The 57671-nt window shown below is 40.7% G+C and carries 45 protein-coding genes; 25 read left to right on the top strand and 20 right to left on the bottom strand.

Going from position 1 to position 57671, the window contains the following annotated elements:
- The first annotated feature begins 21 nt into the window (after nucleotides 1-21).
- Both MMU07_RS06025 and MMU07_RS06020 read left to right on the top strand, forming a co-directional pair.
- Nucleotides 22-4836 carry a RecQ family ATP-dependent DNA helicase gene (locus MMU07_RS06025; RefSeq protein ID WP_241124942.1) on the top strand — a complete coding sequence of 1605 codons (4815 nt, stop codon included), beginning with the start codon at nucleotides 22-24 and terminating at the stop codon, nucleotides 4834-4836.
- A gap of 131 nt (nucleotides 4837-4967) precedes the next feature.
- Nucleotides 4968-6089, top strand: coding sequence for an AAA family ATPase (locus tag MMU07_RS06020; protein ID WP_241124941.1), 1122 nt, complete (start codon nucleotides 4968-4970; stop codon nucleotides 6087-6089).
- A 114-nt stretch (nucleotides 6090-6203) separates the two neighbouring features.
- Here the strand turns inward: MMU07_RS06020 and MMU07_RS06015 are convergent, their stop codons facing one another.
- Nucleotides 6204-9926: a DEAD/DEAH box helicase gene (locus tag MMU07_RS06015; RefSeq protein ID WP_241124940.1), complete on the bottom strand. Its 3723-nt coding sequence runs from the start codon at nucleotides 9924-9926 to the stop codon at nucleotides 6204-6206.
- Between the two features lie 382 nt (nucleotides 9927-10308).
- Here MMU07_RS06015 and MMU07_RS06010 point away from each other — a divergent pair, with 382 nt between their 5' ends.
- The 10 genes from MMU07_RS06010 to MMU07_RS05965 all read left to right on the top strand — a co-directional run bounded on the left by MMU07_RS06010 (nucleotide 10309) and on the right by MMU07_RS05965 (nucleotide 23842).
- The gene (locus tag MMU07_RS06010) at nucleotides 10309-11832 is read left to right on the top strand and encodes a sulfatase family protein (RefSeq protein WP_241124939.1); all 1524 of its coding nucleotides are present in this window, start codon (nucleotides 10309-10311) and stop codon (nucleotides 11830-11832) included.
- Nucleotides 11833-11971: 139 nt separating this feature from the next.
- Entirely contained in the window at nucleotides 11972-13432 is a 1461-nt protein-coding gene (locus tag MMU07_RS06005) for a DUF3375 domain-containing protein (protein WP_241124938.1), read from the top strand.
- Nucleotides 13429-14010, top strand: coding sequence for a DUF4194 domain-containing protein (locus MMU07_RS06000; RefSeq protein WP_241124937.1), 582 nt, complete (start codon nucleotides 13429-13431; stop codon nucleotides 14008-14010). Before MMU07_RS06005 ends, MMU07_RS06000 begins: the two co-directional genes overlap by 4 nt.
- Nucleotides 14011-14047: 37 nt before the next feature.
- A complete protein-coding gene (locus tag MMU07_RS05995) occupies nucleotides 14048-17395 on the top strand; it encodes an ATP-binding protein (RefSeq protein WP_241124936.1) in 3348 nt (1115 codons plus the stop codon).
- Nucleotides 17392-18543 carry a Wadjet anti-phage system protein JetD domain-containing protein gene (locus tag MMU07_RS05990; protein ID WP_241124935.1) on the top strand — a complete coding sequence of 384 codons (1152 nt, stop codon included), beginning with the start codon at nucleotides 17392-17394 and terminating at the stop codon, nucleotides 18541-18543. Before MMU07_RS05995 ends, MMU07_RS05990 begins: the two co-directional genes overlap by 4 nt.
- Before the next feature lie 12 nt (nucleotides 18544-18555).
- A complete protein-coding gene (locus MMU07_RS05985; RefSeq protein ID WP_241124934.1) occupies nucleotides 18556-19632 on the top strand; it encodes an HNH endonuclease domain-containing protein in 1077 nt (358 codons plus the stop codon).
- Nucleotides 19629-20495 (top strand): bifunctional class I SAM-dependent methyltransferase/HIT family protein, encoded by an 867-nt coding sequence (locus MMU07_RS05980; RefSeq protein WP_241124933.1) that lies wholly within the window; start codon nucleotides 19629-19631, stop codon nucleotides 20493-20495. Before MMU07_RS05985 ends, MMU07_RS05980 begins: the two co-directional genes overlap by 4 nt.
- Nucleotides 20496-21484: 989 nt before the next feature.
- Complete coding sequence (locus tag MMU07_RS05975) at nucleotides 21485-21661, top strand: hypothetical protein (RefSeq protein WP_241124932.1); 177 nt, start codon at nucleotides 21485-21487, stop codon at nucleotides 21659-21661.
- Nucleotides 21662-21810: 149 nt separating this feature from the next.
- Nucleotides 21811-22944 carry a metallophosphoesterase gene (locus tag MMU07_RS05970; RefSeq protein ID WP_241124931.1) on the top strand — a complete coding sequence of 378 codons (1134 nt, stop codon included), beginning with the start codon at nucleotides 21811-21813 and terminating at the stop codon, nucleotides 22942-22944.
- 433 nt (nucleotides 22945-23377) lie between these two features.
- Nucleotides 23378-23842, top strand: a complete 465-nt coding sequence (locus MMU07_RS05965) for a nuclear transport factor 2 family protein (RefSeq protein ID WP_241124930.1) — start codon at nucleotides 23378-23380, stop codon at nucleotides 23840-23842.
- Nucleotides 23843-24132: 290 nt separating this feature from the next.
- Here the strand turns inward: MMU07_RS05965 and MMU07_RS05960 are convergent, their stop codons facing one another.
- From MMU07_RS05960 to MMU07_RS05945, 4 genes are all read right to left on the bottom strand, one after another.
- Entirely contained in the window at nucleotides 24133-24552 is a 420-nt protein-coding gene (locus tag MMU07_RS05960; protein ID WP_241124929.1) for an Ohr family peroxiredoxin, read from the bottom strand.
- A gap of 256 nt (nucleotides 24553-24808) precedes the next feature.
- Entirely contained in the window at nucleotides 24809-26014 is a 1206-nt protein-coding gene (locus MMU07_RS05955; protein ID WP_241124928.1) for a redoxin domain-containing protein, read from the bottom strand.
- Between the two features lie 71 nt (nucleotides 26015-26085).
- Entirely contained in the window at nucleotides 26086-26946 is an 861-nt protein-coding gene (locus MMU07_RS05950) for a sugar phosphate isomerase/epimerase family protein (protein WP_241124927.1), read from the bottom strand.
- Between the two features lie 12 nt (nucleotides 26947-26958).
- Nucleotides 26959-28266 carry a Gfo/Idh/MocA family protein gene (locus MMU07_RS05945; RefSeq protein WP_241124926.1) on the bottom strand — a complete coding sequence of 436 codons (1308 nt, stop codon included), beginning with the start codon at nucleotides 28264-28266 and terminating at the stop codon, nucleotides 26959-26961.
- A gap of 192 nt (nucleotides 28267-28458) precedes the next feature.
- On the opposite strand from MMU07_RS05945, the gene rbsK reads away from it, so the two are divergent.
- The 3 genes from rbsK (at nucleotide 28459) to MMU07_RS05930 (ending at nucleotide 31601) form a co-directional block, all read left to right on the top strand.
- Nucleotides 28459-29367 carry a ribokinase gene (gene rbsK, locus MMU07_RS05940; protein WP_241124925.1) on the top strand — a complete coding sequence of 303 codons (909 nt, stop codon included), beginning with the start codon at nucleotides 28459-28461 and terminating at the stop codon, nucleotides 29365-29367.
- Nucleotides 29368-29565: 198 nt separating this feature from the next.
- Complete coding sequence (locus MMU07_RS05935) at nucleotides 29566-30594, top strand: nucleoside hydrolase (RefSeq protein ID WP_241124924.1); 1029 nt, start codon at nucleotides 29566-29568, stop codon at nucleotides 30592-30594.
- An 8-nt stretch (nucleotides 30595-30602) separates the two neighbouring features.
- Nucleotides 30603-31601, top strand: a complete 999-nt coding sequence (locus MMU07_RS05930; protein ID WP_241124923.1) for a GRP family sugar transporter — start codon at nucleotides 30603-30605, stop codon at nucleotides 31599-31601.
- Here MMU07_RS05930 and MMU07_RS05925 read toward each other — a convergent pair.
- Genes MMU07_RS05925 through MMU07_RS05915 form a run of 3 tightly spaced genes read right to left on the bottom strand, consistent with a single transcriptional unit; the run spans nucleotide 31598 to nucleotide 35361 of the window.
- Nucleotides 31598-32635, bottom strand: coding sequence for an ABC transporter ATP-binding protein (locus tag MMU07_RS05925; RefSeq protein ID WP_241124922.1), 1038 nt, complete (start codon nucleotides 32633-32635; stop codon nucleotides 31598-31600). The genes MMU07_RS05930 and MMU07_RS05925 overlap by 4 nt on opposite strands.
- On the bottom strand, nucleotides 32632-34281 hold the full coding sequence (locus tag MMU07_RS05920) for an ABC transporter permease (protein ID WP_241124921.1): 1650 nt from the start codon (nucleotides 34279-34281) through the stop codon (nucleotides 32632-32634). Before MMU07_RS05920 ends, MMU07_RS05925 begins: the two co-directional genes overlap by 4 nt.
- A gap of 9 nt (nucleotides 34282-34290) precedes the next feature.
- Nucleotides 34291-35361, bottom strand: a complete 1071-nt coding sequence (locus MMU07_RS05915) for a Fe(3+) ABC transporter substrate-binding protein (protein WP_241124920.1) — start codon at nucleotides 35359-35361, stop codon at nucleotides 34291-34293.
- Between the two features lie 102 nt (nucleotides 35362-35463).
- Here MMU07_RS05915 and MMU07_RS05910 point away from each other — a divergent pair, with 102 nt between their 5' ends.
- Both MMU07_RS05910 and MMU07_RS05905 read left to right on the top strand, forming a co-directional pair.
- Entirely contained in the window at nucleotides 35464-36396 is a 933-nt protein-coding gene (locus tag MMU07_RS05910; protein WP_241124919.1) for a hydrogen peroxide-inducible genes activator, read from the top strand.
- A gap of 69 nt (nucleotides 36397-36465) precedes the next feature.
- Complete coding sequence (locus MMU07_RS05905; RefSeq protein WP_241124918.1) at nucleotides 36466-37080, top strand: thiamine pyrophosphokinase; 615 nt, start codon at nucleotides 36466-36468, stop codon at nucleotides 37078-37080.
- A 60-nt stretch (nucleotides 37081-37140) separates the two neighbouring features.
- Here MMU07_RS05905 and prmC read toward each other — a convergent pair whose 3' ends face one another.
- From prmC to MMU07_RS05885, 4 genes are all read right to left on the bottom strand, one after another.
- Nucleotides 37141-37998 (bottom strand): peptide chain release factor N(5)-glutamine methyltransferase, encoded by an 858-nt coding sequence (gene prmC / locus MMU07_RS05900; protein ID WP_241124917.1) that lies wholly within the window; start codon nucleotides 37996-37998, stop codon nucleotides 37141-37143.
- Nucleotides 37995-38360 (bottom strand): magnesium citrate secondary transporter, encoded by a 366-nt coding sequence (locus MMU07_RS05895; protein WP_241124916.1) that lies wholly within the window; start codon nucleotides 38358-38360, stop codon nucleotides 37995-37997. The genes prmC and MMU07_RS05895 overlap by 4 nt, the downstream gene beginning before the upstream one ends.
- The gene (locus MMU07_RS05890) at nucleotides 38360-38644 is read right to left on the bottom strand and encodes a hypothetical protein (RefSeq protein WP_241124915.1); all 285 of its coding nucleotides are present in this window, start codon (nucleotides 38642-38644) and stop codon (nucleotides 38360-38362) included. The genes MMU07_RS05895 and MMU07_RS05890 overlap by 1 nt, the downstream gene beginning before the upstream one ends.
- Before the next feature lie 67 nt (nucleotides 38645-38711).
- On the bottom strand, nucleotides 38712-40472 hold the full coding sequence (locus MMU07_RS05885) for a carbamoyltransferase family protein (RefSeq protein WP_241124914.1): 1761 nt from the start codon (nucleotides 40470-40472) through the stop codon (nucleotides 38712-38714).
- Between the two features lie 193 nt (nucleotides 40473-40665).
- On the opposite strand from MMU07_RS05885, the gene MMU07_RS05880 reads away from it, so the two are divergent.
- Nucleotides 40666-40911, top strand: a complete 246-nt coding sequence (locus MMU07_RS05880; RefSeq protein ID WP_241124913.1) for a Kazal-type serine protease inhibitor family protein — start codon at nucleotides 40666-40668, stop codon at nucleotides 40909-40911.
- A gap of 512 nt (nucleotides 40912-41423) precedes the next feature.
- Here the strand turns inward: MMU07_RS05880 and MMU07_RS05875 are convergent.
- The 3 genes from MMU07_RS05875 to MMU07_RS05865 all read right to left on the bottom strand — a co-directional run bounded on the left by MMU07_RS05875 (nucleotide 41424) and on the right by MMU07_RS05865 (nucleotide 43102).
- Entirely contained in the window at nucleotides 41424-41696 is a 273-nt protein-coding gene (locus MMU07_RS05875) for an acylphosphatase (protein WP_241124912.1), read from the bottom strand.
- Nucleotides 41683-41889, bottom strand: a complete 207-nt coding sequence (locus MMU07_RS05870) for a hypothetical protein (RefSeq protein ID WP_241124911.1) — start codon at nucleotides 41887-41889, stop codon at nucleotides 41683-41685. Before MMU07_RS05870 ends, MMU07_RS05875 begins: the two co-directional genes overlap by 14 nt.
- A gap of 139 nt (nucleotides 41890-42028) precedes the next feature.
- Nucleotides 42029-43102 carry an AI-2E family transporter gene (locus MMU07_RS05865; RefSeq protein WP_241124910.1) on the bottom strand — a complete coding sequence of 358 codons (1074 nt, stop codon included), beginning with the start codon at nucleotides 43100-43102 and terminating at the stop codon, nucleotides 42029-42031.
- 285 nt (nucleotides 43103-43387) lie between these two features.
- Between MMU07_RS05865 and MMU07_RS05860 the strand changes: the two genes are divergently transcribed.
- From MMU07_RS05860 to tnpA, 4 genes are all read left to right on the top strand, one after another.
- A complete protein-coding gene (locus MMU07_RS05860; protein ID WP_241124909.1) occupies nucleotides 43388-44488 on the top strand; it encodes a vWA domain-containing protein in 1101 nt (366 codons plus the stop codon).
- 3 nt (nucleotides 44489-44491) lie between these two features.
- Entirely contained in the window at nucleotides 44492-46015 is a 1524-nt protein-coding gene (locus MMU07_RS05855) for a P-loop NTPase family protein (protein WP_241124908.1), read from the top strand.
- Nucleotides 46016-46375: 360 nt separating this feature from the next.
- Nucleotides 46376-46942 (top strand): hypothetical protein, encoded by a 567-nt coding sequence (locus MMU07_RS05850; RefSeq protein WP_241124907.1) that lies wholly within the window; start codon nucleotides 46376-46378, stop codon nucleotides 46940-46942.
- Between the two features lie 166 nt (nucleotides 46943-47108).
- Nucleotides 47109-47570, top strand: a complete 462-nt coding sequence (tnpA, locus tag MMU07_RS05845) for an IS200/IS605 family transposase (RefSeq protein WP_241124906.1) — start codon at nucleotides 47109-47111, stop codon at nucleotides 47568-47570.
- Nucleotides 47571-47895: 325 nt separating this feature from the next.
- On the opposite strand, the gene MMU07_RS05840 is transcribed toward tnpA, so the two are convergent.
- From MMU07_RS05840 to MMU07_RS05830, 3 genes are all read right to left on the bottom strand, one after another.
- Nucleotides 47896-48489, bottom strand: a complete 594-nt coding sequence (locus MMU07_RS05840; protein ID WP_241124905.1) for a gluconate 2-dehydrogenase subunit 3 family protein — start codon at nucleotides 48487-48489, stop codon at nucleotides 47896-47898.
- Nucleotides 48490-48493: 4 nt separating this feature from the next.
- The gene (locus MMU07_RS05835; protein WP_241124904.1) at nucleotides 48494-50200 is read right to left on the bottom strand and encodes a GMC oxidoreductase; all 1707 of its coding nucleotides are present in this window, start codon (nucleotides 50198-50200) and stop codon (nucleotides 48494-48496) included.
- A 238-nt stretch (nucleotides 50201-50438) separates the two neighbouring features.
- Nucleotides 50439-51251, bottom strand: coding sequence for an RIO1 family regulatory kinase/ATPase domain-containing protein (locus MMU07_RS05830; protein ID WP_241124903.1), 813 nt, complete (start codon nucleotides 51249-51251; stop codon nucleotides 50439-50441).
- A 215-nt stretch (nucleotides 51252-51466) separates the two neighbouring features.
- On the opposite strand from MMU07_RS05830, the gene MMU07_RS05825 reads away from it, so the two are divergent.
- The 3 genes from MMU07_RS05825 (at nucleotide 51467) to MMU07_RS05815 (ending at nucleotide 53945) form a co-directional block, all read left to right on the top strand.
- Nucleotides 51467-51913 (top strand): DUF2214 family protein, encoded by a 447-nt coding sequence (locus MMU07_RS05825; RefSeq protein WP_241124902.1) that lies wholly within the window; start codon nucleotides 51467-51469, stop codon nucleotides 51911-51913.
- 83 nt (nucleotides 51914-51996) lie between these two features.
- Nucleotides 51997-53031, top strand: a complete 1035-nt coding sequence (locus tag MMU07_RS05820) for a YCF48-related protein (RefSeq protein WP_241124901.1) — start codon at nucleotides 51997-51999, stop codon at nucleotides 53029-53031.
- Between the two features lie 170 nt (nucleotides 53032-53201).
- Nucleotides 53202-53945 (top strand): 1-(5-phosphoribosyl)-5-[(5-phosphoribosylamino)methylideneamino]imidazole-4-carboxamide isomerase, encoded by a 744-nt coding sequence (locus tag MMU07_RS05815; RefSeq protein ID WP_241124900.1) that lies wholly within the window; start codon nucleotides 53202-53204, stop codon nucleotides 53943-53945.
- 195 nt (nucleotides 53946-54140) lie between these two features.
- On the opposite strand, the gene MMU07_RS05810 is transcribed toward MMU07_RS05815, so the two are convergent.
- Both MMU07_RS05810 and MMU07_RS05805 read right to left on the bottom strand, forming a co-directional pair.
- On the bottom strand, nucleotides 54141-55070 hold the full coding sequence (locus MMU07_RS05810) for a DUF4249 domain-containing protein (protein ID WP_241124899.1): 930 nt from the start codon (nucleotides 55068-55070) through the stop codon (nucleotides 54141-54143).
- 2 nt (nucleotides 55071-55072) lie between these two features.
- A complete protein-coding gene (locus tag MMU07_RS05805; protein ID WP_241124898.1) occupies nucleotides 55073-57445 on the bottom strand; it encodes a TonB-dependent receptor in 2373 nt (790 codons plus the stop codon).
- Nucleotides 57446-57671: the final 226 nt, after the last annotated feature.

Raw genomic sequence — 57671 nt, 5'->3', positions numbered from 1 at the left:
TTAATTCAAGCGTTGCCATCTGTGCATAATATCCTCTTCTTAGATACTGAAATTGATCCCAAAAGCCATAAAATCCTTGATCTTGGTGGAATTAATAACAATGGCAGTACTTTTCATTCAAACCGAATTGCAGAATTTATATCCTTCATAGGCAACACCAAGTTTCTTTGCGGTCACAACCTTTTGAATCATGACCTTAACTTCTTATTAAATGCCTTTCAAGAATCCGGTTTAAACGATCTGAAATTCATCGATACCCTATTTCTTTCACCTTTACTTTTTCCAAAACACCCCTATCATCATCTAGTCAAAGACGACAAACTCCAGACCGACAGCCTCAATAATCCCCTCTTTGATGCGGTCAAGGCCAAAGACTTGTTTTTTGACGAAGTCAGTGCATTTCTTGCTTTGGATTTTGAATTCCAGCTAATTTTATTTTCTCTGCTTCATAAAACAGTCGAATTTAAAGGTTTCTTCGATTTTATCGGTTTCGAAAAACTTTCTGTAAACCTTGCCCAAAAAATCCGTGAAAAATTTGAAGGCCAAATTTGTACCAATGCAAACTTGGAAAAAATGCTCGAGAATCATAGAATTCCCTTGGCCTTTGCGCTTTCTCTGATTCATGCCGGGGACCAAAGCAGTGTTCCGCCCGCATGGGTACTGCAGCAATTTCCCAAGACTGACCGTATCTTAACCTTGCTTCGGGGAAGACCCTGTTTGCCGGGATGTACTTTTTGTATTGAAAAACACAACATCCACAAAGGCTTGGAGGAAATTTTTGGATTTGGCAGGTTCCGTTCCTACGGAGGTGAAGCTTTGCAGGAACAGGCTGTACAGGCCGCTGTGGATGGCAAGTCTTTGCTTGCGATCTTTCCTACGGGAGGAGGTAAATCTATTACTTTCCAATTGCCGGCGCTGATGGCAGGAAGAAATGAAATGGCCCTCACCGTGGTCATTTCCCCATTGCAGTCTTTGATGAAAGATCAGGTGGATAACCTCGAAAACCAAGGCATCACCGCCGCTGTCACCATCAACGGACTTTTGGATCCCATAGAGAGAGCCAAATCCTTTGAGCGTGTAGAGGACGGATCCGCTTCCCTACTGTATATTTCACCTGAATCCCTGCGTTCCAAATCAATAGAACGGCTATTGTTGGGTAGGAAAATCAACCGTTTTGTCATTGATGAAGCCCACTGTTTTTCCTCTTGGGGACAAGATTTTAGGATAGATTACCTCTATATAGCAGATTTTATCAAAGCCCTAGAGCATAAGAAAAGGTTGCAGGAACCCATTCCTGTTTCCTGTTTTACGGCGACTGCAAAACAAAAAGTCATTGAGGACATCAGAACCTATTTTAAAGATAAGCTTTCCCTCCATCTTGAAATATTCCGCTCGACTGTGGCCCGTACCAACTTGAATTTTGAAGTGGTCGAAAAAAACAGGGAAGATGAAAAGTATGTTGCGCTGCGGGATTTATTAGAGGCAAAACAATGTCCAAGTATCATGTATGTATCGCGGACAAGAAAAGCCGATCTCTTGGCAGAAAAACTCAAGATAGATGGGTATCATGCGAGGGCTTTCCATGGCAAAATGGAAAAAGCCGATAAAACCGCTAATCAAAATGCTTTTATTGCAGGAGAAGTGGATATCATGGTCGCCACCTCAGCATTCGGCATGGGAGTGGACAAAAAAGATGTTGGTCTGGTGGTTCACTATGAAATCTCTGACTCCCTGGAAAATTATGTGCAGGAAGCCGGTCGGGCCGGTCGCGATGAGAATATTGAAGCCGACTGTTTTGTGCTTTTCGCTGAGGAGGATTTGAGCAAACATTTCATCCTTCTCAATCAGACTAAACTTACCCTCAAAGAAATCCAACAGATTTGGAAAGCCGTCAAAGAACTCACACGGTACCGCAAGCAGGTATCCAATTCCGCTTTGGAAATCGCACGAAAGGCAGGATGGGATGATTCTATCCGTGATATCGAAACAAGGGTGACCACCGCCATAGCAGCACTGGAGGATGCCGGTTACCTCAAAAGGGGACAGAACATGCCCAAGATTTTTGCGAGTAGCATCCAAACGAAAACCGCACAGGAGGCAATTTCAAAAATAGAATCTTCACCAAACTTTAATGTTAAGCAAAAAGAAAAAGCCGTCAGGATCATCAAAAAACTGTTTTCCTCCAAAAGCAGACAAAAAAATCAAGAAGATGGAGCAGAGGCAAGGGTCGACTACATCGCCGATCATCTCGGCATAGTCAAAGAAGACGTCATCGAAATCATCCAATTGCTCAGGCAAGAAAAAATATTGGCAGATGCCAAGGACCTGAAGGCTTTTGTCCGGAAATCTGAAAATGTCAACCGCTCGCTTGATATCGTGGATGCTTTCGGTTTATTGGAAAATTTTCTCCTTCCCCAGATTTCCCAAAGTACAGCCACCTACAACCTAAAAGCCTTGAATGAAGCCGCAGAGGCGGAAGGTTTGACAAGTGTCAATCCGATAAGGATACGGGCAGTTATCAACTATTGGAGCATCAAGAACTGGGTCAGCAAAAGAATTTCCAAAACATCCAAAAACCATGTGGAATTGAAGCTAAACCTTCCATTAGAGGATCTGAAGAGTCAATTCCGCAAAAGACATGAATTATCTAAGTTTATTATCCAAGAGCTTTTCAGCAATGCTGAATCTGCGGAGATTGACCTGCCTCTTTTCTCGGGGGAAGCTCCGGTTGATTTTTCTGTTCAGGAACTCAAAGATCGTTTTGAAACTACTTCAGGACTCTTTGTCCGCACCTGTACCACAGCCGAAGTAGAGGATGCGCTTTTTTACCTTTCCCGAATAGAAGCCCTGAAAATCGAAGGCGGATTTTTGGTATTGTACAATAGGCTCCACATAGAAAGGACAATCGAAGACAACAAGACCCGCTACAAGCAGGAGGATTATCAAAAATTGGACAGGTTTTATCAAAACAAAATCCAGCAGATTCACATCGTGGGTGAATATGCCAAAAAAATGATCTCCGATTACCATGAAGCCCTACAGTTTGTGGAGGATTATTTTCAGATGAATTATACTGTTTTTCTCAACAAATACTTCAAGGGAGTCAGGCAAAAGGAGATCAGTCAAAACATCACTCCAGCCAAATTCCAAAAGCTTTTTGGTGAGCTTTCTCCTTCACAGTTGAAAATCATCAATGACAGAGAATCAAAATACATCGTGGTCGCCGCCGGCCCCGGAAGCGGCAAAACCCGGATTTTGGTCCACAAATTGGCCGCCCTGCTGCTGATGGAGGATGTCAAGCAAGAGCAGTTGCTCATGTTGACCTTTTCGCGGGTAGCCGCTACGGAATTCAAAAAACGGCTGATGGACCTGATTGGCAATGCGGCACTTTACCTGGATATCAAGACCTTTCATTCTTATAGTTTTGACCTGCTGGGAAAAATGGGCACTTTAGAAAAATCCGGAGACATCATTGCACAGGCAACTTCACTTATCAGAGAAAACAAAGCCGAGGTAAAAGAAATCACAAAGCTGGTGCTTGTCATCGACGAGGCCCAGGACATGAGTAAGGAAGAATATGCTTTGGTGGAAGCCCTGATGACCCAAAATGAGGAAATGCGGGTAATAGCCGTAGGAGATGATGACCAGAATATCTACGGCTTCCGTGGGTCCAGCGCTGAATACCTTGAAAAATTCATCCTTGAAAAAAATGCTGTAAAATATGAATTGGTGGAAAATTACCGCAGCAAATCCAATCTTGTGAATTTTGCCAATCAATGGCTGGAGACCATTCCTAACCGGATGAAGCAAACACCCATTATGGCCAAGGATGCTAGCCTAGGTAAATTATTCCTTACCGGTCATAGTGGACATCAATTTATCCAACCTTTGGTAGAAAGGATCACGAAAACCGACCTTTCAGGGACCGTGGCTGTATTGACCAAAACAAATGAAGAAGCACTCAAAGTAGCCGGCTTGCTGCGGCATCACCGCCTGCCCGTCAGGTTGATCCAAAGTAACGATGGCTTCAATTTATTGCAGTTGTTTGAGATCCGGTATTTCATCCAACAACTCAGGTTGCCGGAAGGAGTCTTTTCAATCCTGCCCCAAGTCTGGGAAAATGCCAAAATGCAGTTGCAGGAAAGATTTGGCAAAAGCAGCAAACTGGATCTGGTCTTGCATTTGCTTTCTGAATTTGAAAGTATCTACCCTAAAACACGGTTTTTCAGTGATTTTCAATCTTTTGTGGGCGAATCCAAAATGGAGGATTTTTACAGCGCCTTTTCTACAAACATCCTCGTTTCCACTATCCACAAAGCAAAGGGCAAGGAGTTTGACCAGGTCTTTCTGCTCCACCAACAGGGACAGCCGAGGGATGCCTCCGAAAAACGCTTGCTGTACGTGGGCATGACCAGGGCCAAAAGCCTTTTGTCCGTCCATTACCAAGGGAATTATCTGGCTAATTTTCCTATCGCTCAAGGAGATTATAAACAAGACGAGAATACTTATGCTGACCCGGATATATTGGTCCTACATCTTAGCCATAATGATGTTTGGCTCAATTATTTTTTTGGTAAACAGCGGCAAATACAGGCCCTTCGTCCCGGGGAAAAGCTCGAAATCAATGGACATCAATGCTTCAATTCCAAGGGAGAATCTGTCCTCCGCTTTTCCAATGCTTTCAAAAAAACCCTTGAATCTTTTGAAGCAAGAGGTTACACCCTTCAGAAAGTCTACGTCAATTGGATTGTATTTTGGAAAGACCCTGAGTTGGACAAGGAAGCATTGATCGTTTTGCCGGAGCTTGTATTGGGGAAGCAGAATCTTGAAGGTTGATTTAGATTGGGGACTTTGGGTTACAAAGACATAATGATTTTTCAAGATGTATCAAAAAATCTATACCTTATTTACAAATTGTAATTTACAAATTGTAATTTACAATTTGTAAATCAATAAAGTTTCCCACCATGGATCCAATCAGTCCATTTCCAACCACCGGCTATTATGGCCCAAAGTATTTTTGCGATAGAGAAGAAGAGACTGAAAAGATCCTATCGATGTTGTCAGGAGGTGAATCCTGCCTTCTACTCGGAATCAGGAGATTGGGTAAAACGGCCCTGATTCGCCATGTGATGGGTAAATTGCCCAAGGGATGGAATGGGATATATTTGGATGTTTTACACACTGAAAACGAGAAGGACTTTTTGAATTCCCTTGCCTCAGGACTTTTGCAATCCATTCCCGAGAAGAGCCCCATAGGCAGAAAAGTTTGGGATTTTATCAAATCGCTCAGGCCAACGCTCAGTTTTGATGCCCTTTCAGGAATTCCGCAAGTTGGGCTCGATGTAAAGGATTCTCCCAGACAGGTGAGGGATATTTTTGAGTTTTTGGCGCAGCAAGACGCTCCGATACTAGTCGCTGTTGATGAATTTCAACAAATCGGAAATTACCCTGAACAAAATACAGACGCATGGCTTAGAGGATTGATTCAGTCACTCCCCAACGTCAGGTTTATTTTTGCGGGAAGTCAGCAGCATATACTCAGCAGCATGTTTAGTGACCCTGGGAGGCCCTTTTTTAAAAGTGCAAGCCCTTTGAAAATTGAGAAAATCGATCAAAAAACATATTCCGATTTTATTGAGGCCAAGTTTATGGAGGAGGGAAGACATATTTCTGCTGTGGTTATCGGGCAAATGTTAGATTGGACCATGTGCCACACGTATTATGTTCAGCTACTCTGCAACAGGGTATTTCTTACAGGAGAAAAAAAGATAGACGAGTCGACTTGGCATCAGGAAGCTTCAAGAATTCTCCAAGAACAGGAGCCTTTCTTTTTCCATTACAGGAGTCTTTTGACCCTTCAGCAATGGAAGCTGCTTAAAGCCATCGCCAAAGAAAAAGAAGTGATGGAACCGTCCTCCAAAGCATTTGTATCAGGCAACCTATTGGGAAGCCCGGCAACAGTGCTGAGGTCTTTGGAAGCTTTGAAGGGAAAGGAATTGGTTTACAAAGAATACAGAAGTGATGGAAAGGAATTTCATGCGGTGTATGATGTCCTTTTTCAAAGATGGATGGACCGACAGAGTTAATGAAATGACCAGGTCTATTTCCTACATCTGTTTACAGCCAATACCCATAAACACAGGGGGTTTTTGAAATCCCAAAATAGTACAGCATTGTAAGTAAGGAAGATATCGGCTTCCTCACTCAAACAACGACAACATACTTTCCTTGTCCAAAGCCCCCAAAAAGCTGTCGCCTTCTGAAATCACCTCTTTGGCCAATTTGCTTTTGGCCTGTTGCAGGAGCATGATTTTTTCTTCTACGGTATCTTTGCAGATCATCCGGTAGGCGATGACATGTTTTTCCTGTCCCATCCGGTAGCAGCGATCGATGGCCTGATTTTCCACAGCCGGGTTCCACCATGGATCCAAGACGTACACATAATCGGCAGCAGTAAGATTGAGGCCTGTGCCGCCCGCTTTCATACTGATAAGGAAAACCCGCTTTTGCTCATTTGTTTGAAATTGTTGAACTTCCTTTTCCCTGTTTTTAAGCGTGGTACTGCCGTCGAGATAGGTATAATCTATCAGGTTTTCTTCCAATTTTGATTGGACAAGACCAAGCATTTTAACAAATTGACTGAAGATCAATATTTTATGGTCACCGGTTTTTTCGAGGATATGCTCTATCAGCAGGTCGATTTTGACCGATTCATTTTTTGTCTCGGTATGGCTGACGAGGTTGGTGGCATCACAGGCCAATCTCAACTTGGTCAGTCCCTCGAGTACATACATTTTGGAATTTTCAGCGCCATCTTCGTCAAATTTCTTGAGAAGATAATCCCGGTATTCATTGCGGTAGGCATCGTAGATTTTACGCTGAAGGGGATTCATCACACAATAGAGGTATTCTTCTGTCTTGTCGGGAAGTTCTGTCAGTACTTCTTCCTTGGTCCTTCGGAGGACAAATGGCCTGATCTTGTTTTGCAATTCCAGCAAAATCTCCCTGTCGCCGTTCTTTAATGGTTTGAGGTAATTTTCCCTAAAGCTATTGAAGGAATGGAAAAAACCGGGATTGACGAAGTTCATTTGGGCAAATAATTCGGCCAGACTGTTTTCTATCGGAGTTCCGGTCATGGCCATTTTGATTTTGCCGTTGAGCTTTGTGATGGATTTATACCTTAAAGATTGTGTGTTTTTGATGGCTTGAGATTCATCGGCGATGATGGCTTCAAATTTGATTTTCTGCAGGAGTTCGAGGTCATTGATGACCAAGCCATAGCTTGTCAATAAGACCTGATGCTTGTTGAGTTCATCGACAGAATCGGACCTGTTGCCATGATGGATAAAGTAATCGAGATGAGGAGCAAACTTTTCCAATTCATTTTTCCAATTGAACAACAGTGTCGTTGGAGCGACCACCAGGATTTTTGCCGCTTTATTGCTCTCTGCTATTTTACAGATCAAGGCTATCATTTGGAGGGTCTTGCCCAATCCCATGTCATCAGCCAATATTCCTCCCCAATGGTATTCCTGAAGGAAATTGAGCCAATTGAGTCCGGTATGCTGGTAATTTCTGAGTTCGGCCTTGAGTTTTTTTGGAATGTCAGCTTTTTTGATTTGGGTAAAGGCCTTCAGCTTTTCCTTCTTATCTTCAATTTCCTGCAAAATTTCAGGAAAATTCATTGTTTCCTCAAAGCCATCCAATACCTGAAACAAGGTCTTGGGGACCTTAAAACCGTTTTTGTCAGACTCCCCTGATCGGAACAGTTTTCCGAATTTTTTCAACCAGATTTCCGGTAGGATGCCGAAGCTGCCGTCTTCGAGTTCGACATAGTCCTGATTGAGGTCCAGGGCTTTTTTGATGTCTTTCAGCTTGACCTTTTGGTCCCCAAAAGCAACAGAAGCATTGACCTCAAACCAGTCCTGAGAGGAACCAAATTCCATCGACACCGCAGGAGGAAAGGGATTGTACCTTTTGATTTTGATGTTTTCTAAGCCAAAGACCCTGATCTGTTCGGTTTTTAATTTTTCAAATGCCTTGAAAAACCACAACCCTTGCATAAAAGTATCATGTGTCAGGTGGAAAAATCCCTGGTTCCCTGAGTTTTTGAAGTTGGGGTGTAGCTCCCTGAGGAAATCCAAATACAGACTTTCAAATTCTCCATCTCTAAGGTATATGGTTTTGGTCGCACCATCTAGAATGCTGTTTGATTCCAATGGATTTGAAAATGCGGTATCGGAATATTTGACCTGAGGGCGGAAAATAACCAAACCACTCAATTCAGAGACATAAAGCTGACGTTGAAGAGGACCGACGACTTCCGCCTGTTTTAATGTTCCTGTTTCATCCTGAATTTCGATATAACCTGCCATTGGCTGAATTATTTTTTGGAAGAACGTTTCAAAATCTCTTTCAACGAATTTAAGAATGGGATAAGATAGGAGGAAATCCATCAGGTCGAGGACTTTCCTATTTTCAAATAATAACAAATGTGTGTCTTGAAATACCCCAAAAGCTTTTGTAATATCTAACTGAGGTTCTACTTCTGAAAGCTTCAATTCAAATTCACCAAAAGTGATATGCACCTCCAACTGAAAGATTATGCCCGTTTTGGTCAAAACGATTTTTGCCGAAGCCTCATGGATTTGCAATGCTTTGTCAAAATGTGATTTTCGGATATGATTGACATCATAGCCATCTCCCAAAAACACATAAATCGGATAGTCTTTTGCATAGTCCAAAAATTCCCTGAATAACTCGAATACATCCAAGCTGCTATTTTTCTTCCCTGATTTTGCAATTTTCGAAATCTGATACAAAGCCTTATCGAGGTTTTCTGTTTTGGCAAGTCTCATGTCATAGGGATCCTCAATCAACACAAATTTATTATTGAGGGCAGCAGGATCTTTTTTGCTACCCTTGGCCATAATGGGAAGAATCCTTGAGAATGGTTCGTCATAAAAATAGGCCAATGCAAACCCGGCATTGAAAGCGCCGATTTCATTCTCATGGCTAACCTCGGTGATGGATACACTGCTTGGTATGATTGGGGATAAATTCTTGTTTACTTCAGCGGCCATACTGTCAATATTCACCATGCCTTCTAACTCCCCACCAAACCGTAATATGACAACATTATTAAACAAGCTAAATTCTAATGCCTCGAGTGGTTTTTTAAGTTGATTTAAAACACCCTTTTCTTCCAGTTTTTTGAAGACAATTGCATCACGTTGTTTTTGGGTAATAATGAAAGCATCATTGGTCATTTCCTTAGAAAACCTGTCCTTTAGCCATTTGAGAGCCTGCTTGACAATATGGGGTTTTTTGTTACTTCCATAGATGGTGACTTGTCCGTCATTGAAAGTAACCTCAATGGTTCCATTCAAATAGTAACCCGTCAAAATATACCTTAGACCATTTTCCATGAAAACTACTTCAGACAAATGGGTATCTGGATTGTATATTTTGGGATCAACAGGGATAAGTTCGTGTAGATTTTTTAACCCATCCTCCGTACATTTTATCAATACAGGAAACGAAACCTCTACGGGTTTTGGACCGGAAACAGTAATGATTTGGTTTAAGTCTTTTTTAGAATTGTCCAAAATAAATTGGAATGACGCAGCCACATGCTTGCATTGCACTTCTTCTTTAAAATGAAGACAGTTGCAGGTAAAGGGATCTCCCTCTCCATCATCAAAAAGACTTGATTCTGGAGAGTCGCTCAGGTTTAGAGATACCTTGTAAAATGGTTCTAAATTACCCTTAACCTGAAAATTATAGGTATTGGATTCCTTATCAAAATTCAAATATTTTACATGACCTTCTTTGAAAAGCTTATATCCCCGCTGCTTGTTGGGAGCCTTCATGTAGGCTAGGTGAATTTTCGCATTGGATAATTCTTTTCTTGTCAGGGGCATAATGCGATTGTTTGGTCAAAAATATAAATGTCAGGAAGGAAGGAAAAACAATAGGGGAAAATATTTTGGAATAAGGGAAAAGGCGGGAGTTATTATACACAGTTAGATCGGATTGGTCGGATTATTCAAAGTCTTTCAATTGCGACCGCAGTGCGGACGTAATTGAGTTGGGTTAGAAAATCACGACAAAAGGGATTTTATTTATATTCCAAAGTAGCCGTCTTGGGCCTTTGCCAAAGAGATGAAAGCGTATATTACATGCAAAAGCATCCTGAAAATCAGCCCCTTCAGAGCGGTTTTACCGGATTCAATTTTTTTAAGAAGTACATAAGTATTAAATTTTGGTTTGGCATTATTTTGACTACCAAAACCAGACCCAAACATGAAACCATCCCACCTCCTCTTTTTCTCCTTCCTGCTATTCTTTTCATGTGGAAAGAAAGAATCGGAAAAGGCATCTCCAAAGCCTCCAAACATCCTTTTTCTGATTGCCGATGATTGGTCTTATCCACATGCCGGCGTATATGGGGATCCCGTGGTCCGGACACCTACTTTTGACAGACTTGCTACAGAAGGCGCCTTGTTTACCAATGCCTATACCGCTTCTCCTTCCTGTTCACCTTCCCGCGCCTCGATTTTGCTGGGAAGATATCCACACCAAAATGAATCCGGGGGAAATCTTTGGTCAGAATTTCCCGCCCAATATCCCACCTATGTCAGCATCCTCGAAAAAGCCGGTTACTTCACAGGTTCCACCCGCAAAGGTTGGGGACCGGGGGAATTTTTGGTCTCCGGCCTCGCCCACAATCCTGCCGGAAAGCAATTTGAAGACTTCAACACCTTTTTGGATCAAAGACCCAAAGACCAACCCTTTACCTTTTGGTTTGGCAGCAGCGATCCACACCGGGAATACGAAACCAACACCGGAATCCAAAGTGGCATGAAGCTGTCTGATGTCGTTGTCCCAGGGTTTTTTCTTGACAATGACTGTGTGCGGAATGATATCCTGGACTATTATTTTGAGATAGAGCGCTTTGATAGGGAATGTGGACAACTCATCTCGCAGCTCGAAGCGATCGGGGAACTCGACAATACCATCATCGTGATGACAAGTGACAACGGCATGCCTTTTCCCCGTGCCAAAGCCAACCTCTATGACCTTGGCACCCGAATGCCCTTGGTGATTCGGTGGCCTGCAAAAGCCAAACCGGGAACTGTCATTGACGATTTTGTAAATTTTGTGGACTTTGCTCCGAGCTTTATCGAAGCGGCAGGTCAGGAAGTCGATGACATGAGTGGACAGTCTCTTTGGGCACTATTGGAAGGCAAAAAACAAAACCGGGACCAGGTTTTCCTCGAGCGCGAGCGGCATGCAAATGTACGCAAGGGCGACCTCAGCTACCCCATGCGGGGAATCAGAAACCACCAATACCTCTATATTTGGAATCCTATGCCCGAGCGCAATCCCGCCGGCGACCCGACAGTCCACCAAGCTGTAGGTCAATATGGAGATGTAGACCATTCCATCACAAAGTTTCTCATCATGAACGCAGAAGGCAAATCCAAACCTGGCCAACCAGATTACTTTGCCCTTTCCTTTGGCATCAGGCCCGAGGAGGAATTGTATGACGTGGTCAAGGACCCCAATCAATTATATAACCTAGCTGCCGAACCAGAATCCCAAGCAGTCAAAGAACAGCTGAAAACCCAACTATTGGCTTGGATGGCAGAAACAGGAGACCTCAGGGCTACCGACCCGAGATCAACTTATTGGGACACGGTCCGCTACACACCAAATTACCAAATGGAAGATGCCCCCATCCAACAACGTATCGAAGCCTACCGCATCCTTCCTCCATTTGGAAAGGATAGTAAGGAGGGGATTGGGTGTTTGGAGGAGTTATGACGATAGGAATTCGGATTTATAGAAATCTTTTATTTCCAAAATACTCTTTGTATTTCGTTTAGTAATGTTTAAAACTTATTGTTTCTTACTAAATATGGTTTAGATTTAAGCTTCAAAATATTCAATTAAGAAGTCTCCAATGAAGTTAGCCCAATCAATCGAAGATATTCTTGAAAATTCACCAAGCGTTGAGATTTTGACTCTTCGGAATAGACAATTAATACTTATGTTTCTTGTGAGTATTTTTAAAGATTCTTTAGGAGTTATCTCATATGAAAATATTCATTCTAGACTTGCAGATTTTTTAGAATTTAAACAAGTTGATAAAGATGAAGAAAGTGATATTGAGATTAATGATACTTATGAAATTAAGGCAAAGAAATACCTTCAGAATTGGACAAACAGAGGTTTTTTGACAAACTACCAGGATGAAACAGGGGAAATATTTTACGAGCTTTCCTCCCATTCGAGCAAGACAATTGATTGGCTTTCAAGTCTTAAAAAGGAAGAATATGTTGGAACTGAATCCAAATTCAAAAATATTTTTAGCCTTTTAAAGGAACTAGTAGAGTTCACTAATGATGATGCTGAAAAAAGAATCCAATTACTTGAAGACAAAAAACTGGAAATAGAACAGCAAATTCAAAGGATAAAAATTGGAGAGGACGTTAAAGTTTTTGAAGAATTTGAAATTGTTCCAAGGTTTAATCAGCTTAATCAATCAGCCAAAGAACTCTTATCAGACTTCAAAGAAGTTGAAGATAACTTTAAAGGAATCACAAAAGGAATTTATCAAAAACACACTGAAGGAAGACTTACTAAAAGTGATATTCTTGAGTTTACTTTTGAGGCTTTAGACGAATTGAAAGAGAGCCAACAAGGCAAAAGCTTTTATGCCTTTTGGTCATTCCTTTTAAATCCAGGTCTACAATTGGAATGGGAGAACCTTACCAAAGAGCTTTATTCCACATTAAATGAAATAGGAATCCCGGTGAACGACCTTTTCCTAAAAGGTATGAAAAATCATTTGTGGACTTCTGGACAAAAGGTTTATAAAGCAAATGATAAGATGGCTGAAAAACTCAGCAGAATAATTAGAGAGAATGAAGCCTCGAAATCAGAAGTTACAAAAAACACCATTCAAGAAATCAAAAAATCACTTTTAGAATTAAGTAAATCAAAGAAAAGACCTGAGCTTTCTTTTGAGTTAGAATCAGACTTTGAAATAAGCATTCCTTTTGAAAGAAAACTCACTTTTGAACAAACAGAAGAGCAAACATATAACTCACGTCCAAAACTAGCAGATGAGGATATTGCTAAATCAAATCACCTTAATAAACTTTTTTCACAATCAAACATTGACAAAGACCTTCTAAGGAGAAGGATAAAAGAGGTATTGAAAAACAAATCTCAAACTACTATTCATGAAGTAATAGAAAGAAATGGGGGAATTGAAAAAGGCTTACCTGAACTATTCGGCTATATCGGAGTGGTGAAAGATTTTAAATATTCTATAAGCACAGAAAAGACACAAAGAATTTTGTTTGATGTTGAGAAAAATAAGTCAATTCAAATACCAGAAATAATTTTAACTAGATGAACAATTTAGAAAAGAATATAAAACCATATTCAAAGGCAATTGTAAAGTTATTGAAATCGCCTGTTGAACGAACCTCTTCTGTTTGGGAGGATTTGGTGAATTATCAATTAGAAATTCAGGAATATATTAGTCTAATAGGACTAGAGCTTATTGTAAAAAAAGATGAGGGATTTGCCTTTGTTAAACAATTTGAAGATAGTGAAGGAAATTCACTTGGCCTAGTAATGAGGAGACAAATTGGTTTTGAAACATCAATAATTCTAGTGGTTCTTCGTCAATCTTTAGAAGAGTTTGACAATAATCCTACACAGTTTCAAGTTTCTGAGAAATTTATAACTGACACTGAGATTAAGGAAGAACTGGAACTTTTTCTACAAGAGGGTTATAACAGGCTGAGATTTTTAAAAGACTTGGATAAGTATATAAAAAACGTTGTTGATTTAGGGTATTTGAAAGATGTTAGTAAGAAAGATAATGAGAAGAAATACCAAATTCATAGGATCATTAAGGAAAAAATAACGCTAGATATTTTACATGAATTTAAAATCAAATTACAAGAGTTCGTTGAGTCTATTTAGCACCAGTTCTGATAAAGCTGGTTTCAGACTTCAATATATGGAAGTTTATAACTGGGGGACATTTCACGAGAAGATTTTCAAGATTAATCCACAGGGAAACAATTCTTTGTTAACAGGAGCTAACGCTTCTGGAAAAAGCACATACATTGATGCTCTTTTAACTTTATTAGTACCAGTTAAAAAAGATAGATTTTACAACCAATCATCTGGAGTTGACAAAAAAGGTGATAGAACCGAAGAAACCTATGTTTGTGGGAACTATGGAAATATTCAAAGAGAAGGTGAACTTAGTACATCAACACAATCACTTAGGGATAAATCCACATATTCAGTTATCCTTGCTTCATTTTCCAACACTAACCAAAAGAATATTACACTTTTTCAAGTAAGGTGGTTTTCTAATGGTGAACTAAGAAGGTCCTTTGGAATTGCTCACCTTCAACTAGAAATAGAGAGGGATTTTAGTGATTTTGATAGTAAAGGAAACTGGAAAAAACGTTTAGAAAAAGTATACAATTCAAATACCAAAACAAAGAAAATTGAATTTTGGGATGGACCGAACTCCTACGCAGAAAAAATTGCTATCTTATTTGGTATGCGTTCTACAAAAGCACTTAGTTTATTTAATCAAGTAGTTGGTGTTAAAGTGTTGGACGACTTAGATGATTTTATCAGAACCAATATGCTTGAAGAGCAAAATGCCGAAGCAGAGTTCATTCAGCTAAAAGAAAGCTTTTTGACTTTGATGGATGCAAAAAATAATATTGAAAAAGCAAAAGAACAAATCGCTCAACTTTCTCCAATAGATGAAATAGCAAAAAAACTTTATAAAATACAGACTGAATTAATCAGATTGAATACAACTAATGAACTTAGTGTTTATTGGTTTGCAAAAAAGAATGAAGATCTTGCTAAAAAGGAACTTTTCAAGTGTAATGAAAGACTCGAAGAACTTAAAATCGAAATCAATCAATTAAGAGCGAAAGAAACAGTGTTAGGGGATGAAGTCGCAGATTTAAAAGTTCAAATAAAATCTGACGAAGTTGGCAATCAAATAGAGAAGCTAAAGGCTGAGATAAGTAGGCTGGAAAAAAGCCGGGATGCAAGAAAAACCAAACTTGACCAATACAATAAATTAGCGCAAAATCTTGAGTCCAATACGAACCCAAGTGAAGAAACATTTAAGGCAAATAGAGAAAAGGCTAGTAAGAAAAAATCTGAATTGGAATTAAATAGACAGGAAATTGATGAAAAATTGAGATTATCTAAAAATAAACGAGATGATTTAACCAATCAAATCAATGAAGACATTGAAACTATCAAATCTCTTCAAAAGAATAAAAACAATATTGCTGGACGAGAAGCGGAAATAAGAGATGACATTTTAGAACATATTGGTGCCACTATGGAAGAAATTCCGTTTATAGGAGAGCTTATAAAAGTCCGAGAGGATGAAAAAGATTGGGAGCTTTCGGCAGAAAAGATTCTTCACAATTTCGCTTTACGCCTTATCGTTCCTGAAAAATACTATAATAAGGTTAACGATTATGTAAATAGCACCAATTTAAAAGGTAGAATAACCTACCAAAGATTCAGGGGTTTTACCTCATTAGCAAATATGAGGAATAAAAACATTGCCCAAAACGCCATAATCAATAAATTAGAATTTAAACCAAAAAGCATTTATTCAGATTGGCTTGAAGATATCATTGTAAATCAATACAATTATGCTTGTGTAAATGATTTAAAGGAGTTTGGTTTATATGAAGAAAAAGCTATCACTAAAGAAGGACTTACAAAATTTGCAAAAGGGAAACACGAGAAAGACGATAGACCACATATATCAAAGAAAGAAAACTTTGTTTTAGGTTGGGAAAATAAAGACAAGATTAAATTACTCCAAACCGAAATAAAGAACCTTCAAGAAAAGGAAAGATTAGCATTACATGAGAACCGACAAATTGAGCAAAGTATTAAAACATTAGAAATTCAGAAAGAATTCTATTCCGACCTATTCAAGCTCTTCACAAAGTATGATGACATAGACTGGAAAACCTTTGCAGAACAAATTCAAGAGAAAGAAGGTCAAAAGGCTGAATTAGAAAAAACAAATAATTTAGTTCAATCTCTTCAAAAACAATTGGAAGAAGTTAAAGGAAATTTAATGCAACTTTCTGAAGTTGATTTATTTAATAAAGGACAAGAAATCTTTACCCAGAAAAAAAAGATTGAGGATTTAAATTTAGAGATAATAGAATCCAATAAAATTCTTCAAATAACAGGAATTGTAGACACTACAGAATTTGAAAACCAAAACCCTGACTTAGAAAAGATTGAATATTCAAATTTAAAAAACACACAAAAGGAATTTCAAAAAGAGCTTTCAATAAGACTGTCTGAATTAGATAAAGATAAGCGGCTAAATGAGGATGAAGTTAAACTAAAAATCAATGCCTATAAGCAACCATCCCAAGAAATCACATACAAATTTAAAGACTGGCGTTCAGATGTGAGCCGACTTCCAGAATCAACGCATTTAGAATTCATCAGTGAATACCAAACACTACTCAAACAGCTGGTAAATGACAACTTGCCAAAATTTGAAAAAAGATTCAATGAGTACTTGCAAGAAACTATCATCAACAAAGTTGCTGACTTTAGAATGTTCTTTGAAAATTGGTCTGATTCAATCAAGGACAACATCAGAATATTAAATGATGCTTTAAGGGAAATTGATTTTAGAGATAAGGATTTCAAAACCTACATTCAAATTGTAGCCCCAAACCGAATTAGTGATGAAGTAAAAGAATTCAGAACAATGCTAAACAATGCCATTCCAAATATTAGAGTTATTGAAGCTTCAATTGAGGGTAGGAAAAATCACTTTAATAATAACATAGAGCCACTAATTACCAAATTAGAAAAAGAAGATTGGAGAAAGAAAGTGATGGAAGTTAGATCATGGTTTAGTTATAAAGCTGAGGAATTTTATAAAGAAACAAACGCCAAGTTCAAGACCTACGAAAATATGGGGCAACTTTCTGGCGGGGAAAAGGCGCAGTTAACTTATACCATTTTAGGTTCGGCTATTGCTTACCAATTTGGTTTAACAAAAGAAGGCTTGCAGAGTAACTCCTTCAGATTTATTGCAATAGATGAAGCCTTTAAGGCACAAGATGAAGACAAAGCAAGATATTTGATAACTCTTTGCAAACAACTTCATCTTCAACTATTGGTAGTTACACCGAGCGACAATATTCACATTGTAGAAAATGACATTTCGTTTGTTCATTTCGTTGAACGAAAAGAAGAAAAGTATTCTTGGCTTTACGATATGCCAATTGAACAGTTCAAGGAAGAAAAAGCAAATTTCGTTCTTCAATGATAAATCCAAGCGAAATTAAAGATAAAGCAGGCAAAAAGTATATTTCGTTTCTTCAATCAATGATTGAGGAAAAACCTTTCACGCAGCTTGAAATTCGTGGTGATAAAAGTTATCCAAAATCATCATTATCTGAATTTGAAAAAGAGATTCTTCTCTTAATCAGTCAATCAAAAGAAAAAAAAGGTTTTGGCTACACATTAGATTTTCAAAAGGTAAAAACCAAATATTTAGGAACTCAAGACTTACCCATCGCAATCTATTTCGACACAGAGAAGGACTTGTTAAAATATTTGGGCAAAGAGAAGGAAGCGGAACTTTTCAAAGGAAATTGTGAAAGAATTATCTCCACCTTTCCTGAATTAAGGAATTGGGTTATAAAACATCCTTCAAGGATAATACAAAATCAAAATGAATGGGAAAGTATTTTAAAAGTTTGCATGTTTTTTAAGCAGATTCCAAAACCGAATCTTTATGTTAGAGAATTGCCAATAAGTGTTCACACAAAGTTTGTTGAGAGAAATCAGAGTATAATAAAAGAACTTCTTGATGTTCTCATTCCTGAATTTTTAGATCCTCAAGAAAAATCATTCGAAAAAAGATTTTATTTGAAATTTAGTGAACCTCAAGTCCGATTTAAAATACTCGACAAAGAAATTAGTAACAATTATTTTTCATGTCTTGACGACATTGCTATTCCAATAAGCCAATTTGAAAAACTGAATCTGCCCTTACAAAAAGTGATTGTTGTTGAAAACAAAACAACTCTTTATACTACTTTAACACTTCCAAGAATGGACAAGACTATTGCAATATTTGGAAGCGGATACAGTGTCTACAATCTTAAGAACGTTAACTGGTTTGCAAATCTCGAATTGCTTTACTGGGGAGATATTGACGCTCAAGGCTTTGAAATTTTATCTCAATTTAGAGGTTATTTTTCTCACACAAAAAGCGTGTTAATGGACAAACAAACCTTTGACAAATATTTTGAAAATGATTCCGGTACATTAACAAATCTAACTACACAACTTAATCTTACAGACTCCGAAGAAGAGCTTTATAAGATTTTGAAAACTAATAATTGGCGACTAGAACAAGAAAAAATCCCTTTTGATTATGTCGCAAATCATTTTTTGCATTGGTCTTAATTTTCATGACGTATGAATTTTCCCCACTCTGAAAAATTACCAATCCACATTTTAGCGGCCTGTTTTAACAAAACTGTTGCGACCTACAAATATTATTGGTTTCTATCAATACTTCAAGAACTTGAAAAAGGAAAGAGGTTAATAAATAAAAGATCTTTATTTGCTAGAATGCTTTCAAACTCCTGGTACACGGCCAATTATTTCAATTTGTCTTATGGAAAAAGCGATGTTTTGAAAAATCAAATTTCGGCTATCTCAGAAATCGAAAACATACCAATTCATTTCGAAAGGGAAAAAGTTTTTCGATTGATAAATGAAAGCAATAACAAGAAGACAATAAGAATTTTAACTCATTTCGATAATCAGGTGCCACATTGGTTTTTATCACCTTGGTTTGAAGGTTTAATCGGAACAGACAGTGAAAAGAAAAAGAAGATTTATGAATTAAATGCTGATAAAAAAAGAATGTGTCTTTATTTTCTCAAAAAGGAAGAAATAGAAATAAACCCTGAATGGGTTGACTACCTATTGGAAAATACCAAGTTTTTAAAATCGTTTTGTTATTGGAATCTTACCTTGTTTTTTCAAAAACACAATCCAAACATTCCTGATATAGCCAATAAAATCATAAAGGATGCGCAGCGACCCAAATTAGATAAGCAAAGAAAAGATTTTTGGAATTTGGTATTTAAGGAACTTCCAGAGAATAAAATAAAATGTATTTATACAAACGAGATGATCTCAATCGAAAATTATGCGGTTGAGCATTTCGTTCCCCATAGCTTTGTCGCTCATGATTTAATTTGGAATTTAATCCCTGCTAGCCCTAAATTTAATTCTTCAAAAAACAATCGATTACCTCGTTTTGAATCTTTTTTTGAAGATTTTTTTAATACCCAAATTTCTGGATTGAATATTATCTGTCAAAAGCATCCAAGGAATAAGTTGTTGGAAGACTATCTCACTATTTGTTCTGAAATGCCTACGTCGGAAAGTATTTTAAAACCAGAGTTCAAAATTAAGTTTCAAGAAACAATTAAACCTCTAATCACCATTGCTTCAAACAATGGCTTTCAATTTTTACCATGAGCCCTTCAAACTCCTTCAACCACCTCACCGCCAAAGAAAGAGATTCTATTTCCTTTCCTGCAAGGCATGTTTTGAACAAGGGATTATTACGGGGAGAGGTCTTGGACTTTGGATGTGGCTTTGGAAAGGATGTAGAGGTTTTGAAAGGGAAAGGGATTGATATTGTCGGATATGACAGGCATTATTTTCCAAGTTATCCACAAAAGCAATTCGATACCATTCTCTGTTTTTATGTTCTCAATGTCCTGATGCAGGAAGAGCAGACAAGGGTCTTGATGGAAATTTCACAGCTATTAAAACCAACCGGAAAAGCCTATTTCGCTGTTAGAAGGGATGTTACTTATGAGGGATTTAGAACTCATAAAATCCACCAAAAACCTACGTATCAATGCAACGTGATCCTTCCTTTTGTTTCTATTTTCAAAAATGAAAGCTGCGAAATTTATGAGTATGGTCCGTTCAACCAAAAGAATAAGGATCAATTAGAAGATTCTTGCCTATTTTGTATTCCTTCATCGGAGAGTATACTTATAGCCGAGTCAGCGACAGCGTTTTCCATTTATGACAAATTTCCTGTTTCAAAGGGGCATTCCTTGATCATTCCAAAAAGGCATGTGGATAACTATTTTGATTTGAGCTTTCGAGAACAATCTGCCTGTGTTTTTATGCTGAATTATGTAAAAGAAGTTGTCCAAAAAAAGTATGAACCTGATGGATTTAATGTAGGGATAAATATTGGCAAATCTGCTGGCCAAACTGTCAATCATGTACATATCCACCTTATTCCCCGATATGTTGGAGATGTGGATAACCCAGAAGGTGGTGTTCGTGGAGTGATTCCAGAAAAGAAAAAATATCTATAAATGACTTCTCTCATCTCCCCCTCATCTCCCCCTCAAATCCCTTGCAAAGCCCTACCAGAGTAGTACCATAGTAATACCAAAGTAGTACCAAAGTAAGGGATAGAGCCAGCTTACCCCCTTCATCCCTGTGAAAAGAATTGGCAGATTTGCAAAATGTAAATTACAATTTGTAAATCAACAACTAGAAATGATGAATCCAATAAGTCCTTTTCCGATGACAGGTTATTATGGTCCCAAGTATTTTTGTGAGGGAACTCATTTCATAATTTTTTCAACGTAGCTATTTTCAAAACCGCTCTTTAGGAATTTGATCTCAAAAATCGAATTGGTCTTTTACTTTTTTATCGGATAGGAAGAAGGCCAAGCAAGATTTCCAACCGATTTCCCGAAATAAAACAATTTCTTTAAACTTGAAATAAATCTATTCTAAAAGAAATAATGCTATAAAATTTCCGAAAATCATGAATTTCCTCCCACTTTCCGCTACCCTTCCCTTACCCTTCTCCTACCCACCCGTTACACCCTCCTTACCCATTCGTTACCTTTTGACCAATTTCCAAGAAACCATAGTATTATTCCGATAATTTCATTGTTTGTACTTTTCCAAAACCATCAGCTTAATCTTTTTACCCCTGCAGGCGTTCAATCCCTACCCTGTTTTGGCGGAAAGCCACCTTTATGATTGGGCATCCAATCTGCCAAAATCAGAAAGGGTTTATTTTTTTTTTTATTCTATAATCATGTCACCCCTTCGGGGTTTTACACAAACCAATATTGTAATAGTCGGAGTCGTCACCCTGAGTGCTGCGAAAGGTCTCTCCTAAAATATATGAGATCCTTCATCCCGGTACCTCAGGTTACCAATGACATCATCAGAGCTCAGGACATCTCAATTCTGTCTCAATGTTTTGGCTAAAGCCGTTTTGTTGCTTGGCTTTTATTATTGAATGGGCTAAAGCCACATTCCTATTGAACCTCTTTATTCCAACATGTCATTCCCCTTTCTGTACATTTACAAAAGTTGGGTACGCAGGATGACGTCGCTGATATTCGACATCTTGACAACGCACGGCAGACAATCAGACAACAACGAAAACAATTACAACCACTACAACAATTACAACCACTACAACAATTACAACCACTACAACAATTACAACCCTTAAAAGAAATCCCATCAACTTGAAAACTCGACAACGTGACAACGCGAAGCAGACAACAATTACAACCACTACAACCATTTTAACCACTACAACCACTACAACCACTACAACAATCCCATCCCTCCAATCAATTTTTTTCCTATTTTTAATCCATGTTCCAACGATTCTTTCAAATCCTCAAATCACCCATAGTTTTTGTGTTGCGGAAGCCCACCATTTGGTTTTCCAAAAAGATTTCCTCCTCACCCGACAAGGAATATGTATTCAAACGGTTGACGGAAATCTATAAGGATATCACCCAAAACCCCAAACCGGAAGAAGGCGCACTTTACAACCTCGACATGCGTGGCAACAGCTTTATCATCCTCAGCGATGTGCACAAGGGCAACAGGAAAGGCAGGGACGAGTTTCGGCATGCCGAGAACAATTACCTCAGCGCATTGGAACACTACAATGAAAAGGGTTCTTTCTACATCAATTTGGGCGACAGCGAAGAGTTTTGGAAGTTCAACATCTTCTCCATTATGCAGCACAACAAAAAGACTTTTGAGGTGGAGAAGAAGTTTGTGAAGCGGAATGCTTTTTTCAAGATCTATGGCAACCATGACCTATTTTGGAAGATTGATCCATTTGCGAAGATGTACCTCCGGGAGATTTATGACAAAGCCATCAATATCTATGGAGGCATTGTCGTCCGGGTAAAGTACAAAGACGGGAAACATATCGATGTCTTTTGTACCCACGGTCATCAGGGGGACAAAAGGAGCGATGGGAACAAGTTTTCCATTTGGTTTGTGGCCTACATTTGGGGGCCTCTGCAGTCATTTTTGGATATCAACATCAATACGCCTGCCTTAAGTCAAACTGAAAAAACGCTCCACAACAAACTCATGTACGAATGGAGTCAGCAGCAGGAAAATGTAGTCTTGGTGACCGGACATACCCATCAGCCTATTTTTCACTCTTATAGCCATATCCAACAGCTCCGGGTCCAGTTGTTAGAGGCAGAGAAAAACGGGGATGTGGATAAAGTAGCTGAATTGGACCAAAAGATTAAACGCCACCCGAGTCAGTGTACTTTGGAAGTTGCTGACCTACCGAAGTATAAGCCCACGTATTTCAATACCGGTTGCTGCTGCTACAGTGACAACAGTATTTCGGGGATTGAGATTGCAGATGGATTTGTAAGGCTTGTCCGTTGGGGAGACGAAGAGGGGGTGTCTAAGAGGGAGGTATTGGAGGAGTTGCCGATGAATGAGTTGAAGGATATGTTCATGGATAGGTAAGCTCGCAAGCTCGAGATTAATAATCCCACAAAGACACTAAGGAAAGGGAATTCAAGTAAGCCCAGAAATGAAGTATCCCGCAAAGTCGCAAATAAAAGCCCATTGCGCTCTTAGCGAAACCCTTGCGCCCATCGCGGTAAAATATTGCTGAAAAATGTCCCGCAAAGTTGCAAAGGCGCAAAATATTGCTCCCCTTAGCGAAACCTTAGCGTCCATTGCGGTAAAAAAAACTTTTCATACTCGACTGCAAACTCTGTGTTCTCAGTGTCTGTGGTAAAATAAAATAACTTATACTTCAAATTGCGCCCCATAGCGAAACCTTAGCGTCCATTGCGGTAGAAAAAGTTTCCCGCAAAGTCGCAAAGACACAAAGAACATTTGCGGTAAATAGTATTTTATTGGCTAACTTTTGATCAACTCAACCGCATACCACATGGACAATTCCAAAGTTATCCACAATTTTTATAACGCTTTCGCAAAAGGAAAAGTGGAAGAAATGCTCTCTTGTTACCATAAGGAGATAATTTTTGAAGATCCTGTTTTTGGTGCACTCAAAGGAGAAGAAGCCAAAAGTATGTGGAAGATGCTTCTCGCTCGGAGTAAAGGAAACCTCAAAGTTACCTTTTCAGATGTCAAAGTAGTGCGCAATTCAGGGGAAGCTAAGTGGGAAGCTATCTACCCTTTCGGTTCCGAAAAAAGAATCGTGCACAACAAAATCAAAGCAGAGTTTGAATTCAAGGATGGCAAAATCATCAAACACACCGATAAGTTTGATTTGTGGAAATGGTCAAGAATGGCATTGGGCTTCAAAGGGGTGTTGTTGGGTTGGTCGCCATTGGTTCAGAATAAAGTAAAAAGCCATTCTAAAGACTTGCTTAAAAAATTTATGGAAAAGTAAAATTTTCCTTCTATTCAGAAATCCATTACAGCAATAAATAATTAATTGCTTGGAAGGGGAGGTTTGGCCGTCCAAAATGACTTTTTACTGGTTAATCTATCCTAAAAAGGTTTATAATTTTTCGTAAGTATTGAAAACTCCGAAAGATTTTTCTAAATTATCGCGTCTTGCTGACCACAAAACAATACGGGTGAAGAATCTCATAAAGACCAATTAAAAACTGAAAAACATGTTTTTAAGGGAATTTTTTTAGGATTTTTCACCCTTAGTTTTTTGAGTTAAAAACCAGTTTATACAGCCTTCACATTCACTTCAATATTACCCTTCACAGCTTTGGAATAGATGCATTCAGCATGGGCAGCTTCTGCCAATTCCTGGGCTTCTTCTAAAGATGACGCTTTAGGGATGCTGACTGCAATGTCCACAGCCAATGCATAACCTCCCTTATCGGAAACTCCTGTGTGAACTTTAACGGTAATTTCTGAATCGCTTAAGCTAATTCCTTTGGCAATGGCAGCCAATGTTCCTCCAAAGCAAGTGGCATAGCCTGCGGCAAATAACTGTTCAGGGTTGGTTTTTCCTCCTGGTCCGCCTATTTCCTTTGGCATCGCCACATCAAAATCCAACATGCCGTCATCTGTCCTCACATGTCCCCTTCTTCCGCCGGTGTTGATTGCGGTAGCTGTGTAGCTAATGTTAATTTTTTCCATTTGTCTAACTAACTTGAAGTATTTGAAAAGTATTGGTAATGTTGATAACTTCTCTTTCATCCCAACTGTTTAAGATCAAGCAGGAATTTTCGAATTATCTACAATGCTTCTTTTATCTTAAGTGGGTGAAGATTTGGCACATTCCAAAAAAATTGCCCTTCCAAATCGAAAAGGCAATTTTCTACTTTAACCTAGCCAATCAATTAACCATTAACCATCCCGATAGCTATCGGGACCAAATAACCAAATAACCCAATTAATAATACCTCCCAATCATCGGGTGATCGACAATAGCTCTTTTTAACTCCATCGCATTGATTTCACCCAATCTTTTATAAGCCATTTTTCCTCCCGGTTCGATCAGAAGTGTGATTGGCAGACTGCCGTCCCATTCGTTTTTAACCACATCGATCACTGCGTATTTGTCTTCTGTGTCGATCAGGTAATTTGGTACAGCCGAGTATTTGCTTTGAAGAAACTTCAAGACCTTATCTTCCTGATTTGGATTGTCCATGCTGAGAGAAACAAACTGAAAATCTCTTCCCATGTACATCCGTTGGATTTCGATAAACTCCGAATACTCAATTACACAGGGACCGCACCACGTTGCCCAAAAGTTGATCGGCAATAATTTATCAGTATCATTCTTGAGTAGATCAGCCAATCCGGTTGTGGATATCTTTTGTACTTCAACCGGTTTTTTCTTCCATTCCTCGTTTGTCTTGATGGTATATTCATTTTTCCAAGCCCATTTTGTCGAGCAACCGAAGGCTGGCGTGATAGACTTATCCACAGGCAAAGGTTCTCCGGCCAAAGTTTTTTCGATGGCGTTCCGGAGGTCTTCTGCATTGGCGGTTCCCGGTTTTTCGGAAGCATCTATTCTGCCTGAGTAACTCAGTTTTCTGTCTTTGTTAAATACAAATACCTGAGGTGTAGCTGTCGGGCCATACGCCAATGAATATTCATGCGTATCGCCATCATATAGATATGGGAAATTATATTTTTTATCCACATACCTGATCTGCATGCTTTTGTAATCGTCACCGAGGTCAGTATAACCCAATTCCTCTGGCAATATACCTATTGGACTGTTTGGTGAAATGGCTAAAAAAGCCACGCTTTTGCCCTTGTATTCCTCGACCAAAGTGATAAACCTGTCCTCATAAGCTTGGGCTGTTGGGCAGTGGTTGCAGGTGAAGTTGATGACCAATACATCTGCATCTTTAAAATCTTCGATAGAGACCATTTTACCTTCCACATCGGGTAGGTTAAAGAATGGTGCCTGATCACCAATGGCCAATTTGCCAACAGGCTGTTCTGTCATTTCCTGCGGATTAGGATTAAACAGCCCTGTCAAATCCTGTGAAGTCTCCTTATTTTCGGAAGTTCCTTGATTGCCACATGACCATAAAATAGCCGTGCTGAGCAAAATCAGAAATGTGGATAAGTGTTGTTTTTTCATAAGTTTCAGGGTTTATTTGACAGGCTATTAAATGATTATTTAACAGCCTGTCTTACTTACTTGGTTTCAGCTTATTTTACGTAAGAAGCTTTATTCAAATATTCAAAACTTTTTAGAACACTTTCGATAGGTTCAAAATTATACCTTTCTACTTCTACATAGAAATCCTTCATGCCTTGGGCATAGGCTGCCTCAAAGATCGGTTTGAAGTCCATGGTACCACTTGCCCCGATTTCTTCCTCGTCTTTGATATGGAGAAGAGGGAACCTTCCCGCATATTTATTCAGGTAATCCACAGCAGGATATCCACCTTTTTGAGACCAATACACATCGAGTTCGAAGCAGACAAGTTTCGGGTCAGTGTTTTTGATCATATGGTCCATCATGATAGTTCCTTCGATTTTTTCAAACTCCCTGGCATGGTTATGAAATCCAAACATCAAACCTGATTTCTTGGTCACTTCTCCCACCGAATTGTAATAATCACACCATACATCCAATTCAGCCAATGTTTTTGGGATAGGCATAGAAGGTTTGATCAGGTATTTGGCGCCCATCCTTTTATGGTCATCGGCAGCTTTTTTCCACCACTCCAATGCCTCTTGCTTTTTGGCAGGATCGTATTGGGGCCCACCGACATGGGCACTCTGCAACTTCAGCCCCAAATCTTCTATGTATTTTCGATAAAATACTGGCTCCATACCATATACCAAGCCATCTTCATAATTTGCATTTTCAAGGTGTTTATAACCGATAGAAGAAACAAGCCGCAATGTGCCTTGGGGATCATCCGTCATGTCTTTTCTGACCGAATATAACTGTAACCCTATTGGCTTTTTGGCAAATGGTGCTGCAAATAAATCTGGGGGGGCAAGGATACTTCCCAATGCCAATGCGCCAGATATTTTTAAGAATTCTCTTCTTTTATTCATAATATGATGGGTTTAAAGCTTATATCCGTTTTCGTAATTGTAATGCAATCTGGCGTTTGCCTTTTTGTCTTTGATGAATTTTTGGGCCACGGGATCCCAATCCAATGGACGTCCCAATTCCGCGGCAATATTTCCAATTGTACAGACTACGCATGTACTGTGGCCGACTTCCACAGGGACGATAGGATCCTTCCTTTTGATGACAGAATCTATAAAATCCCAATGATGTTGTGGATAACCTAATTTTGGCAACTCCATAACAGGTTGGAGACTTTTGTCCGAGGAATCAAAATTGCCCCTCGATACTTTGATCCAACCATCCTCACCAATAAACTGAACGCCTTGCCTGTTCCCGTCAAAAGGCCCGACAATCATTTCTACTCCATTGGCATAAAGGTAGGTCAAAGGTTTTCCGTCTTTGGCGGGAATGACTTTGACGGGACCGCTTCTGTCCATACCCAAGCCCCACTGTGCGATATCAAACATGTGCGCGCCCCAATCGGTCATATAGCCTCCGCCTGTTTCCTTATAGGATCGCCATGCGCCCCAAAGCTTTTCATTTTGTTCAGGTTGGAGCGAAATGGATGGATTGAGTTTTTCATTGAAGTGTAATTCTGGTAAAGGACCGAGCCATGTTTTCCAGTCCAAGCCTGCCGGTATTTCTTGTTTTTCAAGGTCATAGGGAACCGGGTGTTCAGGTTGACCGACATGCACGAGCACCTGTTTTACTTTTCCGATTCTCCCTTTCAACACCATGCGGGCAGCATGTTGGAAGTTGACATCGGAGCGCTGCTGACTGCCAACGGCTAGAATCGTGCCATGCGACCTTACGGCTTTGACTAGTTCTTGACCTTCCTTGATGGTCAGGGTAAGCGGTTTTTCGAGGTAGATATCCTTTCCGGCTTTGCAGGCATCTATCGCCATGAGGGCATGCCAATGGTCCGGTGAGGCAATTACAACGGCATCGATGTCTTGCCTTGCCAGAAGTTCCTTGTAATCTTTATAAGCACCAATAGTCGGAGTGGGTTTTCCCAACTCAGCGCTGATTTTGTTTACTCTAAGCTTAAACCTCTCCCTTTTGATTTCATAGACATCTGCACATGCCATTATTTCCACACCGGGAATTCGCATCATGCCATTGAGAAGCCCCATTGATTGACGCCCCACCCCAATGAATCCCAACCTGATTTGATGGACGTCACCGGGTTGGATTTGGTTGGAGGCAAAACTAATTCCGGGTAAAAAAGATAGTCCTGCAGCACTCAGTAGAGAGGTTCCTAAAAATTTCCTTCTGGAAACTTGGGGTAAGTATTTTTTCATTGTCTTTCGGGTTTGTTGTTAATAAATACCCCTTCAAGGTAAATTTGGATTATCTCAGGGTAAATTGCTATTTTTAGATTAGCACAGCATAATATTACTTTAAATCGGGCTTTCATAAAAGTTTAGACAACCGAAAATCAGTCTTGGAATAGGTTAGTTTGATGAAACCCACTATTTCTTATTTGTAAGGTGATGGACAAAAATAAACCCAATATACTTGTCATCGGATCCGCCAATATGGACATGGTAATCCGGTCTGATCATTTTCCTGTTCCCGGTGAAACGATCATTGGAGGAGATTTTTCTTTGATTCCGGGAGGAAAAGGTGCCAACCAAGCAGTGGCTGCTGCCAGATTAGGAGGGGATGTCTGCTTTATTACCCAATTGGGAAAGGATCTTTTTGGAGATCAAAATCTCGAGAATTATAAAAAGGAGGGAATAGACACCTCTTTTATAAAACAGAACCTTGACCAACCTTCCGGCGTGGCTTTGATCACTGTGGATAAGTCAGGTGAAAATACCATAATCGTCGCTCCGGGGGCCAATCACAGCCTTTCAGTAGCAGATATAGCAGCAGCTTCAAAACCATTTCAGCGAGCGGATATTTTGCTTGTCCAACTAGAGGTGCCAATTGCTGTGGTGATGGAATCTTGCCAAAAAGCCTATGGTTTGGGCAAAAGGATCATCCTCAATCCCGCTCCGGCCATGGATTTGCCGGAAAGCTTGTTTCGCTTTCTTTACCTGATTACTCCTAATGAAACCGAAGCCGAGTATTTGACCGGAATCAAAGTGATAGGAGAAGCTTCGGCTTATCAAGCTGCTTCAAGATTGAGAAATAAGGGAATGCAACGCGTCATCATTACTATGGGAGCTGTCGGTGCATTTCTATTTACTGATACCTTTCAGGGAATCATTCCCACTACCAAAGTGGAGGTAAAGGATACAACTGCTGCCGGGGATACCTTTTGTGGAGCTTTGGCAGTGGCTTTGGGTAATGGAAAAAATATCCAAGAGGCTGTTGCCTTTGCCCTAAAAGCCGCTACGCTCTCCGTGCAGAGATTTGGTGCACAGACGTCGATACCGTATTTGAAAGAACTTTGAGAAACGAGAATCGAAAAACGAGAAGCGAGAATTGAGAGACGAGAATTGAGACAATAGGACTAATTTGTAATTTAAGCTAATCTTATACCCTAAGTGACTCTCCAACTTGACAACCAGACAACGCGAAGCAGATAACCCGACAACCATTACAACAAATACAACCATAACAACCCCTCAAGCCGAAATCCATTTTAACTTATGAAAAAGACTTATCCTATTTTACTTTCCCTCTTGGTTTTGCTCTTTTCCTGTACAGGCAAAGTTGAAAATACTACCGTAGAGGAAGTTTTGCCGGCTGAAAATAAAGTTCGCCTCATTTATGACACGGATGCTAACAATGAGTTGGACGACCAATTTGCCCTTATTTACCTATTGCTCAATGGGGAAACCTTTGACCTTGAGGGCGTCACTGTCAATGCCACCAAAAGTGGAGGAGACATCAATGGACATTATGAGGAGGCAAAACGAATCCTGCAACTTGGTCTCAGTTATGAAAAGATTCCTTTACTCAAAGGGGCCAATGGGTCATTTGCCGACATTCAGTCAACGGTCTCCACAGGAAATTTTGACGGACAAGAGGCAGTGGATTTCATCATCGAGCAGGCAAATGCCGACAATCCCGAAGAACTCATTCTGCTTGCTGTTGGGAAACTGACCAATGTGGCTTTGGCTTTGGAAAAAGACCCTTCCATTGCCTCCAAAATGAGGGTGGTTTGGTTAGGATCCAATTATCCACAGCCCGGAGAATACAATCAGGAAAACGATACTGTGTCTATGAATTATGTGTTGAATACGCAGGTTCCCTTTGAAATGGTCACCGTCCGCTATGGTGAACCCACCGGAACTGATGCAGTCAAAGTCACGCAATCGGAAATCAATAGCCGCATGCCCGGTCTAGGTCCACAGATTGAAACTCCTATTGTGGGAAGGCATGGAGGAGAGTTTTACAATTTTGGAGACTATGCGGTCAACTTGTTTGAGCATATCGATTATCACGGCGATCCTCCTTCCCGCGCTTTGTTTGATATGGTGGCAGCAGCGATTCTAAAAAATCCTGTTTGGGGAGAAAAGAGAGAGATTCCATGCCCAATCCTGATTGACAATCAATGGGTAGAAAGGCCTGCGAATCCACGAAAAATTGTGCTTTGGGAGAATTTTGATCGGGATGACGTCATGGCTGATTTCTACGAATCTTTTATCGATTACAAAATCGTCAACCCAAAATAACCCTGCCTATGTATATCATTGAATCTTATTCCTTGGCAGTTGTCTTTTGTATCATCACCATGTTTTGCTGGGGTTCATGGGCCAATACCCAAAAACTTGCAGGTTCTGCATGGCGGTTTGAATTGTTTTATTGGGATTATGTCATCGGGATTGTTATCCTCTCTTTGGTTTTTGGTTATACCTTGGGAAGTAGCGGAGAGGGAGGAAGGGGATTTACCGAAGATTTGTTTCAAGCTAGCAGCAGTAGTTATTCACTTGCTTTTATTGGAGGGGTGATATTTAACCTTGCCAATATCCTCATCGTTGCGGCGATTGCTTATGCAGGTATGTCGGTCGCATTTCCTGTCGGTATCGGGCTTGCGCTTGTATTGGGTGTCATCGTCAATTATGTGTCCAATCAGCAAGGAGATCCTGTCATGCTCTTTGCTGGGGTGGCTTTGGTGGTAGTTGCCATTGTATTGGATGCCATGGCCTACAGAAAGCTCGCCTCGACCAACCAAAAAAACCCAAAAGTCGGATTGATTTTGGCTTTGGTGGGAGGATTTTTAATGTCTTTCTTTTACTTCTTTGTGGCGCAATCCATGTCACTCGACTTCTCAAATCCTGAGGGCGGAAAATTCACTCCCTATGGTGCAGTATTTGTCTTTTCGATTGGGATCCTGCTGAGCAATTTTGTATTCAATACTTTTTTGATGAAAAAACCCATCGAAGGGCCTCCATTGACTGCTCCCGATTATTTTGCCGGAAAGCTTCCTGTGCACCTATTCGGAATCTTGGGTGGGATTATTTGGTGCATCGGCATGTCTTTTAGCATCATTGCTGCCGAAAAAGCAGGACCTGCCATTTCTTATGGCTTGGGTCAGGGAGCGACTATGATCGCAGCTTTTTGGGGAGTGTTTATTTGGAAAGAATTCAAAAATTCACCGAAGGGAACGGGCAACCTGATTGCAGGAATGTTTTTGTTTTTTGTAATAGGTCTTGGGATGATTGTCTATGCAGGAGTTTAAAAAGCCTCCTCCACATCATATTTCCACAAATAAAAAAAAGCCTGCTCAATTCCTTCAAAATTCCGTCCCGGATTGGTTCGGATGATAACCTGCTTCCCTTCTTCATCTTCGATTTTGACCATCTGATGACTTCCAAAATAGGAGGTCTTGACGATTTTTCCGCTCAGTTGCTGACCGGGTCTTTGGACCACTTCAGCATGCTCGGGTCTGAATATTAGACTGACTGGATGCTTGTGTTTTTTCGCTTCAGGATCCGTGATAAACCCAAAGGAAGTATAGAATCCTTCCCCCGAAGGTGTGGCGAGGAGGTCATTTCTTTTGCCGAAAAAATTGGCGACATAAGGATTTACAGGATTTTCATAGAGTTCCTTGGGAATATCTATCTGCTGCAAATAACCTTTGTGCAAGATGGCGATACGGTCTGCTGTGGACAAGGCGTCCTTGGTGTCGTGGGTGACAAAAATAGCCGTGATTCCTGTTTTTTTGATGATTTGACGGATTTCTTCCCTTACCTGATCTTTGAGCAAAGCGTCTAAATTGCTAAAGGGTTCATCCATCAGCAGGATTTTTGGATTGGGTGCAATGGCCCTCGCCAAGGCCACCCGCTGCTGTTGTCCACCAGAAAGTTGGTGTGGATATTTATTGACATCTTCGTTTAGCCCCACCAATTCCAAAGTTTTTTTGGCAATTTGCATTGGATCGCCCATGGTTTTTTTGATGCCAAATTTCACATTGTCCAAAATGGTCAAATGTGGAAAAAGTGCATAGTCCTGAAAAACCATTCCAACCTGCCTTTCATGGGCAGGAACAGATTTTCTGCCTTCAACAATCACCTGACCGGAGAGGGAAATGGAGCCGGAATCCGGATGTTCCAGGCCTGCAATCAGCCGCAGAAGCGTGGTTTTGCCGGAACCGCTTTCTCCCACCAATGCCAAAATCTCTCCTTCTATAACATCAAAGGAAATATCATTCACTGCAAATTCCTTTGCTTGACTGTATTTTTTATTGATTTTTTGGAGTGATAAAATTGTCATGGGAGATTTTCTTTTTTTCCTCTTTTCATGATCATCCTGTTGAGCAAAATGATAGGAATGATTCCGGTCAAAATGATGATCAGGGCGGCATTGGATGATTCAGCAATCATTTCATTGGTGGCCATGTCAAAAGTTTTGGTGGCCAAAGTCTGAAAGTTGAAAGGGCGCAAAATCAAAGTTAAGGGTAATTCTTTTAATACATCCACAAAGACAAGCAATACTCCCGAAACAAGACTTGTTTTGATCAGGGGAAGGTCGATTTTCCAAAGTGTCTTGGTACTTCGGACACCTAGCAACCTGCTAGCTTCATTGACATGGATGCCGATTTTTTGAAATCCAGCTTCTACCGGATTGTAACCTACCGCCATGAACCGTACGATATAGGCAAAAACCAAGGTGAAAAGCGTACCCGAAAAAAGCAATCCTGCTGTGGAGGAAAACAATGTTCCATAGATCCATTTGTCAAGGGCAAGAAAAGGAATCATCACCCCCACAGCAATCACGGCACCGGGAATGGCATAACCCAAAGTTGAAATTTTGGTGATGTTTTTCACCCATTGGAATGGACTCAGTCTGAGTGCATATAGCAAAACCACCGCAAGGAATACAATCACCAAGCCACTGACAGCGGCCAACCCAAAACTGCGGTAGATAAGCAGAAAGAAATCCTGATTCACCACTTTGTGGTAGGTCAAACTCACCCAATGGAGAAGCTGAAAAAAGGGAAAGAGAAAACTGAGCAAGAAAATAAAGGTACAGATTCCTGTATAAAGTATTTTTTTACCAAGACTTGGAATGAGCCGGGCAGTAGGTTTGTGGAGCCCGGTGACAGCGGCAAATTGCCTGTTTCCTCTTTGGCGGGATTCCAAGTAGAGGATCAGAAACACAAAAACCATCAATATCGCAGCGAGATAAATCGCCGTTGTGACATCACCCATCGAAAACCAAGCCCGGAAAATCCCGGTAGTAAAAGTATTGACACCAAAATATTTGACTGTCCCGTAATCATTGAGGACTTCCATTGATGCCAAAGCAATGCCTGCCACGATCGCCGGCCTCGCCATTGGCAATGCGACTTTGAAGAAGGTCTTTAGCCTATTGGCTCCCAAGAGAAATGAAGCCTCTTGCATGGTTTTGGATTGCTGCAAAAAGGAAGCCCGCGAAATCAAAAAAACATATGGATACAAAGTGATGGAGAGAATGAAGATCGCTCCGGGAAGATTCATCAGGTCTATCACACTTCCCTGGAAATTGATATCAAAATTATTCCTCAAAAATACCTGAACGGGACCGGTGTAATCAAAGATTCCCACATAGGTATACGCCATGATGTATCCCGGAAAGCCCAATGGCAAGATTAACAGCCACTCAAAGTATTTTCTTCCGGGAAATTCATAATTGGAAACCAACCAAGCAGTACTGACTCCAATCAAAAAAGTAAAGAATGCTACACCTAAGAGGAGAAAAACAGTGTTTTGGAAATAGCCAAAAAGGAGGTTGTTGGCAATATGTTGCCAACTCCCTCCCGGGCTATCAAATAGTTTGATAAATATGGTAAACAGAGGAGTGACCACTAGAAGCAATATCAGCAACGAGTAGCCGGTCCACTTATTCCACCAATAATAATTACGTTTTAGGATATCCAATACTTCAGCTTATTTCCAACCTACTTTGTCAAATATGACGACTGCATCACTGTTGTTGTCACCCAACACAGAAAGATTTACCTCATCTGCTTTGAATGTCCCCCACTTTTTGAGCAAGTCAGACAGTTCAACATTTGGGTTGACAGGATATTCAAAATTGATGTTGGCCAACATTCCCTGTGCTTCTGCTGCAGAAAGGAATTCGATCAACTTGATGGCATTGTCTTTATTAGGTGCATGTTTGGTTACGCCGGCACCGGAGATATTGATATGCGTGCCACGGTCATTTTGGTTAGGGAAGAAAATGGCTATTTTCTCTGCTGCTTTTCTTTCTTCTTCATTTTCGTCATTGAGCATAATGCCTATATAGTAGGTATTCACAATGGCCACATCACCTTCACCTGCCGCAACAGCCTTCACTTGATCACGGTCACTTCCTTTGGGAACCCTTGCCATGTTGGCCAAGAGATCTGCAGCCCATTTTTCAGCACCTTCTTTGCCATGCTGCGCTATCACAGATGCCATCAAGGATTGGTTGTAGATATTTTCTGAAGAGCGGGTCAATATTCTTCCTTTCCACTGAGGTTCAGTCAAGGCTTCATAGGTGCTCAGTTCTTCGGGTTTTACCCTTTCGGTGCTGTAAGCAAATATTCTCGCCCTGTAAGTCAGTCCAAACCAAAATCCTTCAGGGTCTCTGAATTTTGCAGGAATGTTTGTATCCAAAGTTTCAGAACTGACAGCTTGAAACAAGCCCTTGCTTTCAGCCCTATGAAGACGTCCTGCATCTACGGTAATCAACACATCAGCGGGTGAATTCGCGCCTTCCAATTCAAGTTTTTGGATAAGCTCATCAGCGGAGGCGGATACTACATTCACTTTGATGCCGGTCTGCTCGGTAAATTTGTCAAAAAGTTGTTGGTCGGCTTCATAATGTCTGTGGGTGTAGACATTAACCACCTCCTCTTTTTGTTCTGTAGTACCACCACAGGAGAATAGAATTGCCCCAACAGAGGCTATTAAAGTCGATTTGATGATGTTTTTTAACATGTTTTTTTGAATTAGTGGGTCAAAAATAATCATTATTTAAATCAAATCTAAATAAAAAGAAAAAGAATTTTATATTTGTTCCGAACAAGAAATGCCATTTATAGATTCTTTAATTACCTCAAATTCACAATACTTATGACTATCCAACAACTTGAATATATCATTGCAGTGGACAAGCACAGGCATTTTGGACATGCTGCGGAGTCTTGCTTTGTGACCCAACCTACGCTAAGCGCACAGGTAAGTAAATTGGAAAAGGAATTGGAAGTAATCTTGTTTGACCGTTCTAAAATGCCCGTGATTCCTACCGAAATAGGAACCCAAATCATAGAACAGGCAAAGCGTGTAGTATCAGAAAGTAAAGGAATATTTGAGCTTGTTTCCCAACTCAAAGGGGACATCAGTGGGGTGATCAAATTGGGGATAATTCCCACTTTAGCGCCATACCTCTTGCACCGATTTATACGTTCATTTCTCGAAAAATATCCCCATGTCAAACTGCAGGTGGAGGAAACGGTGACGGAAGAGATTATCAAAAAACTGAAAAATGATGAACTTGACCTTGGGATAGTGGCGACGCCTTTGGATGAAAGTGGCATTGTGGAAAAACCCATGTTTTATGAGAAGTTTTTTGCCTACCTGTCAAAAGGACATCCTTTGCTGTCCAAAGAAAAACTTTTGATCAAAGACCTCGAAACAGATGACATGTGGATGTTGCAGCAGGGACATTGTTTCAGAGATCAGGTGCTGAATCTGTGTACTCAGACCAAATTTGAGCGGATGAATTTCCATTATGAAAGCGGTTCTCTCGAAGGGCTGAAAAATATGGTCAACCAATATACCGGTATCACGCTACTCCCCGAGTTGTCTACTGCTTCTCTAAACGACGAGGAAAAATCCCGGCTGAAGTCCTTCAGTGACGAGACTCCGGTCAGGGAAGTGAGCATTGTGTTGACTCGAAGCTTTCTGAAAAAGAAATTGGTAGAATTGCTCTATCATGAAATCTCCGCTGCCATTCCCCAAGAAATGACTTCCAAAGCCCATGGAAAAGTAGTGCGGTTTAAATAATAGGCAATTTTTTCCTCGGCAAGGACAATAATTTTGTAATTTTCCAGTCTTCCAATTTTCCAATCGCCTATGTCCTCACACCATTTTGTCAAAGAACAACAAGAGCCGGCTTTGCTGATTTTGGATACTGCCGGAATCAGTTTTGAGCAGATTGCACCTTTGTTGGAATGGGTTCCCACGCTTTTGGTTGCGCAGGAAGCAGTTCCTCTCGTTATTTCTTGGGGTATCAAGATTGATTTGATCCTTGCAGAAATGGATTTTCAACAAAGCCACTACCACCTTCTCGAAGAGCAATATCCTGTGAAGTTTTTGGGTGTCCAAGGTGGCAAATTCCTCGATGAAGGACTTCAATACCTGATCGCTTCCAAACATGGCGCGGTGAATATTATTGGCCTTGACCATTTGAGGGTATTTGAACTTGAACCGATGTTGGAGTTTTTGGATATCGTGGTATGGGATGGTCCCATCCGCTATTTTCCAATCAAAAATGGACAGTTCAAAAAATGGTTTCTTGACACTTCCCTACAACTTCACGCTCCCGAAGGGACATTATTGGAAGTGCAAACCCCTGAGGGAAATGAGATCGTTCAGGTCAAACATGCTACTTTTATCGAAGTACAAGAAGGGACGACCATCATCAAAGGAAAAGGAATTTTTTGGATCGGAGAATTTATGAATGCCTGATTTTTTACCAATCGCTGAATTAAGGAAACTGATCACTGCAAACTTCAAAATTTACTAAACTCATTGACGATCAATACCTTTTCCTTTCACGCCCCTGATCATCCTTTCTTTTCCATTTAGGTCTTCGAAAATTGTAACTTCCCCAAATCCCAAATCTTCCATCAGTTCTTTGGTCTCTTTTGCAAACGCCTCATTGATTTCAAAATATAGCACTCCATTGGGTTTAAGTGAAATTTTCGCTTTTTGGCTGATTACCCTATAGAAAAGCAAAGGATCTTCGTCATAGACAAACAAGGCCAAATGGGGTTCGTGGTCCAATACATTGGTATGCATCAGTGCCTTTTCGGAATACCGGACATAAGGGGGATTGCTGACGATGATGTCAAGATCTTGAAAAGGAAGTTCTTCCGTTAGTATATCCAAGTGAACAAATTCTACCCGAGACTGCAACTGTTCGGCATTTTGAGAGGCAATAGCCAGCGCTTCCCCGCTGATATCAAGCGCGTATACTGTAGAACTTTTCAATTCCAGATCCAACGTAATCGGGATACATCCCGAACCGGTTCCAATATCCAGGATTTTCAATCCCGGTTTTGGGTTTTCTTTGATAATCAGGTGGACAAGTTCTTCCGTCTCATTTCTCGGAATCAACACTGCCGGTGAAACCTCAAATTCCCTTCCGTAAAAAGGAGCTTTGCCAAGGATATACTGAATAGGCATTCCCACCATCAGGTTTTCCATGGCAAGGGTCAATCCGGAGGGCAATGACTCTAGTATTTCATTCTTCAGGATATCCATTCTTTTCTTTCCCAGATATGCTTCAAAAAGCCAAAGAACAAGGCTCTTGGCTTCCTGTTTGGGATAGAGCTCTTGGAGTCTAAGGGAATAATCCTGAAAAAGTCCTTGAAGGGTTGTCATATTTTCTCTTCGCTTATATTTATAAAACTATAAAAAATCAGCGCACCTACACCATAGCAAGCCACATCCAGAATATCTGCTGTATACCTATCCGACCATTTTGGAAGGACAAATTCAAACAAAAACGAGAAGTAAACCAAACCCATGGCCACTTGAGTTTTGGTAAATATAAAGGTGTCTTTCAAAGGATGGATCCATCTGAAAACCTGAAGGCTGATTCCCAGGACAACAGGAATAGCCATCAAGTCATCCAAATAAGCATGAACAAAGGGTATGAAAATATTCTGCACTTTTTCCAGGTATTGGTTGATCCAAAAAACAATACAGGGAATGTAGAAAAATGGATTCCTGAAAACAGCCATTACCCCGGCATCATAGCAATTAGCCAAACCAAAAAAGTGATGATAGCCATATAAATGGTGTAGAAAAAGTTGCCCACGATTTTTGAATTTCTGACAAAGGAACTGTCTGTTTCCTTGATATAGAAAATCCACTTTTCATGGTTTGCCTTGTTTTCTTTTTCCCTGATGAGATGGTATTCAAGGTCTTTACCACCTAGAGATGCACCGCAGTGTTCACATGTTTCATGAATATCGGTGGACCAAGAAGACCACTTGCTACAATTGGGGCATTTTTTTTCTCCCATGCCCTAAAAATAAAAACAAATCCGTAGGAAATTGCTTTCCTACGGATTTGTGCATGAAACTAACCTGTTATTTATAGGCCTCGCTCATTTCTATTTTGGAGGAGGTTACAGTATAGTCGACTGTTTTCTTCCATAAAACAAAATTGCCGATCACCAATGCATCAAGTCCCGTGGAATAAAAACACCTAATGGCATCTTTTGGCGATTCCACTACCGGTTCACCTTGGATATTGAAGCTTGTATTCAGTACCACAGGCACTCCTGTTTTTTCCCCAAGCTTTTTGATGACATCATAATATCGTGGATGAAGCTCTTTTCTGACGGTCTGTAATCTAGCACTTCCATCAACGTGGGTGACCGATGGGATGACACTTTGTTTGTCTTTGAGGACATTACAAACTTTAAGCATAAAGGGTGCCTCTACTTCTAAGTCGAAAAACATATCCTTAGCTTCTACGATTGCAGAAGGAGCAAATGGCCTATATGCTTCTCTGTATTTGATTTCAGAATTGATTTTGGCTTTCATATCAGGAAACGCCGGATTGGCAAGAATGCTTCTGCTTCCCAAGGCCCGTGGACCGATTTCCATGGGACCTTGAAACCAACCGATTATTTTTCCACTTTCTAGCAAAGTTGCAGCAACCTCACAGATATCATCATGCTCGGAATAAGTAAGTTTACAGCCTTTGAGGATTTTCTCAATTTCCTCATTGGAATAGCTTGTACCCACATAAGGGTTGAGGTGCACAAAATTTCTTTTATTTTCAAGTATCCCATTGTAAAGGTAATAAGCTGCCCCGATGGCAGTTCCATTATCTCCTGCTGCCGGCATGACATAGACATCCTTGAATTTACTTTCACGGACGATCCGGCCGTTCATGACACTGTTTAGAGAAACTCCCCCTGAAATTACCAAATATTTGGCATTGGTTTTTTGGTGGAGAATCTCACATATTTCTAAGACCCGGTCTTCCAACACCCTTTGAAAGGCAGCTGCCACATCCATATGGTGTTTTTGGAATTCCTCACCCGGCCTTCTTGGCGTTCCAAAGACTTGGGTGAACTTCGGAGAGAGGTGCGAAAAAGTCATTGGATTGTACTGCATGTTTTGGAAGTTGAAATAACTCAAATCCAACTTTACTCTACCCTCTTTGTCAATTGAGACAATCTTTTCAACTTCCTTTTTGAATACTTCAGGATTGCCCATTGGAGCGAGACCCATAGTTTTGCCTTCATCATAATTGGTCTTAAAACCACAAAACTGTGTCACAGCTTCGTAAAATGAACCCAATGAATGAGGGAAAAAACTTTCACCGAAGGCTTCGACTTTGTTGCCCTCTCCTTTTCCAAGCCAGGTTGTTGCCCATTCACCCGATCCGTCGATACCCAACAGGGCTGCTGACTCGTAAGGTGAAACAAAGAACGAACCTGGTGCATGGCTAAAATGGTGGGGAATGAAATGTACCCTAGGGCCCATGTTTTTTGAGCCAAATATGCCTTTATACCATTTCCAAAATCCTTTTTGTTTTCTGTAGGAATGCACAAATTCGTGGCTAACAAAATGCCGGATTGTCTTGAAATTTGTAACACCATACAGTAATTTTTTACCTAGATTATGGCTAGGCTTGATGGATACTGCAACGTGGTCAATGTCTTTGTACTTCAGATTAGCAATTTCTAAACAACGGGCAATGGCCAGTTCAGGAAAAAGTTTGGTATGTTTGTCACGATTAAGTCGCTCTTCCTCAATAGCAGCGACAAGTTTTCCATCTACTACTATGCAGGCAGTAGAATCATGAAAATAGTAATTAAGGCCTAGTATAACCATAAAGAATAAGTTGGGCGTATAGGGGTGATATACGGATTACAAAATAAATTGGGAGTGAAAATTAGAAATAAAAATCAAATAAAATCTAATTTTAATACAAAAAAATTCTTAAATATATTCAAAGAAAAATTTCTAAATACATGTCGCATTTTCTTGTGTAGAAACGTCTTGAGTTTATTCTAATAAATTTGCTATGAAAAAGATTCTGCCTTTAATTATCACATTTTCAGCCATACTGCTATTCTCGTTCCAATGTGAGGAAGTCAGTCCAGCCGAGAGAATCATCGACGGATGTATAGATACTTCCAAGATCAAAAATGATGTCGCATGTATTATGCTTTACGATCCGGTCTGTGGCTGTGACAACAAAACGTATGGCAATAGTTGCGTGGCAATAAACTCCGGAGTTCTCTCCTTCACTCAAGGAGCCTGCAACTGAAAATCCTTTTTTTCCTTCCGGGTGCTTGACGGCCAATACAACCAAATAAAGTTCCCCGGAAGGTTTTTTTACTTTTACCGGTAGAATTTTGGAAATCTTCGAAGAGGTGAATTTCGGATTCAAAGTATCATTTGGATTTTTTACTGCCTCCATCTACATGTTTTGTGAAGCCCATGGCAGTGTCTTCACTGCCATTATGAAAAACCATTTAGATTGAAAATCAGTGAAGACCTTTACTCAGGCGGAGGAAATTATCTGCGTCGATCCGCGTGATCTGCGGGACTTAAAATTGAAGAACGTTTTGCATGAAAAGTCAGTGGGGACACTGACTTAGGCGAAGTATGTTCTCCCGCAGACTTCGCAGACTTTCGCAGAAGGGATTTGACAGGTCAATGGTTTAGGGATTGATTATTGGAATTTTTCTGCGTCAATCCGCGTGATCTGTGGGAATAATTTTGTCTAATATTCTCCCGCCCATTTCGCTGACCTTCGTCGAGGTGAAGGATAGCAATTCACCTTACAATTAAAAAATCTGCATATCCGAAAACTTCCCCCTCCGATGTTTCGAGGGATTCAACTTTAGCTATTGGCGGTCCATGTTTCAACCATTCTTCCATTTCTATTATAGAAGAAGGATTACCTTCCATTTCGACCAGCACTGACCCATCTGACTCATTTTTCACCCAGCCTTTAATCCCAAGCTCCAAGGCTTTTTGTTGGGTACTTTTCCGAAAGAAAACTCCCTGAACCCGGCCTGAGACTTTGACTTGCTTATTGATCTTCATACCACTTTTCTTCGAAAGTCGAAGTTACTTCGACATCTGCAGTAAGAACCCTATACACCATCCAAATAACCAAGACCGGTGAAAAGGAAAAAACAAACAAAATCAAAGAGCTAGCAAGGTTGACCTGAATGGCTGTCACATAGACGATCAATACAGCAGTCACCAAATAAACAGGAAAGAGGTAGTTTTTCATGGCTATCATTATTTTACAGCCTGATAACAAAAAATCAAAACCGATTGTTGCATCTGCTTCCAATCCAAATCAGAAAGACAACCCTTGCGGGAATAGGGATGGAATAGGTCTATAAGACCTGTGACAAGTAGGACTCGGCTTATTCACCTTCGGCTGCAAGCCAGCCTGCGGCGAGCTTATATCCAAGTGTCAATATGATGGCTCCTGTAAAAAGTCCGATAAATCCGGAAAATATAAATCCCCCGATAGCGCCCATAAAAACAATTGCCATCGGTGCAGGTGCGCCTTTACCCAACAAGATCGGCTTGAGAAAATTGTCCAACAAACCTGCCACAAGCATCCATACAGTAAACAAAGTCGCTGTCAGGCTGTCGGCTGTCCCCCAGATATAAAGGACAGTACCGATAGAAACCGGAAGTATACCGATCTGTACGATAGACAAAATCAGGCAGATCAAAATCCAAACTCCTGCAAAGGGTATCCCGGCCACGACTAGGCCTACACCGGCAAAGATGGATTGGATCAAAGCCACTCCCAATATTCCTTTGACCACATTACGAATCGTCACCTCTGCACTTTCGGCCATATCCTCACCCATTTTGCCGGCAAGTTTGGTGAAAATCGTCTTGAGCATTTGCGTGCCTTCCTTGGCATAGGCAAGCATCACCCCACTTATACCAATGGACAACGAAAACAGCAGCAATCCCTTTGCGCTGCTCTTCAAGAGATCCAAAAACTTAAGCAAATAGGGTTTGATTTCATCTTGGTGATTGGTCAGGGTTTGCGAAAGACTTGAAGAAGCCTCAGTCCAAAGACCAAATATCTTTTTCCCGATTATTGGCCATTCTGCTACCTTATCGGCAGGAGGAGGCACATGAAGGTCATTGCTTCTGTAGGCATGGACCAACTCCTTAAACTCATCCGCAGTTGCGATCAGCAACCACACTCCCGGTCCTATAATCAGTAAAAGCAGCGTGAGGGCAATGATGGTGGCAGAAAGCGCATTTTTTCCCTTCAAACTGCGTGAAAGCCTGACATGAAGGGGGTAAAATGTCGTCGCCAAAACCGCTGCCCAAACCAGAGGTGTGATAAATGGCTCCAGAATGAAAAAACACCAGACCAACAACAAACCAAGGGCAAGCAACTGAAGAGAATGAAAAACCACGGGGTTGATCTTGATTTTTTGATTGGATTCAGGTAAGTTCTTTTCCATACAAATTGCTGAGTGTTTGGGATTCAGAATCTAAGGTAAGTGTCATTTAGCAATGAAAAAGCATTATTTAGAAATTAAATTTGGATAAAATGCAATACTTGCCAAATTTTTATAGGCCAAAACTATTTGAGCCTTTATTTTGATTTTTCATCATCACCTTTTACCTCTCACTTTTTACCTTTAACCAAATAACCAATAACCAATAACCAATAAACAATAACCCCCTCCCAATTATTTTTACCCGAATCCAAACCAGCTTTGCCTTGATTGTGTTATGACTTTGCTATGAATGGATTTCGATTTACACAATACATCCCGCCCAACGATCCGGAGAAAAACACCTTCGAAAACCTGCTCAATATTTTCCTCCAACTCGTGACCATGACCGGCGGGGATGTAGCCGAGGCACTCTCTTGGTTGACCAACCTCGACAAGCGCTACAACATGACCAATCCCGGTTACGGCATCGGTGATTTTATAGAAGACCTCAAAACCAAAGGCTACCTCACCGAGGAAAATCAAAAAGGAGAATTCAAGATCACTTCCAAAGCCGAGCAAACCATACGGAAAAGTGCGTTGGAGGAAATCTTCGGCAAACTCAAGCGCGGCAAAAGTGGCCAACATCGCACCACCCACTCCGGTCAGGGCGAAGAGAAAGGAACTGACCGAAGGCCTTACACTTTTGGGGACAACCTTGATCAGATTGCACTTACCGATTCGATCAGAAATGCGCAGGTAAACCACGGTTTTGGAGGAGATTACCTCCTGACCGAAGATGATTTGGAAGTCGTCGAGAATGAATTCCGCTCCCAGACTTCCACCGTGCTGATGATCGACATTTCGCATTCCATGATTTTGTATGGGGAAGACAGAATCACGCCCGCCAAAAAAGTCGCCATGGCACTCGCCGAACTCATCAAAACTCGATATCCAAAAGATACCCTCGACATCATCGTCTTTGGCAATGACGCTTGGCAGATCGAGATCAAAGACCTGCCCTACCTCCAAGTCGGTCCCTACCATACCAATACCGTCGCAGGATTGGAATTGGCAATGGACTTATTGAGGAGGAGAAAAAATCCCAACAAACAGATATTTATGATCACCGACGGCAAGCCCACCTGTCTCAAAGTTGGAATCAAATACTATAAAAATGCCTTTGGCATCGACAGCAAAATCCTGAATGAAACCCTGAAACTCGCCGCACAATGCCGCAAGCTGAAGATTCCTGTCACTACATTTATGATTGCTTCGGATCCTTACCTGAAGGAATTTGTCAAGGAATTTACCAAAGTCAACAACGGAAATGCCTATTACAGTAGCCTAAAAGGTCTTGGAGACCTGATTTTTGAAGATTATAAAAGAAACCGAACCAAAAAATTTTAACACATGGATTACAGCAAATTAGCAGGAAAAGACCTTTTGAAAATAAAAACCCTCGGCGAACTCAAAGCCGCCGGATACCAATCCAAATCCATCAAAGAAGAACTCCGCCAAAACCTGATCCACAAGATCAAAAACAAAGAAAATGTCTTTGAAGGCATTTGGGGATATGAAGATACAGTCATTCCTGACATCGAGCGGGCAATCCTTTCCCGTCACAATATCAACCTCCTCGGTCTCCGCGGTCAAGCCAAAACCAGGATTGCGAGACAGATGACACACTTGTTAGACGAGTACATTCCTGTGGTGGAAGGATCCGAACTCAATGATGATCCTTTTGCTCCGCTGACAACTTTTAGTAAAGAACTCATACAGCACAAAGGCGACCATACGCCCATCTCATGGTGGCACAGGGATGACAGATACACTGAAAAGCTTGCGACGCCTGACGTGTCGGTGGCGGATCTCATCGGTGATGTCGATCCGATTAAAGCCGCGACGATGAAGCTTTCTTACAACGACGAGCGCGTTATCCACTACGGACTCGTTCCGCGCTCACACCGTTCCATCTTTGTCATCAACGAACTCCCCGATCTTCAGGCAAGGATCCAAGTGGCTCTTTTCAATATCCTTCAGGAAGGAGATATCCAAATCCGTGGATTCAAATTGAGATTGCCGCTTGATATTCAGTTTGTGTTTACCGCCAATCCTGAAGACTACACCAACCGTGGTTCGATCGTCACTCCACTCAAGGATAGGATCGAAAGTCAGATCATCACGCATTATCCCAAGAGCATCGAGATTGGCAAAAGGATTACTGCTCAGGAGGCAAAATTGCAGGGCAAGCCTTTGGACAAAATCCACGTGCCGATGCTGATGAAAGACCTGATCGAGCAGATTGCCGTGGAGGCGAGAAAGAGTGAATATGTGGATGAGAAAAGCGGTGTGTCAGCCCGTCTGACTATCTCGGCTTATGAAAACCTCATTTCTGCGGCGGAAAGAAGGCTTTACATGAATGGGGAAGAGAACACAGTGATCCGGATATCGGACTTGATCGGCGTCATTCCTGCCATCACCGGGAAGGTCGAATTGGTCTACGAAGGCGAACAGGAGGGCGCCGGGCTCGTGGCTTACACCCTGATAGGCAAAGCCATCCGGACCTTATTCACAGATTTCTTCCCTTCACCTGAGCAAAAGAAAAAAGAGAAAACAGATAACCTGTACACCCTGCCGCTGTCATGGTTTGGGGAAGGAAATACCCTCGATTTATTGGCTTCGCAAAGCGACAAAGAATACAAGACACTTCTGCATCAGGTTCCGGGGCTCGAAAGCATCGTGACCAAACAGGTGAAAGCATTACCCGAAAGAGAAAAGGAATTCTTCATGGAATTTGCGCTTCATGGATTGGCAGAATACAGCCAACTCAGCAAAAAAATGCTCGACACCGGGATGCAGTTCAAGGACCTTTTCAGCTCGATGTTTGACATGGGAAGTCCCGGGGAAGACGAGGATTTTGATGAAGACAATTAAATATTCCAATACACAGAGCTAATCAATGCGAATGACCCTCCTGACCTATCGGGGGGGTTATTTTTTTAAAATATTACTCACGCAGAGCCGTAGGAAATCTGATGGAATCACCAAATCCCTATCCTCAGCAGATAGTAGAGTACCTTAGTTGCCTACAGCAGATAGATCGGATTTCCTTTATTACTTCTGGAATGGGGCAGAGTTATCCAAATCAACATTTAGTCCGACAGAAGGATTGGATATTTAACTAAAAGAGATTAAGTTTAGGTAACTGAGAAGTATCTTCAATATTTTGATCTCCGTCTGATTAGGGTGATATCAGAAAGTGTTGTTGATCCAATAGTTATGGTGCATATTAATATGACAGACAAAGACAGAAAATATCATTTATTTGCATTAGGTACAGGGATTCTATTTTTGTTGACCTATTTTCTGCAGGACTACCTTTGGAAAAGGGTTTGGATTTTTTCCGTAATTCCTTTACTGTTTTTGGGAATTGCTTTTTTTGCGTTTTTCGTTTTGTCTATTCCTGATAGGAATCGAAAAGGCATTATCATTGGGATTTTTGTTTTAGGAATTATATCAACATCAGAATTAGTAAGTTCTGAAATATTTAAGAGCAAAAAAATTTTGGAAGCCACTTTAATGGACGATTTGTCAGCAATCCATCTGACTTTAAGAAAAGATAGCAAATTTGAAATGGCATCTTCAGATATGTTTAATGAAGATGTATATAAAGGAAATTACCATATCGTTGACAACAAAATAATTTTTGAAGATGAAAGATATAGTAATGATTTCATCCCTGATACATTGACAATCATTGGCGATAAAATAATCGTAAGGTTTGATAAAAATGGAAATCCAATTAAAGACTTTGCGACATATTTTGACATAAAGAAAAATGAAATCAAAAACGCGCCATAATCGAATAGACAGCCGTGAGGCAACGGTACGCCTCTCGCACCACTATATCTATCGGCATATTAGAAGAAAAACCAATCGGATAAATCAGGGGGCGTAGCCCTCTAATCTTCGTAATAAACAACAACAAAGGACCAAAGAGGGGCGTAGCCCTGAAATCTATAAGACTATGGCAAATACCTACACCCAATTATATATTCAATTCGTTTTTTCAGTTCAAGGTCGCCATAACTTCATCAAAGAACATTTCAGAGATGAATTAGAAAAAGTGATATGTGGGATTGTTACCAATCACAAATGCAAAGCTTATGCAATTTATGCCAATCCTGACCATACACATATTTTTGTCGGGATGCATCCGACAGTTTCACCCTCTAAGTTGATGGAAGAAGTCAAATCGGGTTCATCCAAATGGCTGAATGAAAAGAAATATGTACCATCCAAATTTTCATGGCAAGATGGTTTTGGGGCTTTTACATATTCCAAATCACATATCGATAACGTTGTGAAATATGTTTTGAACCAACCCGAACGCCATAAAAAGCAATCTTTCCGAGAAGAGTACCTATTGCTTCTAAAGAAATTTGAAATAGATTTTGACCATAAATATTTGTTTGAATGGTATGAATGAAAGATCTCAGGGCTACGCCCCTTGCCTTTTTCCCTTCATAAATTTTGCTACGAAGATGGTAGGGCTACGCCCTTGAAAACAATCGAGATTCTGCTCTTTAATCTTCCCATTTAATTATTCATCATTTATTTAATATCGAAATCATTTCAGTTAGAAAAGGGGGCGTAGCCATCTAATCTTCGTAATAACCGACACCAACAACGGACCCAAAAGGGGCGTAGCCCTGAAATCTTAAAACCTAAGGCAAAAACAAATGAATGAACAATCTCAGGGCTACTCCCCACTTTTAATAAACAAAAAAACCGCCTTTCGACGGTTTTTATTTTTATAGACTCCAGGTATTTCCCACATCGGAGAGGGGGATGCAACCAAGGAATTCCCCCGGCATGGGATCGTAGCTGAGGACGTTTTTGCCGATTTCCTCCGAAGAGAAGTATCCCCACATGGCCATGGACTTTAGCGAGCGGTAGAAACCTACCGGTTCCTGCGTGCCGACAGCAGTTCCCCATACTTTTGGATTAAACTTCGGGGAACTCGCTTCTGCTGCTTTGAGGCAGGTGGTTTTGTCTTCCGGACTCAGGTTGGCAAAGACATCGCCATAGGTCGACTTGCAGTCCGCATTGAATTTTTCAATATCTGCCACCACCTTGTCTTGGGCTTCTTTGTTGTAGGACTTGGCAAAGACCAAGTCCAAAAAGATATCAGTCTTCACCTCCAAAGCTCCCGGTGTTTCGGTTTTTGGCAGGATAGTATCCACAAATGAGGAGATAAACCTCGCCTGATCTTCATTCAAAAAGAGAGGTTGCCAAGTCAGTCTGTCCTGCTTTGCGCAGGACTGAAGCAGGGAAAGGATTGTCGGCGCTGCGGCGGCTGATCCCGCCAAAAGTGCTGTTTTTCTAAGTGCGTCTCGTCTGTTCATGGCATTAGAGGTTATTTTTTTTGAGTTCGTCGACGGCAAAGTTTGCCGCCCGGGCAGTCAGTGCCATATAGGTAAGCGAAGGATTGACGCAAGAGGAGGAAGTCATGCAGGCACCATCGGTCACAAACACGTTTTTGCAGTCATGTACTTGGTTATTTCCATTGAGGACCGAAGTCTTTGGATCGCGCCCCATGCGTGCAGTACCCATCTCGTGGATGCCGTATCCCATTTCATGTTTGTTGTCAAAGTCGGTGACATTTGTCAAACCTGCACGGTCAAGCATTTCCTTGGCATCTATCCTCATTTGGGCATTGATGGCAAGTTCATTTGCACCCCATTCCGCATCTATCGACAATGTCGGCTGCCCCCATTTATCGAGGACGTCTTTGTTGAGGTAGACTTTGTTTTCATGGTAAGGAAGACATTCTGCAAAACCCGTGATGAAGAATTCCCAGGGTCCGGGCTTCATCATTCGGTCTTTGAAGTCTGCGCCAAAGTCCTCGACATTGGCTCCTGCACCCCAATTGCCTCTTCCGCCACCACCTTGGAATCCAAAGCCCCTGACAAATTTGTCGGATTTGGTTTTATCATCAAGGTTGACATAGCGTGGGATATAGATGCCATTTGGACGGCGGCCTTTGTAGTATTGGTCGTCAAATCCTTCGACAACACCCATTGCACCGACCCGGTAAGTATGGTCCATGAGGTTGTGTCCCAATTCCCCGCTGTCATTGCCGAGTCCGTTAGGGAACCTGTCAGAAACAGAATTCAACAATATCTGTGTGCTGCTCAGTGCTGAAGCATTGCAGAAAATGATTTTGGCATTGTACTCGATGACTTCACTTGTTTCCGAATCGATGATCCTGACACCGGTGGCCCTTCCTTTTTCCTTGTCATAGATCAGTTCCTGTACAATGGAGAATGGCCTGATGGTCAGGTTTCCGGTGGCATTTGCAGCAGGTAAAGTCACCGCATTGCTGCTGAAATAAGCTCCATAGGGACAGCCACGGTCACAGCGGTTTCGGAATTGGCATTTGCCACGTCCATTAAGCGGTTCGGTCAGGTGGGCCACCCTTCCGATGATCATATTTCTTCCTGAAAATTCCTTTTCAATTCTTTCTCTGACGTGTTTTTCTACACAGTTGAGCTCCATCGGGGGGAGAAAATGACTGTCCGGCAACTGTGGCAATCCAAGTGCTTCCCCACTGATACCGGCAAATTTTTCCACATAGGTGTACCAAGGAGCGATGTCTTTGTATCGGATAGGCCAATCTACCCCATGACCATCTTTCATATTGGCTTCGAAGTCCAGGTCAGACCAACGGTAGGTTTGTTTTCCCCAAAGAAGAGATCTTCCACCCATCTGATGGGCACGGATCCAAAGAAATGGTTTGACTTCTGTGTAGGGGTTTTCGAGGTCATTTGCGTGGAAATGATGGTTCATCTCGCCGATAAATCCAGACCTGTTGCCCTTGGGGTGTATGTCCCGCTGCTCGGGGGTGAGTGAACCACGTAGCTCGGTGTCCCATGGATCCAAGGTCATGGTGGGGTAATCCACGACATGTTCGACGATCCTGCCACGCTCCAGGACCAGGGTCTTTAGTCCCTTTTCGCAGAGTTCCTTGGCAGCCCATCCCCCGCTGATTCCCGAACCGATGACAATCGCATCGTAGGTCATCTCCTTTTTTGCATCGATATTAAAATTGGCCATTACAATAGGGTTATTTTGAAGGGTAAAATATAGGTATTTATATGGAAAAGAGGGAGTCAGCTGTCAGGATTTTACTTGGAAGGCTCTATTTTGGATAATTGATTCCCACAGATTGCACAAATTTGCGCAGAGCAATATTTTGGGATAATTTAATAGTAATCTGCATCCTCTGTATCCTTCATGTTGTATGACTTCTCCTTACCGCTGATTTTTGGAGAAGGTTTAGCCAACAGTAAAATCAACCCTTAACATAAGAATTCCATTGGTAAAAAAAACTTCCCAATGCTTGTAATTGAACAATATCTCTTCCCCAAATCTTCCTACTTCCTGGAAGAAACCGGAGCCAAGTGAATTTTTTGGCCACCAACTTACAGTAATAGAAAACAGCCTTGTCTTCTTCAGATATGGTTTTTTTCCATAGAGGAAGCAGTATGTCAAAATGATCAAAGCGCCATATTGTGCTCAAAAAAAAGAAGATCCAATCCCTTGCTTGCGCCTGATGCAGGTCTATATGATCCAATGGATTTTCTTCAAAATCGATAAAAAAGATCCCGTCATTTGTCGCCACCATATTTCGGGAAAACGCTTGGGACAAGCAGAAGCCCTTTTGGTGTAAACTTTGAATCTCAGATAAAACTTTCGACCACAGTGGTAATTTTTCAGTATTCTCAGCCATAAGATCGTCTACAGACTTACCTTCTAGGGCTTCCATTACCAAAAAATGATCATCATTATACATGAGTTTTGGTGTCGGGATTTGGTTTTGGTTCAATTGGGACAATAAATTGATTTCATTTTGGAAGGAATAGTTTCCTCCATATTTTAAGGAAACTTTTAAAAATCCCACCCTGAAAATTTCAAAGAATCCATTAACCAACCCTGCCCAAAAAGGGAACCTAATTGGACGCTTTCTTTTTAAAAAGTACTTTTTCCTCTCCAAATTAAAGATCAGGGTTCTGTTTTTGGAGGATTTCAATGCCTTTATAATCTTTTCTAATTCCTCATTTGTAAATGGCTGTTTGTAAAAAGTATGGTCTTCTTTTTTTTCCATTGCACGAGATTCTAAAAAGCACACTTATTCAAAAAATTCATTGACCCAATTTAAAACTTATATTTTAATATTTTGTAAAATCAAGCCTAAAGCTTAAAAAACGACAGGTCCTTTCTTCAATCTATTGAATTTATGACAATACCACTGCTAAGATTGTCTGCATTCAAGCCCAATTGGTGATTGAGAAGAATTATTTTGGTACATTTATAGTGTATATGAGCATAGAAATCCTCCTGCGTTACGTCCATTTTATCAGTATTTTCACGATAGTAGGTGCTCTTGTTTCTGAGCATTTATTGCTTAAAAAAACCATGACTCGTTTTGAAATCGGAAGACTAGCAAAAATTGACGGGATTTATGGCTTGGCAGTTTTGGTTTTGTTGGCAGTGGGCCTGACGCTTTGGCTCGGTGCTTATGGAAAACCAACCGAGTTTTACAGTAATAATCCGCTTTTTCATACCAAGCTTACCCTGTTCATTGTCATTGGGATACTCTCGATTTACCCGACGGTTTTCTTTATCAAAAATAAAAATGGTGACTCAGAGGAAATCAAAAAGATACCGAATATCATTTTTTGGATGGTGCGTTTGGAGTTGTTGCTTTTATTTGTCATTCCTCTCCTTGCCGGTTTGATGGCAAAAGGAATTGGAATAATGGATTGAAATCAAAAGCAGAGAAATTCTGTTGTAATTATCTGTGAAAACCTTCAACTTTGTCCTTTTTGGCTAATATAATATTCACTATTATGAATAAGTACGTTTCCCTTTTCATATTCCTTTTAGTGCTTGGGAGCTGTGGCAAATCTAAAAAAGCAGTAATCCCCGAAAAACCCATCGGTTGGAAAAAGATGGAAACCCCGACAAGAGCATCATTGCGAGGCCTATCTCCTATTACAGAGCAGATCGTATGGGCAAGTGGTTCGGGAGGAACATGGCTGAAAACCCTTGATGGTGGAGAAACATGGGAATCCGGAATTATAGATGGGTTGGATTCGGTTGATTTCAGAGACATTGAAGGCATTGATGCCAATACTGCCATAGCCATGGCCTCGGGTCAGCCTGCAGTCATTTACAAAACTGTCGATGGAGGCAAAACTTGGATAAAGAAGTATCAAGGTCCAGTACAGGCATTTTTTGACGGTATGGCTTTTTTTAAAAATACCGGATATACCATCGGAGATGTCGTGGATGAAAAGTGGATGGTATTAGAAACAAAAGATCTAGGAGACACTTGGCACGAATTGGAATTGAGTCCTGCCGGTCCTGCCGGTGGTGGATCTTTTGCCGCAAGTGGGTCAGGGATTTTGGCAGACGAAGACAATATCTGGTTTGCAAGTGCAGGTAAGGACAGCAAAATCTACCATTCAGCTGACAATGGATTTCATTGGGAAAAATACAGCACACCCATTTTGCAAGACGAGGATACCCAAGGGATTTTTTCAATGGTGAGAATTGATGCAGAGGGTATAGTGGCAGTTGGTGGAGATTTTTCCAAGGCAGATTCAAGTATAAACAACAGCATTGTTTCCTTAGACAAAGGAAAAACATGGCGCCTTACTCCTGGAATCCGGCCGAGTGGTTACAGATCTGGAGTTGAGTTTTTTTCAAGATTTGGTTGGTTGGTTACGGTCGGACCAAATGGCTCAGATTTTTCAACTAATAGAGGAGATGATTGGGAAAGGTTTTCAGAGGATGGGTTCCATTCGGTAAAAGTGGACCATACTACAACCTCGATTTGGGCTTCAGGTGCCAATGGAGTGATAGCAAGGCTAATTTATTAACAGGCCCCCAATCCAATCAGACTCATTGTTCTAAAAATAGGTAAACTTTAAAGGGCCTGTTGTCAAATTCTGCTATCTTGTATTATCTTTAAAATTCTGATTAGGTATATATTTTGTATTTTGCTTAGCAGGGTTTTTAAACCATTTCCCAACCCCAACCTATTGAAGCTATGACTGATTTTGATATCATCCCGTCAATTTGGATCATCAATGGCAAATGTGTCCGCCTCAAAAGAGGGGATTTTGCCACAGAGGAGGTGATTTCACGCAATCCCTTGGAAATTGCCCAGGCCTTTGAGGACCATGGCATCAAGTGGATACACTTGGTGGATTTGGATGGTGCGCGTAGGGGTGAACCAAAAAACTACCATATCCTTGAGGCTATTGCGGGCTATACTAACCTGATTGTGGATTTTACAGGTGGGATTTCTACTGATGGAGATTTGTTGAAATGCTTTGAATATGGGGCAAAAACCATCACTGCAGCATCTGTTGCAGCATCGTATCCTGATAGATTTGCGCAGTGGCTTGTTACCTATGGTCGGGAAAAAATCATTTTGGCAGCCGACACCAATCCTGAACATATGAAAATCAAAACAAGGGGATGGTTGAAGAAAACTGAAATTGACCTTTTTGACCATATTGAAAATTTCTATGAGCGCGGCCTGAAGTACCTCAAAGTATCTGATGTAACTAGAGATGGTGTTTTGGAAGGTCCGAATTTCTCGCTTTACGAGAAAATTGTGGAAAAATATCCAAAAATACACCTAGCAGCCAGCGGTGGTGTCAGAAATATTGATGACTTCAAAAGATTAAAGGAATTGGGTGTTACAGCCGTGGTTTTTGGAAGAGCATATTATGAAGGTCTGATTACCCTTAAGGACTTGGACAAGTTTATGGCTGAAAATGGCTAAAAAATTTTTGTGAATACCTATCAAAGCCGACAGCAATGTTGGCTTTTTATATTTTTGGAACTTCAGAGCGAATGTGCTCAACTTTTCAAAGTCAGCAGAAACAATCGCTTGGTAAAATTTATACGCTATGTTACCACATCAGATAAAACCTCTATCTGTTGCGGAAATGAATACAGAATCGATTATACCAAAAAGTCATTCCTCTATCCTCATTTCAATCACCCTTTTTTCAGTATTTCGGGATTTGAAAATTCCAAGTCCATTGGAAATGTTATTGTATACAAGCACAGGCTGGGAAAGGATATCTCCACGGTTGTATTGTTGCAAGTCAGCAGTATTATAAAACAAGTAATATGCTTCCGTCACGTGGGAAAAATTGATGGTAACTTCTAAATCTACATCCCTTGCTATGCTTGTCCGGAAAACAATTTCAGATTCTGACCCATTGAGTATGACATCATTAAACAAGAGCACGTTTCTCATCAAATAATCTTTTTGATAAATGGGATTGACCGGCCTAGGACTTAAATCAGCACTATAACTAAAAAACGTAGTGTCACCGTCAATTACTTGAATTCTACTACCAAAGATTTGACCGGATATTTCATAAAAATTCTTTCCTATCGGATCGTCAAACTTAATGGTTATCTCAATCCCATCATTTCCTTCAAAATTATCAATTGGACCTAAATTGACAATGTCAATAGATTTGATATTCGTCTTTTTTGGAACTTCCTGAATACTACTGATTGTGGGGAATCCTGCTTTTTCTGCTACAATCTCATAAGATTTACCTTCAATTAATTCAAGAGCAGCGAGAAAATAAAATGCATTTTTTTCGAATGGCCTACTTCTGTCTATATATCCCAATGGAAATACTTTTCCTTCCGGGTCTTTGAGATAGACATTTGCACCCACCACTAAGTCAAATTCGTCATTGAAATTATTTCCTTCCAATACACCCTTACTTTTGGTCAAAAATACTTTCAATGTATCTGTAGGTTCTAGGAGGGCATTCAATACCATCCTTGGTTCTTGGTCCGGTAGTTCCACTTCAATAAACTGCTCACAGGAAGCCAAGGCTATTGAAAAGAAAAGAATTAATATATTGTTTTTGATCTTCATAATTAAAAGGTAAATCTGTATGAAACCGAAGGGACTATTGGGAAAAGACTGAATTGCCTCAGCTGATTGCGCTGCTGTTCATAATTATAGCTGATGTCCATGTAAAATGGATTTAGCCTGCTGTACACATTATAAATAGATATGTTCCAAGTTCGCTCACCCCACTTCTTCGGTTTGTTAAAATTGATCCCCACATCCATTCTGTGGTAATTTCTCATCTGGAAATTATTTCTTGATTCAAAATGATCTAAATACAAACCTCCATACCGGGTATTGGTGTCATTGATTACGGTAAAAGAATGCTGGTAACGCTGAGACGGAACCGTGATAAAACTTCCACTACCGAAAACCCAAGTCCCCGAAAGGTCGATCTTCTCAGTCAATTTATGAACAGCTGTCACACTGATATCATGCCTTCGGTCATATCGGAATGGAAACCATTCTCCAAAATTGATCTCATCAAATCTCCTTTCGGTTTTGCTTAGCGTATAGCCAATCCATCCTGTAGTTCTTCCAGTTTTCTTATGCAAAAGCAATTCAAGCCCATAACTTCTTCCCTCTCCGGCAGTTACTTTTTCCTGCCAATCTTCTGAAGTGTTGAGAAATGAGGCCCCGTCCTCGTATTCGATGACCCCTTCCATATTTTTGTAATAAGCTTCTGCCGAAAACTCCAATCCATATCCCAGATTTTTAAAATAGCCTGCTGCTACTTGCCAACTTTCCTGAGGACCGATTTTATCTGTGGACGGTACCCAAAGATCCGTAGGGAGGCCCAATCCGGCATTTGTAAGAAGATGGACAAATTGGGCCATTTGAACATATGAAAGTTTTAGAGAGGAACTTTGGTCCAAAAGGTACCGCATCGCAACTCTGGGCTGGAAGGAGGTGTAGGTTTGGGTATCAGCCATGAAACCTGAAAAATGTGCCCCAATGTTAAATTTCCACTTATCCCCTACATTAAAATCATCCTCGATATACATTGAAAATTCACGTGAATCTGATGGGGTGGCACCTTCTCTTGTTTCGGGACTCTGATTTTCTTTGGCAACAAAAACTCCCGGACTAAACCTATGGTCAATCAACATCCCACCCCACCTGAAATAATGCTGTGGATTGGGGATAAAATCAAAATCTGCCTTTATGGCAAAATCCCTTATTCCTGAAAAATAATCTGCCGAAAAAAATTCTCTAGTGGTATTTCCTTCCTGGTTATCGGTAAAAATATCTTCGTTTTCGGCAAAAAGCCTAAACCTATACTTGGTAAATGTCCCTGTGAAATTGGCAAAAAGTCTTTGGTTAAAAATATGATTCCAGCGAATGGCAGCAATGTTATTTCCCCATCCTAGTCCTGCTTCCTCCCGGCTTTGCACGGTGCCTTCATTATCCCATCTATCATAGGTGGATTTATAGGTAGAATAGGCCACATCATCACCACCATAATAACTGACATAAAGTCTATTCTTAGGATTGAAGATATGATTGACTTTGGCATTGACATCATAAAAATAATACCCTACATCTTCCTGTCCTCCCGTAGATCTCCTGATGATAGGCCTTGCGATCAAGTCTAGGTATGTCCGTCTGGCTGACAATAAAAAAGAAGTTTTATCTTTTACAATTGGGCCCTCCAAAGTGAGTTTGGAGGCGATCAGACCTATGCTACCTTCACCCTGAAACTCTTTCATATTCCCTTCTTTCATGGAAATATCTATTACAGATGAAAGCCTCCCGCCGTACCTCGCAGGAAATCCTCCTTTGATCAATTCAACATTATTGATGGCATCGGCATTGAAAACGGAGAAAAAACCAAATAAATGGGTCGCATTATAAACCGGTACACCATCCAACAAAACAAGATTCTGGTCAGGGCTTCCTCCTCTTACATAAAGCCCCGAAGCACCCTCAGAACCGGACTGAACCCCCGGCAACAATTGGAGTACTTTGAAGATATCCACTTCTCCCATCAGTGCAGGAAGATTTTTGATATCTCTAAGTGGGACATTAATTGTACCCATTTGAGTACTTTCTTGAATAGGATCATCCTTTTGACCTTCAATGACTACTTCATTTAGAAAAGCCGCTGGCTGAAGTTCTACATTAATTAAAGTGTCTTTTTCTAGGGTTAAAGAAAGCAATAACGGTTCATAGCCCACATAGCTGAATACCAGGACAACTTCTTTTTCAAAAAGTGAATAGCTGAAAAACCCGTAATTGTTGGTGACTGCTCCTTTTTGGTTTTTTTTGTCAAAAACATTGACGCCAATAAGTGTCTCCCCATTGCCTGCGTCCTTGACAGTTCCGCTGACGGTTATTTTTTGGGAGTGAGCTTTAAAAGTAAGCAAAGAAATCAAACAGTAAAACAAGATACCTTTCATAGGACTAAATAATAAACTAAAGTCAAATTTAATGATTTATGCTTTAGATCAATATTAAAAATCTTTAACCTAATGTTAGAAAAAATTAATACAATGGTAACTAGTTGAATGGAAGCAGAGTGAATGAGGGTACGCACTTTGGCTGCGGGATTTTGAACTTCCCTGTTTTTGGCGGAAACCTTAATTCTCTCTTTACATTTTTCGGCCAAAAACCGGGGGCGATTTG

Source organism: Cognataquiflexum nitidum, assembly GCF_022538055.1.
In the GTDB taxonomy this organism is placed as follows: domain Bacteria; phylum Bacteroidota; class Bacteroidia; order Cytophagales; family Cyclobacteriaceae; genus Cognataquiflexum; species Cognataquiflexum nitidum.
The sequence above is the reverse complement of the archived record's forward strand: the minus strand, read 5'-3'. Positions and strand labels throughout refer to the sequence as shown.

What these genes read in the sequence shown, in the direction of transcription:
- prmC (WP_241124917.1), bottom strand. Translation starts at nt 37,998, where the DNA reads ATGACAACCCTTCAAGGACTTTTTCAGGATTATTCCCTTAGACTCCAA.
- MMU07_RS05965 (WP_241124930.1), top strand. Translation starts at nt 23,378, where the DNA reads ATGGACAATTCCAAAGTTATCCACAATTTTTATAACGCTTTCGCAAAA.
- MMU07_RS05850 (WP_241124907.1), top strand. Translation starts at nt 46,376, where the DNA reads ATGACAGACAAAGACAGAAAATATCATTTATTTGCATTAGGTACAGGG.
- MMU07_RS06020 (WP_241124941.1), top strand. Translation starts at nt 4,968, where the DNA reads ATGGATCCAATCAGTCCATTTCCAACCACCGGCTATTATGGCCCAAAG.
- MMU07_RS06010 (WP_241124939.1), top strand. Translation starts at nt 10,309, where the DNA reads ATGAAACCATCCCACCTCCTCTTTTTCTCCTTCCTGCTATTCTTTTCA.
- MMU07_RS05810 (WP_241124899.1), bottom strand. Translation starts at nt 55,070, where the DNA reads ATGAAGATCAAAAACAATATATTAATTCTTTTCTTTTCAATAGCCTTG.
- MMU07_RS05915 (WP_241124920.1), bottom strand. Translation starts at nt 35,361, where the DNA reads ATGATTATTTTTGACCCACTAATTCAAAAAAACATGTTAAAAAACATC.
- MMU07_RS05825 (WP_241124902.1), top strand. Translation starts at nt 51,467, where the DNA reads ATGAGCATAGAAATCCTCCTGCGTTACGTCCATTTTATCAGTATTTTC.
- MMU07_RS05950 (WP_241124927.1), bottom strand. Translation starts at nt 26,946, where the DNA reads ATGAATAAAAGAAGAGAATTCTTAAAAATATCTGGCGCATTGGCATTG.
- MMU07_RS05885 (WP_241124914.1), bottom strand. Translation starts at nt 40,472, where the DNA reads ATGGTTATACTAGGCCTTAATTACTATTTTCATGATTCTACTGCCTGC.
- MMU07_RS05985 (WP_241124934.1), top strand. Translation starts at nt 18,556, where the DNA reads ATGAATTTTCCCCACTCTGAAAAATTACCAATCCACATTTTAGCGGCC.
- MMU07_RS06005 (WP_241124938.1), top strand. Translation starts at nt 11,972, where the DNA reads ATGAAGTTAGCCCAATCAATCGAAGATATTCTTGAAAATTCACCAAGC.
- MMU07_RS05925 (WP_241124922.1), bottom strand. Translation starts at nt 32,635, where the DNA reads ATGACAATTTTATCACTCCAAAAAATCAATAAAAAATACAGTCAAGCA.
- MMU07_RS05995 (WP_241124936.1), top strand. Translation starts at nt 14,048, where the DNA reads ATGGAAGTTTATAACTGGGGGACATTTCACGAGAAGATTTTCAAGATT.
- MMU07_RS05935 (WP_241124924.1), top strand. Translation starts at nt 29,566, where the DNA reads ATGAAAAAGACTTATCCTATTTTACTTTCCCTCTTGGTTTTGCTCTTT.
- MMU07_RS05910 (WP_241124919.1), top strand. Translation starts at nt 35,464, where the DNA reads ATGACTATCCAACAACTTGAATATATCATTGCAGTGGACAAGCACAGG.
- MMU07_RS05945 (WP_241124926.1), bottom strand. Translation starts at nt 28,266, where the DNA reads ATGAAAAAATACTTACCCCAAGTTTCCAGAAGGAAATTTTTAGGAACC.
- MMU07_RS05815 (WP_241124900.1), top strand. Translation starts at nt 53,202, where the DNA reads ATGACTGATTTTGATATCATCCCGTCAATTTGGATCATCAATGGCAAA.
- MMU07_RS05865 (WP_241124910.1), bottom strand. Translation starts at nt 43,102, where the DNA reads ATGGAAAAGAACTTACCTGAATCCAATCAAAAAATCAAGATCAACCCC.
- MMU07_RS05860 (WP_241124909.1), top strand. Translation starts at nt 43,388, where the DNA reads ATGAATGGATTTCGATTTACACAATACATCCCGCCCAACGATCCGGAG.
- MMU07_RS05990 (WP_241124935.1), top strand. Translation starts at nt 17,392, where the DNA reads ATGATAAATCCAAGCGAAATTAAAGATAAAGCAGGCAAAAAGTATATT.
- MMU07_RS05980 (WP_241124933.1), top strand. Translation starts at nt 19,629, where the DNA reads ATGAGCCCTTCAAACTCCTTCAACCACCTCACCGCCAAAGAAAGAGAT.
- MMU07_RS05870 (WP_241124911.1), bottom strand. Translation starts at nt 41,889, where the DNA reads ATGAAAAACTACCTCTTTCCTGTTTATTTGGTGACTGCTGTATTGATC.
- MMU07_RS05820 (WP_241124901.1), top strand. Translation starts at nt 51,997, where the DNA reads ATGAATAAGTACGTTTCCCTTTTCATATTCCTTTTAGTGCTTGGGAGC.
- MMU07_RS05840 (WP_241124905.1), bottom strand. Translation starts at nt 48,489, where the DNA reads ATGAACAGACGAGACGCACTTAGAAAAACAGCACTTTTGGCGGGATCA.
- MMU07_RS05830 (WP_241124903.1), bottom strand. Translation starts at nt 51,251, where the DNA reads ATGGAAAAAAAAGAAGACCATACTTTTTACAAACAGCCATTTACAAAT.
- MMU07_RS05875 (WP_241124912.1), bottom strand. Translation starts at nt 41,696, where the DNA reads ATGAAGATCAATAAGCAAGTCAAAGTCTCAGGCCGGGTTCAGGGAGTT.
- MMU07_RS05805 (WP_241124898.1), bottom strand. Translation starts at nt 57,445, where the DNA reads ATGAAAGGTATCTTGTTTTACTGTTTGATTTCTTTGCTTACTTTTAAA.
- tnpA (WP_241124906.1), top strand. Translation starts at nt 47,109, where the DNA reads ATGGCAAATACCTACACCCAATTATATATTCAATTCGTTTTTTCAGTT.
- MMU07_RS05960 (WP_241124929.1), bottom strand. Translation starts at nt 24,552, where the DNA reads ATGGAAAAAATTAACATTAGCTACACAGCTACCGCAATCAACACCGGC.
- MMU07_RS05970 (WP_241124931.1), top strand. Translation starts at nt 21,811, where the DNA reads ATGTTCCAACGATTCTTTCAAATCCTCAAATCACCCATAGTTTTTGTG.
- MMU07_RS05955 (WP_241124928.1), bottom strand. Translation starts at nt 26,014, where the DNA reads ATGAAAAAACAACACTTATCCACATTTCTGATTTTGCTCAGCACGGCT.
- MMU07_RS05880 (WP_241124913.1), top strand. Translation starts at nt 40,666, where the DNA reads ATGAAAAAGATTCTGCCTTTAATTATCACATTTTCAGCCATACTGCTA.
- MMU07_RS05975 (WP_241124932.1), top strand. Translation starts at nt 21,485, where the DNA reads ATGTCATTCCCCTTTCTGTACATTTACAAAAGTTGGGTACGCAGGATG.
- MMU07_RS06000 (WP_241124937.1), top strand. Translation starts at nt 13,429, where the DNA reads ATGAACAATTTAGAAAAGAATATAAAACCATATTCAAAGGCAATTGTA.
- rbsK (WP_241124925.1), top strand. Translation starts at nt 28,459, where the DNA reads ATGGACAAAAATAAACCCAATATACTTGTCATCGGATCCGCCAATATG.
- MMU07_RS05855 (WP_241124908.1), top strand. Translation starts at nt 44,492, where the DNA reads ATGGATTACAGCAAATTAGCAGGAAAAGACCTTTTGAAAATAAAAACC.
- MMU07_RS05890 (WP_241124915.1), bottom strand. Translation starts at nt 38,644, where the DNA reads ATGGGAGAAAAAAAATGCCCCAATTGTAGCAAGTGGTCTTCTTGGTCC.
- MMU07_RS05895 (WP_241124916.1), bottom strand. Translation starts at nt 38,360, where the DNA reads ATGGCTGTTTTCAGGAATCCATTTTTCTACATTCCCTGTATTGTTTTT.
- MMU07_RS05905 (WP_241124918.1), top strand. Translation starts at nt 36,466, where the DNA reads ATGTCCTCACACCATTTTGTCAAAGAACAACAAGAGCCGGCTTTGCTG.
- MMU07_RS05930 (WP_241124923.1), top strand. Translation starts at nt 30,603, where the DNA reads ATGTATATCATTGAATCTTATTCCTTGGCAGTTGTCTTTTGTATCATC.
- MMU07_RS05835 (WP_241124904.1), bottom strand. Translation starts at nt 50,200, where the DNA reads ATGGCCAATTTTAATATCGATGCAAAAAAGGAGATGACCTACGATGCG.
- MMU07_RS06015 (WP_241124940.1), bottom strand. Translation starts at nt 9,926, where the DNA reads ATGCCCCTGACAAGAAAAGAATTATCCAATGCGAAAATTCACCTAGCC.